This window comes from Flavobacterium sp. (genome assembly GCF_031409475.1).
GTDB lineage: Bacteria > Bacteroidota > Bacteroidia > Flavobacteriales > Flavobacteriaceae > Flavobacterium.
On record NZ_JANNXH010000012.1, the window covers coordinates 1 to 42,649 of the forward strand.

Genomic DNA, 42,649 nt, shown 5'->3' on the forward strand with positions numbered 1-42,649 from the left:
CACAAGGTGCATTTAAACAAATGCTACTGGGTTATATAACCGGAGCTACAAATGAAATTGACAATGCGTTTGACGGTGAAAGTTTTGATGGGAACGAATTTGTAGATTTTTATAGTGTGAACCAAGACAAAAACCTTGTAATTCAAGGTAGAGCATTACCCTTTGACGAAAAGGATGAAGTAGCACTAGGTTTTAGAACCACAATCAACGGAGCTTTTACTATAAAAATGGATCAAGTTGACGGACTTTTTACAAATCAAAATGTGTTTATTGAAGACAAGTTGAATAATACAGTTTTTGATTTAAAAAGTGGAGACTATACTTTTAGTACAGTAGCAGGGATTTTTAACGATCGTTTTGTCTTGCGTTATACTAATAAAACATTAGGTACAAACGAATATGATTTTTTAGAAAACCAAGTTTTAGTTTCAAATAAAAACAAACAAATTAAAATTACTTCATTAGTTGAACTAATGGATAAAGTATTGGTTTATGACTTGCTAGGAAGACCACTTTATCAGAAAGATAAAGTAAATAACACGGAGTTGTCTTTACCAAATTTAGGTTCTAATCAAACACTATTATTAAAAATCACCCTGCAAAACGGGAAGACTGTCTCTAAAAAAGTGAGCAATTAGTTTTTCAAAAACTGAAAACTTTAAACGGGAAGTTATTACATTAAAAAAGCAAAACCCACAATTATCAGATTGTGGGTTTTGCTTTTTATATCCAACTTACATGAACTTAATTTTTTTATAAAGTTCAAATTTAGACAATAATTAGTGTTTAGTTTCCTTTTATAGAAGCTTCAAGATTTCGCTCAATTGTATGTCCTGGTCGCGACCATTTTGGTTTTTCGCCAAGTGTTGCAAATTGCGAATCTGTTGCTTCAACGGTTTCGGGTTGAGCCACTTTCACAAACGGTTTTTGTGGAACTAATCCGAGCATTTCAAACATTTTCATGTCTTCGTTGACATCTGGATTTGGAGTTGTCAATAATTTGTCTCCAGCAAAAATAGAATTGGCACCTGCAAAAAAACACATGGCTTGTCCTTCGCGACTCATATTCATTCTGCCTGCTGACAAACGCACTTGGGTTTCGGGCATGATAATTCGGGTTGTAGCAACCATACGAATCATTTCCCAAATTTCTACTGGTTTTTCTTCCTCCATTGGAGTTCCTTCAACAGCAACCAAAGCATTAATGGGTACCGATTCCGGTTGTGGATTCAAGGTCGATAGTGCCACAAGCATTCCTGCTCGGTCTTCGATACTTTCGCCCATACCAATGATTCCACCACTGCAAACCGTAACATTGGTCTTACGAACATTCTCAATAGTTTGCAAACGGTCTTCAAAACCTCTGGTAGAAATGACTTCTTTATAATATTCTTCGGATGTATCTAAGTTGTGATTGTATGCATACAAGCCAGCTTCGGCTAAACGGTGTGCTTGATTTTCGGTAATCATTCCCAGCGTGCAACATACTTCCATGTCGAGTTTGTTAATGGTGCGAACCATTTCAAGAACTTGGTCAAATTCTGGTCCGTCTTTTACATTACGCCAAGCTGCACCCATGCAAACACGTGATGATCCACTTGATTTTGCTCGTAAAGCTTGCGCTTTTACTTGGCTAACTGACATTAAATCGTTGCCTTCAATATCTGTATGATAACGAGCTGCTTGTGGACAATAGCCACAATCTTCGGGGCAACCACCAGTTTTTATAGAAAGTAAAGTAGAAACTTGAACCACATTTGGATCGTGATGCTCTCTATGAATTGTAGCTGCTTCAAAAAGCAAATCCATCAAAGGCTTATTGTATATAGAAATAATTTCGTCTTTGGACCAATTGTGTTTTGTGATGCTCATTTATAGGCTGTTTTGATACTTCAAAAGTAATCAAATAGTTCTAAAGAAGCAATGCTGCCTTTATGAAAAAGTTAAAAAGAGTACGCGATGTTATACTAATCCGTTGTATGGCGGTTGTTCCAATACAGCATTATTAGCATGGTAACTACTACAGAGGAAGCAATACCTTCAAATAACAAACATATAGAGTAGGTTGCGATTGACGGGTTTCCACCAAAGAGAAAAGTTTCTGAAAGTGACTGGATATAAGATTCCCCGCCTTTCATATAACTATAAACAACCAATCCAATGATACTTAAAAATACACCTATAAGTGATGTTTTCATTGCAGAAATAGCATTTGAAACAAAATTCATTTTGCCTTCGGCAATATTCATGGAGAGTGTTCTATTAACCCCATAAAGCACAAAAAAGGTGTTGATTAATCGTAAGTACGCTTTATCTCCAAAACCTATTGCAATAATGAATAAAAAATAAACTGCAATTCCGAAGAAAATAATTAATCCGTTTTTATATTCTGTAGATAATTTCATAATACACTCTTTAATTAAGGTTTAAAAAAATCACTTTGTAAATTGTATCGCATTACTATATCAAATTTACATAAAAAAGCATACTGTTTTATGAATGAACTAATAAAATATTTTTATAGTGCTTTAAAGTAAGCCAAAGCCGAAGATGAATCTAATTCTAACTGTTTCTTTAAAAGCGTAACATTTTCGAATTTCTGTTCGGAACGAATTCTGTGTAGGATAGAAACGGATATTTTTTTATGGTATAAATCTTCATTAAAGTCAAAATAATGAACTTCTATCGATTTATTTTTACCATCAACAGTTGGGTTGTTGCCAATGTTCATTATTCCTTGAACCACTTTATTATTTATTGGACTTTGTACAACATAAACACCATCTTTTGGAATCAGTTTGTATTCTTCCTCAATTTTAAGATTTGCGGTTGGAAATCCTATCGTTCTTCCGAGTTGTTTTCCTTTACTTACTTTTCCGCTCAAACTATATTCATATCCTAAATATTTGTTTGCTAATTCCATGTTTCCTTCTAAAAGAGCATTTCTAATTTTGGTAGAACTTATAGAAACATCGTTTATTTCTTGAACAGTGATTTGTTCTACTTCAAAATCAAATTGTTCACCATAAGTAATAAGGTCGTCAATATTTGCAGTCCTGTTTCTTCCAAAACGGTGATCGTAACCAATAATTATTTTTTGAATATGTAGACTATCTACAAGAATTGTTTTCACAAACGCTTCGGCAGTTAATCTCGAAAAACTTTCGTCAAAAGGATGAATGATGAGGTTTTGGATGCCTATAGTTTCTAACAAATCAATTTTTTCGGCAATGGTATTGAGTAACCTTACTTCTGATTTTTCCTGTAAAACCATACGTGGATGAGGAAAAAAGGTAAGCACCACACTTTCATATTCTGAATCAAACGTGTTTTGGATTACTTTTTCTAGGATTTTTTTATGCCCAATGTGCACGCCGTCAAAAGTGCCTAGAGTTAGAATTGTTTTTTTTGTGGAAACGAAATCGTGAATAGAATGAAAAATCTTCAAAGTAAAAGTTTTATGATGCTGCAAATTTATACTAATAATAATAGACCTGTCTGCCGACAGGCAGGTAAAAAAAGAGGATAGAAACAAATCAATCCCCTAAAGTGCATGTTTTTTTTAATTATTCTTTAATAAACTGCAATGTTTTTTTCTCATCGTCTTTTGCAATAGTAATAAAATAGTTGCCAGTGCTCAAAGTCGAAGTGTTTACGGTTAAATCACTTTCTTTGGAAACTTGTTTTTTGCTAATAGATTGTCCTAGAGAATTGTAAATCGTATAACTGTTTGGTAGGCCAAATTCACTTGGTATTTTTATGTTTAACGTTCCTTTGGTTGGGTTTGGGTAAAGGTATATCGCATTTGAAGATTCAAATTCGGTATTGCTCAGTGTGTTAGTAGAAAAACGGGTATTTTCATACGAATTAAAAGTGTTACCATATTTAACAAGTGTCACGCCATCAGTAGATTTGATGTCATAATAACCGTCTCCACCACCGCAACAAATCCCATCGTTATAGAAGTCGTTTATAGTAAAAGAATAACATTGATTACTGGCTAAAGTCCAAGGTATTGTAAGTAAAGCTGGTAAAGGTTCAACTTCGGCATCACTATATGGACCACCACTGTATAATGTAATTCCTGAACTATTTTTTAAACTCCAACTGGTCTCACTACCAAACAAATCACGTTGCAATCTAAACACAAAATTAGTAAAAGTGTAATTTGTAGGCGAAACCGGTTGTATATAATTTCCGGTTGCGGTGTTGTTTGAATTTCTTTGATCTGCACTGCCATTTGCATTTAAAACAGTCACGTTAATAGTTGCGTTTATGGCTGAATTTACTGGAACTACAAAGGTTGCAGATTGATGTGTGGCTAAATTACCTGACCAATTATAGGTCGCCGCATTCGTTCCGTTTATAGTATAGTTAAGAGTCGCCGATGTTAAATTACTTGTCCCTCTATTATAAATTGTAATTTTTTGACCTGCAAAACAAGCTACGTCAGAACAATTTGTTTCTACCTTAACTTCCGCATCATTAGCAAATAGTGCCATTGGTAAATTTTTAGTAGAGGCTTTTAACGAAAGTCTTCTCACTGCATTATTTATTATCACTACCATTCTGTCTTTTTGGTTTTGGGTAAAAATGTTCATGCAGGCATCATTGGTATAATCCATATAATTTTCGGTCATGTCAAAACCAATATCACTAGGACAAGTGTCAAAAATGCCACAGGTGTAATGTTCATACCCAGCTTGTGGTGTGTCAGCACAAAAATCTGTGGCAATACAATCTGGTATATTTTCTAATTCATCACCATTTCCATCTCCCCAAATATGTCTTAACCCTAGCCAATGTCCAACTTCATGAGTCATTGTTCTTCCTTTGTCGTAGGGAGCATTTAGGGAAAAAGACCCTAAATCACTACTGCCAAAAGCCCTGTAATTTGCAACAACACCATCCGTATTTGGATCGCCTCCTGTAGTAAGTCCGCCTAAACCTACAGCTTCTGGGAATTGTGCATAGCCCAATATATTATCAACAAGATTTACACTCCACATATTTAAATATTGTGTGGGATTCCAGATGGTTGCGGGTTTTATATTCAAATCTATTTCGTCGCTTAAAGCAACCCATGATTCTTGACAAAATGCTACTCTATCTATGCCGTTTGTGGGGTTTCCGTTTGGGTCTTGTTGTGCGAGAGCAAATTCAATTTGTATGTCTGAACCTACTGGGTTAGAGTTAAATCCTGGTGTTCCCATCATTTTTCTAAAATCTTGGTTGAGTACTGTAATTTGAGATTGCACTTGCGCATCAGAAATATTTGGAGCTGTTCCTATTGCTTGACCACTGTGTATAACATGAACTACAACTGGAATGGTGATAATTCCACCAGACTCTGACGAAGTTCGCATTGCTTTATGTTGCTTGACTAATGGTGCTAACCAGTTTTCAAACTGCTCTCCAGTCATTCTTTTCGGGTTTTTTTCTTGAAGGCTTTTTTCGTATTCCGTAGTTACGCAACGATTTATTCCATTATTTGGATTTCCATTTTTGGAATTAATTGTTTGACCAAAAATGGTTTTGGGTTTCTTATTTTGACTGTATGAAATACTCATAGCGAGCAATAACATTATAAAAAATAGGTTTGTGGCAAAAATCGGGGTTGAATTTTTCATTATTTTTAAATTAAAAAATTTAGGAATGCTAATCTACTTATAATTAAATATAGAATGAAGTGTTTTGCAATTATTTAAAACTATTCTTTTATAAAACGTAAAGTTTTTTTTACAACTCCTTTTTCTATAGTAATAAAATAAGCGCCACTGCTCAAAAAAGCGGTGTTGATTGTAAAATTTTTTTCATCAAAGACTTTATCAATTTTAACGATTTGACCTAGTAGATTACTAATCTTATAACTGCATAGTAATCCTAAATTACTGGGAGTTGTTATATTTAAAATGTCTTTTACTGGATTTGGATAGATATAAAAATCATCCGAGTCTACAATTACGGGATCGTCAATATTTATACTAAATGTTTTACTTTCGGATGTTGAAAATGTAGCTCCAGAAAGCACCATAGTATTTCCATCAGAGGAAGTAATATTATAAAAACCATTACCATAATCGCAACAAATTCCATCGCCTTCTACGTCATTTATGGTAAAAGTATAACAGTCGTTATTAATAAGAGTCCAGGATTCAGTTATTAATGCGGGCAATGTCGCCTCATCAATATATGGTCCGCCATTATATAAAATAGTGCCAGAACTATTTTTTAAGTCCCATGTAGTTTCGCTGCCAAATTCATCCAGTTGCAGCTTAAAGATTAAATTATTGAAAGTATAATTATCAGGCAATATTGGAAGTATAAAATTACCACTTGCAGTATTGTTTGTTGTTCTTTGATCGTTTACTCCATTAGCTTTGTTGATGTTTATGTTCATCGTTCCGCTTATGGTTGAACTTACTGGGATGTCAAAAGTAGCGGATTTATGTGTTGCTAAATTACCAGTCCAATTATAAGTTGTAGTATTCACGCCGTTTATATTGTAACTTATTGTTGCAGTGGTTAAATTAGTTGTTCCTCTATTGTAGATTGTAATTTTCTGAATGATTTGTGCAGTTCCGCAGACTTCTGTTGGGCAACTATTTTCTATCTTAATTTCTGCATCATTTGCAAACAAAGGAACAGTAAAATTTTTTGTTGACGCTTTTAAGGAACTTCTTCGAGTTGCGTTATTGATAATTACTACCATTCTATCTTTTTGATTTTGGGTAAAAATATTCATACAAGCATCATCCGTATAATCCATATAATTCTCCACCATTTCATTTCCATTAGCATCGCAATTTACAACAGTAGGACAGTCAAAATTACCGTCATGTTGAATCGGAGTGTCTGCGCAATAATCATTTCCACAAGTTGCATCACCCCAAATATGTACTAATCCCAACCAATGTCCAACTTCATGTGTCATTGTTCTGCCTTTGTCGTAGGGAGCATTTAGAAAAAATGTGCCAAAATTAGTACTACCAAACGAACTATAGTTTGCAACAACACCATCAGTATTTGAACTTCCTCCAGATGCATCGAGTCCTAATAAACCTGATGCATCAGGAAATTGCGCATATCCTAAAATGTCATCGTCTGAAAAATCAACACTCCACATGTTCATATATTGAGTTGGATCCCAAATTGTAACTGGTTTTACGGTCGATTCTATTTCAGTATCGGACCATGAATTTTGACAAAAAGCTACTCTGTCTATTCCGTTCGTAGGGTTTCCATTTGGATCTTGCTGCGCAAGGGCAAATTGTATTTGCGTGTCTGCTCCAACTGGATTTATATTGAATCCGGGCGTTCCAATCATTTTTCTAAAATCTTCATTGAGTACCGTTATCTGTGATTGAACTTGTTGATCAGTAATATTTGGCGCAAATCCAATTTCTTGTCCGTTGTGTATTACGTGTACTACAACCGGAATTGTAATAATTCCGCCTGACTCAGACGAATTTCGCATGGATTTTTTTTGCTTGATTAAAGGTGCTATCCAGTTTTCAAATTGAGCACTTGTCATTCTTTTTGGATTTTTTTCTTGTAGAAATTTTTCGTATTCAGTTGTAGAACAACGAGTGTAGCCGTTTTTTGGATTTATATTTTTAGATTGTTTTTCTTTGCCAAACGCAGTATTATTTGGGTGCTTTTTTATTTGACTGTGGGTCAACCCGAAGTAAAGCAAACAAATTACTTTAAACAAATTATAAATAGTGAAGCCGTTTTTCATTTAAAGAATTAAATTTTTTTTACTTTCCGTTAAACGCAGTCATTGTGTTTTCTAATCCTGCGGTTCCAAAGGATTTTATAACTTCCGAAGCCAGTTCTAATCGTTCAGTAAGTTTTGCTTTTTCATCTTCATCCCAATCACCAAGAACATAATCCACTTGTTTGCCTTTTTTGAATTCATCGCTTATTCCAAAACGAAACCGATTATAATCTGTAGTGTTTAAAATGGCGTGAATGCTTTTGAGTCCGTTGTGTCCACCATCGCTTCCTTTTGGTTTGATGCGTATTTTTCCAAATGAGAGATTCAAATCATCGGTAATTACTAGGATATTTTCGAGTGGAATATTTTCTTTGTCCATCCAATATTTTACAGCTTTGCCACTTAAGTTCATGTAGGTATTGGGTTTCAAGAGCAAAAAGGCTCGGCCTTTAAATTTGTATTCGGCAAGCGCACCGAGTTTCACGGTTTCGAAAGAAAGACTTTCTTTTTTTGCAAAGTGATCCAGCACTTTGAATCCTATATTGTGTCGGGTATTTACATATTCGGCACCAATGTTGCCGAGTCCGACGATTAAAAATTTATTACTCACTGTTTTTATATTATTTTTTTGGTGTTCGTGAACCTCCGGTCTCATAGTATCACGTTTTTCCACTACTGGTTTTTGTTTGAAGATGTTTTTAAGCCAATTCATTTTGTAAAAATACGAAAGTTTCTATGAGTACAAATACAATAATAAATTGCGGAAGTATTTGGGGTATTGAAAGAAAAAATGATATTTGTTATTACACATAATTATGTTTTTTTGCCGAGGATTTTTACAGATTACGTTTTATAAGTCATTTTTATTCTATACTAAAAAACCAATTGTAAGCTTCCGATTTCTTTCGCCTTGAAATAGGAATTTCGACTCCGTTTTTTAAAACAAAATGATTGTTTTTTAAAGTTTCGATATGGTATCGATTAACTAAATACGAACGATGACTTCTAAAAAAACTTTTATCGTTGAGTATCTCTTCAAAGTAAGCTAGATTTTTCGATGACAATTCTCGGGAACCATTTGCAAAGTAAATGTAACTGTAATTGCGTTCTCCTTCAATGTGCGTAATTTGTTTTAAAGGCAATCGCAAGGTGCCGCTTTGTGTTGCCAATACCAATTTTTGATTCTCAACCGATTGTAATTCAAGATTTGATAACGCATTCTTTACTTCATCACTATTGCCCGAAGACTTAAGAAAGCGCTTTATGGCTTCATCCAATTCATTTTCCTGAATGGGTTTAATCAAATAATCTAAGGCGTTAAAACGGAATGCCTTGATGGCATAATGACTGTGCGAAGTAGTAAAAATAGTTTGGAAATTGATATCATCCAACTGCTGCAATAATTCAAAACCTGTCATATCGGGTAATTCAATATCCAAAAAAACAACATTGGGTTGATTTGATGCTATTAACTGTAAAGCTTCTTTACCTGAAGTAGCTATGCCCGCAACTGTTATAGCCGTTGGGTGTTGCAAGAGTAAATCATGCAAAACCGTTGCCATAAATGCATTATCTTCAACTATTATGGCATTTATTGATTTCATATAGCAGCAAACTTAAACCAAAAATACATTTATTTATAACCGTTTGATAATTTTAGTTACCTTATGATAAGCCAAATAAGGTTCGTATTCGTATTATGATATAAATTTGTTTACTAATCTTTATAAACAAACAATTATGATGGAAAAACTTCTTACACAAAATCATATAAAATGCTTCCTAATTGTCATCGGAGTATTTTTCGCATCTATTGTTTTCGGACAAAAAAGAACAGATGCGGAACTATTTGCCACCTGGAAAGATAAATCGAAACCAGAGACAGTAAGATTAGACGCAATTTTTGAGAGACTGAATGTTGATATAGACTCCTTAACCAACAGTCAAGAACCTAAATGGTTGAAGAAATGGCAAAAGGAAATTAAAGGAGCCATCGAACTGGCTATCAAAAACGACAAAAAGGGATACTTGCCGTTATTTTATGTTAATACTATGGAAGATTGTGCCGGCAACACAGAATGTATGTGTACGACTGCCCAAAAGGCAATAGAAAGTGCAAAGGTTGCAAATGCTTCCAAATTGCCAATTGTTTTATTTTTATACGTTGGAGTAACCAGTCATTGCAAGGCAAATGTTACAGAAGAAGATGTGATGAATGAATTTAATAAATTTAAAAGCACATTAGCAGATAATCCTAAAGATAATAAAATGTTACGGGAATTAAATTCCAGTATGGGAGAATGGGCTTTATATAATAATAAATTTCCAAAAGCCTTAGCTTATTTTCGGGAAAGCCTACGTTTATCTGAAAAACTACATTTAAGCGATGGGACTTATACACGAAACAATGCATCGCTTTCTGCTATACATACCAATATAGGAAATTACAAAGAATCGGAAAAGTATGTTGTTAAAAGTATAACGTTAGCGCATCAACAAAAAGACACTTTAAACATTGGTAGTTCCTATATAACCATGTCGAAATTACAGCTAAAGTTAAAAGATGAGGTTCAGGCGAAAATCTATGTAGATTCTGCTATGTACTTTATGAAAAATGTTAAGAAATGTGAGGAGTGTTATAACATAGCAAAAACGATAAGCGCCGGCATCAAGAATTTATCAGGTCACTTTTCAGAAGCTTTAAAAGATTTGAATGAAGTTGAATATTTTTCAAAAGAAGAAAATGGTGGTTTTAAACTGGAACATAATTTTTTCATTGAAAAAGCCAATGCTTTCATGGGTCTGAAAAGATATGATGAAGCTATCAACACCATCAATGCTTCAGAAGATACTGAAGTAACCTTATTTGGAACAACCTCTGATCAGTACGATATTTTAGTGAACGCTTATGAAGCAAAAGGAGATTATAAAAAAGCATTAGAAAATTATAAACTCTATGTACAAGTAGAAGATTCATTAGCGGTATGGAGAAATGGCAGCGAAGTAACCCGGCTGGAATTAGAAAGCGAATTCACGCAACAACAACTACAATCTCAACTCGACTTTCAAACCAAACTGAATAGACAAAAGTCAACCAAAAACTGGATTCTGTTTTTAGGTATTTCAACTTTTCTGATTGCTTTAGGATTATATTTCAGACTTCGTTATACAAGAAAAACCCAAAAACTATTACAGCAAAAAAATGAAATCATCGAAGCCGAAAAAGAAAAAGCACTAGCCAGCGAAAAAGCCAAACATCAGTTTCTTGCCAATATGAGTCATGAGATTCGCACGCCTATGAATGCGATAAAAGGCATGATTGATATTCTCATCAGACGTAATCCTAATAAAGACCAGAAAGAATATTTGGATGCCATCAAACAATCATCCGATTCACTCTTGGTTATTATTAACGATATACTAGACATCTCTAAAATTGAAGCGGGTAAAATAACATTAGAACACGAACCTTTTTCGGTAAATGATTTAGTAGATAATGTCCATACAATCATGCAATTCAAAGCCGAAGAAAAAGGGTTGCAACTCAAAAAAGACATGCCGACAGAACGCATGAATGTTACAGGTGATGACACTCGATTGCGTCAAATTCTGATCAATCTTATTGGCAACGCGATTAAGTTTACTGAAAAAGGTGTGGTTAAAACCACTATAAAATTGGATATAGTTGATAACAAGGTAAATCTGCATTTTATAGTATCAGATACTGGTATTGGCATAGATGAAGCTTACTTAGATAAAATATTTAAATCATTTGAGCAAGCTTATAGCGACACTTCAAGAAAGTTTGGCGGAACAGGTTTAGGATTAAGTATTTCTAAGAAATTAGTAGAACTGCACAACGGAAAAATTTGGGTAGAAAGTGAACCAGGAAAAGGCAGTCAGTTTCATTTTATCCTGGCGTATGACCTAGCCGAAACTTATACTCAAGACTTCCAATCTGAACATACTGATAACAATATTGCTGAAAAGCTAAAAGGAATAAGCATACTGTTGGTAGAAGACAATCAGTTCAATGCTATTGTAGCTCAGGAAGAATTGGAAGACGCTATTGAAGGCGTTACAGTAGAAGTTGCAGAAAATGGAGTCATTGCTCTTGAGAAATTAAAATCATCCCATTTTGACATTATTCTTATGGATGTACAAATGCCGACTATGAATGGATACGAAGCTACCAAAGCCATTAGAGCTTTAAATAACGAAAAAGCCAAGACGCCAATAATCGCTATGACAGCCAATGTGTTTAAAGAAGAAATCGATGCTTGCAACCAAGCTGGAATGAACGATTTTATTGGGAAACCATTTGATACCAACGAATTACTGCAAAAGATATATAACTTAAAAAACAAAAACTCATGATTACTAACAATCCAACCATTTTCATCGTAGATGATGAACCACTATTATCCGAAATGTTAGCCGATTATTTAAAAGACCAATATGGTGGTTTCAACATACAATCCTTTCCAACAGGAGAAGCTTGTTTAAAAAACTTGCATTTACAACCCAATATTGTAGTATTAGATTATCATCTGAACTCCAAAGAAAAAGACGCCGCTAATGGAATAGACATCTTGAAGGAGATAAAAAAACGAAACAAAATGTTGACAGTAATCATGCTGTCCAGTCAAAAAAGTTATGGAACCGCTACACAAACCATCATGTATGGCGCGGTGCATTATGTGATTAAAGGGCAAGATGCTTTTGAAGAGATTTATCAATTAATTAAAGCCAATGTATAAATGGTCGATTTAACCTTTTTAAAAAAATTTACCAAAGACGATACCGTAAAAATGAAGCGTTATATTTCACTTTATCTTGATGTAGCGCCAAAAACATTTGCCGAAATGCAACGCAACTTCGATAACAAGGATTGGGATCAGCTTCGTATTAATGCACATTCCTTAAAACCACAAGCTGATTTTATGGGAATTTCCAATTTAAAAGAAGAGCTCAACAAAATAGAAGAAGCTGTGAAAATGAATAATCTTAAGGATATTGAAAAACTATTTAATTCAGCTTTCTTATTATCCAGTAATTCGGAGAATACACTTAAAGAGATATTAGAGCAATTCTAAAAAAAAAGCACTAGTTTTACAACTGATGCTTTCTTGAATGATTGAAAAAATATTATTTTTTCTTTTTCCCTGCAGGAGCTTTTGCTGCTTTTGCTGCTTCTTGAGCTGCTTTCATAGCCGCACGAGAAATTCGTACTTGAGCTACAACAGTGTTGTCTGGGTGCAAAAATTTGTATTTGTCAGAAACAAGTTTCGTTACATACAATTTATTACCCATTTCAAGCGGAGAAATGTCAGCGTCAATAAAATCAGGAAGATTTTTTGGCAACGCTTTAACTTTTAATCTACGCGTGTTCAAACGTAATACTCCACCTAATAACACTCCAGGAGATACTCCAATAACTTTTACAGGAACTTCCATTGTGATTTCTTTGTCATCAAATAATTGAAAGAAGTCAATGTGTAAAATCTTGTCCGTCACAGGGTGAACCTGTATGTCTTGTAAAATGGCATTTAATGATTTTCCTTCACCAAGTTCAATCACAACGGTGTGTGCGTTTGGAGTGTAAACCAATGTTTTGAATGCTCTTTCGTCTGCTGAAAAATGCACTGGTTGATTTCCTCCGTATAGCACGCAAGGAACCGCTCCAGCATTACGTAAGGCTTTAGTCGCAACTTTGCCCACGCTTTCTCTTTCTGATCCTTTAATTGTAATCGATTTCATTGTAAAAAAATATAGTTAATAATTATTAAAATTCTTCTTTTTTTAACGCTTTTGACTTCCATCTCCCATCTTCAAACTTCCATCTCCTACATCAAAAATGTTCCACTAATCGAATTGTTATTTTGTACCATTTGCATTACCTCTGCAAAAAGCGGTGCGCAACTTACAACTCTTATTTTGTTTGATTCCTTCTTTAACGGAATAGAATCGGTAACTATTAATTCTAGTAATTTAGAATTTTCAATTTTTTGGTAAGCATCGCCTGATAAAATAGCATGTGTACAAATGGCTCTTACGCTCAATGCTCCTTTTTCAATCATTAAATCTGCGGCTTTCGCCAATGTGCCTCCGGTATCAATCATATCGTCAACAAGAACTACGTTTCTGCCTTTTACTTCACCTATTAGTTCCATAGTGTCAATAATATTAGCTGCCTTTCGTTGTTTGTAACAGATAACTACGTCTGATTCTAAAAATTTAGAATAGGCGTAAGCTCTTTTTGAACCTCCCATATCAGGCGATGCAATTGTCAAATTTGCTAGGCCTAGACTTTTTACATACGGCAAAAATATGGTTGATGCAAAAAGGTGATCTACAGGTTTTTCAAAGAAGCCTTGAATTTGGTCTGCATGCAAATCCATGGTCATTATTCTGGTTGCACCTGCAGTTTCTAATAATTTAGCCACTAATTTAGCCCCAATTGGCACTCTTGGTTTGTCTTTTCTATCCTGTCTTGCCCAACCGAAATAAGGTATTACTGCTGTTATATGTCTTGCCGAAGCACGTTTTGCAGCATCTATCATCAGTAACATTTCCATTAAATTGTCTGCTGTTGGAAAAGTAGAACAAACTATAAATACTCTCAAACCTCTTATAGACTCTTCGTAAGAAGGTTGAAATTCACCATCACTATATTTCGACATCGTGATTTTACCTAAAGGAATTCCGTATTCCTTGGCTATTTTCTCTGCGAGATAAACACTTTGTGAACACGCAAAAATTTTAGCTTCTGGCTCTAAGTGTGACATTTAATTTATTGTTTTATAGTTAGTTAGTGTGTTTTGTTTTATCGAGGTGCAAATTTAGCAATAAAATCCAACTGAGAAAGGAATTTTTAGATAAATTTATTAGAAATTGATATAATATTTTTTACATTTGCACCGTGTTAAAGGAAAAGATGTTTAGCTACCACTAAATATCTCTTTATTGCGTTGAAATAACTGTTGTTATTTTAGTCCTGCTAATTGCCCGGATGGCGGAATTGGTAGACGCGCTGGTCTCAAACACCTGTGGGAAACCGTGCCGGTTCGACTCCGGCTCCGGGTACAAAAAGCTCTTCTGAAAAGAAGAGCTTTTGTTTTTTACTGGAGTCGGGTCAAATTTTTTAATTTGATTTGGCTCCGGGTACAAAAAGCTCTTCTGAAAAGAAGAGCTTTTGTTTTTTATTGGAGTCGGGTCAAATTTTTTAATTTGATTTGGCTTCGGGCACAAAAATCGCTAACGATTGAACGGCTGTTTTAATCACAATGAATTTCTAACAATCAAAGCACACTTGTTTTCGATTTGTGCTTTTTTACCGCCTAATATCATTTCTGACATGATTTTTCCCATGGCTCTAAAATCAGTTGAAATGGTGGTAATTCCGTTTGCAACTACTTTTTTTAATGTGGTTTCATTATAGGAAATTATTCCAAAATCTTGCCCCAGTTTTAAATTTTGAAGCTTCGATTTTTCTATAACTCGTACTAAATCTCTATCATTTGGTATGATATAAACTTCTTCTGGTTTGATTTCTCTATTTTTGAATTCAGCAATCACTTCATATTCTAATATAAAATCAAGGCAAAATTTTTCGAATCCCTCTTTCATACCAATGGGTTCTCTGTATCCAGGAAAGATCAAAATCATTTTTTTATATTTGATTAATTTATATTTTCCTTTTAATAATGCCTGATAAATATCGTCTTTGTGATTTTGATAAACTGCGGGATAGTTTAATAATTCTGCCGTTGTTTGATCCAAGATATACACTTCGTTAACTGGTAGGGTTTTTATTATTGATGCCGCTCCAATTAAATTGGCTGGCATTATAATATATTTAGTATAATTTCCATTACTGTCATTTATTAGTTTTTGAAAAACTTTAAGGTTAAAGTGGTGGAAGAAAATATCTACCTCAACATCTTTACCAATGTTTTCTAAAATTGAATTATAAAGGTCTTCTTTGAAAATATTTAGCTCTTCAAAAAGTAAAAAAACGCGCTGTTTTATTGTTACAACGGTGCTTTTTATATAATATCCCTTTCCCAATATGGCATATATTATACCTCTTTTTTTTAACTCTTCATACGCCTGTAAAACAGTATCTCGAGATAATGAAAACTCGAGGCAGACTTTGTTTATTGAAGGGAGTTTCTCATCCTTTTTTAATTTGCCTTCCTCAATTGTTTTTTCAATTGAAGAAATGATTTGTTTGTATTTTGGAATACCTTGATTGTTTTGGATAGAAATAATTTTCATAAATGCATGAATTTTTGTGCAAGATACAAAAACTGGTAGGTACTGGTATGTATATTTTGAAAATTAATATATTTTTGAATTTCATTATTATCAATAAAAGTTAAAAATTAAAACACATATCATATTTTTATAACTAATTTTCTGATGAAATTATTTGGATTATTCTCAAACGGAGATATTGTTAATTCGTATGAATTGAGCAATCAAAATGGAATGCAATTAAAGATTGTTAATTTTGGAGCAACAATTACAGCACTAAAAATCCCATTGAAAAACGGAAAAGTTGTAGATGTAGTTTTAGGATTTGACAATTTAGATGCTTATGTAAAATCATTTTATTTAGAAAGTGCGCCCTATTTTGGAGCAACAGTTGGAAGATTTGCAGGTAGAATCAATAATGGAACTTTTTGTTTGAATGAGAAAAAATTCGATTTAAATAGTAATAATAATAATCATTCGCTTCATGGTGGAAATATAGGCTTTAGTCAAAAAATTTGGAAAGTAAAAAAAGTTAATCGCGAAAAAAATCCATCCATAACGCTAACCCACTTAAGCCCAAATGGGGATGAAAATTATCCAGGAGATTTATCAGTAGAACTTACCTATACTTTGACTGAAGAAAACGAATTAATTATTGATTACAAAGCTACTTCAACCCATGACACTATTGTAAATTTAACCCATCATAGTTATTTTAATCTTGACGGACATAATCTCGATGTTTTAGAACAGGATTTAGAGGTAAATTCTCAAAAAATGTTGGAAACTACAAACGAGAATATTCCAACCGGTAAGTATTTAAATTTAAAAGACCATCCTTTCAATTTTAACACTCCAAAAAAATGTCCTGCAAAAATTGACAACACTTTTATTTTAGAAAACGAGAAGGAACATGCCGCTTCGTTATTCAGCACGAAGAACAATTTAAAAATGTTAGTTTACACGAATCAGCCAGCAGTACATATTTATGTTGGTGGTAATTGTTTTAATAAAATAAAAGGCAAAGAAAATTCCGATTATCATCCCATAAGTGGGATTTGTTTTGAAACACAAAATTTCCCAGACGCACCAAACCATGATTATTTTCCGAGTTCGATTCTGAAAAAAGGAAGTGAATATTGCCATAAAACCATTTATAAATTTCAATCGTACTAATACATTTCTAGATAATGAATGATATATTAATTAAAAAAACAATCGCAGTATTTCAAGAGACTTTCGGGACATCACCAGAAAAAATGGTGCTTTCTCCAGGAAGAATAAACATCATTGGGGAACATATAGATTACAATGATGGCTATGTTTTACCTGCAGCTATCGATAAAATTATTTGTTTTGCTTTTGCCAAAAATAACTCAAAAAAATCTAGAATTTTAGCTTTAGATTTAAATGAAGAATTTGAAGTTGACTTAACTCAACCCATTTCATTGAGCAATGTAGTTTGGACGAATTATATTTTAGGGGTAATCAAACAATTACAAGATAATGGCCTTTTGTTCGGGGGTTTCGATTGTGTTTTTAGCAGTGATATTCCTGTTGGTTCTGGACTGTCTTCTTCGGCAGCTCTAGAATGTGGGACAATTTTTGGAATCGCAGCACTTTTTAATTTGTCAATTCCAAAAGTTGATATCGCACTAATGGGTCAAAAAGCGGAACATTGGGTTGGAATCAATTGCGGAATTATGGACCAGTTTTCGAGCGTTATGGGTCAGGAAAACAAAGTAATAAAAATTGATTGTAAAACCTTGGATTATGAATATCATGACGCCAATTTCAATGATTATTCTTTGATTTTATTCGATAGTAATGTCAAACATTCCTTAATGACCTCTGCCTACAATGAAAGACGAGAGCAATGTGATGAAGGACTTGCAATTATTAAAAGTAATTTTCCAGAAATCACCAGTTTTAGAGATTGTAACGAGAGTCATGTATTAAGCATTAAAGAGGAAATGGCGCCAAATGTTTTTGATAGATGCTACTATGTAATCAAAGAAATTCATCGTGTTGCTCTTGCCTGCAAAGCTTTGGATAACGGAGATATCAAAACATTAGGTAAATTGCTTTTTGAAACCCATGAAGGCTTGTCCAAAGAGTATTTAGTAAGTTGTCAAGAACTTGATTTTATAGTTGATACTTTAAAGCAAGAGAAAGCAGTTATTGGTTCTCGAATGATGGGTGGTGGTTTTGGCGGCTGTACTATTAATTTGATAAAGAAAGGGGAAGAAGAGGCTATAAAAGCTAAACTTACTCAAATGTATAAAGAAGCTTTTGATATAGAATTGAAAATTTATGATGTAAAAATCGGAAACGGTACATCGTTATATGAGCCAGTATTTTAGTTTTAAAGTCCTGTTTCGAAAGAAAAATATTTGCTACCTTATTTGCGGTAAAAAACACAAAAATAATAAAATGAAAAATTTTGATATAAACCAAGATCCTCACAGGCGATTCAATCCATTAATTAACGAATGGGTTTTAGTCTCACCACACAGAGCAACAAGACCTTGGCAAGGCCAAACCGAAAAAATCCATACGGATACACTACCAGAATACGATCCAACCTGCTATTTATGTCCAGGAAATGTTCGTGCCAATGGAGAAATAAATCCATTATATGAATCAAGTTTTGTTTTCGAAAATGACTTTGCAGCCGTAAAACAAGAACCAATTGCCTTTGCTGCCGAGACAAAGCCTACTTTCTTTAAAGCTAAACCAGAACGCGGAATTGCTAGAGTAGTTTGTTTTTCGCCAAAACATAATCTGACCTTACCTGAAATGGATCTTCCAGCTATTGAGTTAATTATTAGAACTTGGCAAAAAGAATACACGGATTTAGGAAATGTAGACTACATAAATCACGTTCAGATTTTTGAAAACAAAGGCAGTGTTATGGGATGTAGTAATCCTCATCCACATGGACAAATATGGGCGCAATCTTCGTTACCAACACAAGTGGAGAAAACACAAGATAGTTTGAAAGCCTATTTCGAAAAAAATCAAAGCAATCTTTTAATCGATTATTTGAATGAAGAATTAAAACTTAAAGAGCGCATTGTAATTGAGAGTGAGCACTTTGTGGCATTGGTTCCCTTTTGGGCAATTTGGCCGTTTGAGACGATGATTATTAGTAAACGTCATATAACGAATATAACCAACTTTACTCCAGAGGAAGTTTCGGATTATGCTATAATTTTAAAACAATTAACCATAAAATACGACAATCTTTTTGAGACTTCTTTCCCGTATTCATCAGGAATTCATCAAGCACCTACAGACGGAGAATTGCATCCAGAATGGCAATTTCACATGCATTTTTATCCGCCATTATTGCGTTCGGCCTCTGTAAAGAAATTTATGGTAGGTTACGAAATGATGGGAGAAGCACAAAGAGATATTACTCCAGAGAAAAGTGCTGCCGTATTGAAAACACTATCAGAGGTTCATTATAAAAATAAATAAAATGAGTAAAATTCTAGTAACAGGTGGTTTGGGTTTCATTGGATCACATACCGTTGTCGAATTGCAAAATCAAGGATTTGAAGTAGTAGTAATTGATAATTTATCTAATTCTTCTATCGAAGTATTGGATGGAATTGAACGAATTACAGGGGAAAAACCCCATTTTTCTGCAGTCGATTTAAGAGAAAAATCTGCTGTGCAGCGTTTCTTTGCAGAACACGATGATATTACAGGAGTGATTCATTTTGCGGCTTCCAAAGCAGTTGGCGAAAGCGTGAAAAATCCTTTGTTGTATTATGAAAACAACTTGGGAGCTTTAGTTTACATTTTGCAAGAATTAGAGAAAAAGAAAGAAGCCCATTTTATATTCAGTTCCTCTTGTACGGTTTACGGTCAAGCCGAAGTGATGCCTATTGCCGAAACAACTGCCATTCAACCCGCATTATCGCCTTATGGTAACACGAAACAAATAGGCGAAGAAATCATTGCCGATGTAGTCAAAGTGAGTGCCATCAATGCTATTTTATTGCGTTATTTCAATCCTATTGGCGCACATCCTTCTGCCGAAATTGGCGAATTGCCTATTGGAGTTCCTCAAAATTTGGTCCCTTTTATCACACAAGCAGGTATGGGATTACGTGCTGAATTATCGGTTTATGGAAATGATTATCCTACTGTTGATGGAACTTGTGTTCGCGATTATATTCACGTAGTCGATTTGGCGAAAGCCCACGTAATTGCTTTACAACGCTTATTAAACAAAAAAAATACAGCACAATTAGAGGTTTTTAATCTTGGAACTGGAACAGGAAGTTCAGTGCTAGAAGTGATTGATGCTTTTGAAAAAGTGAGCGGTCAAAAATTACCTTATAAAATTGTGGAACGTAGAGAAGGCGATGTGACTTCGGCCTACGCAAATACTGACAGGGCAAATACCGTTCTGGGTTGGAAAACTGTTTCGACTCTTGAACAAGCTATGGAAAGCGCCTGGAAATGGGAACAAAAAATCCGAAAGAAGAACTGTTAAAATAGGATCTTTCAAAAAATAAAGCAACTTTTTATTAGCGTATTAAATTATAATTAACCAATAATAAATAACCAAATGAAAACATTACAACTATACGATTACCTCGTTTTTTTAATCTATTTCCTCATTGTGGCAGGATATGGATATTCTGTATACAGACGTAAGAAAAGTGAAACGATGACCGCTTCGCATGATTACTTTTTAGCCGAAGGTTCATTGACCTGGTGGGCAATAGGAACATCATTAATCGCCTCGAACATTTCATCCGAACAATTTATCGCCATGTCTGGGAACGGTTTCAAAATGGGACTTGCTATTGCGACTTATGAATGGATGGCTGCTGCAACTCTTATTATTGTTGCGGTTTTCTTTATTCCGGTTTATTTAAAGAATAAAATTTATACAATGCCTCAATTTTTGAGCCAAAGATACAATGGGAATGTGGCCATGATAATGGCTGTTTTTTGGCTGTTGCTTTATGTAATTGTCAATTTGACTTCTATTCTTTATTTGGGCGCTTTGGCCATTAATGGAATTTCTGGCATTCAAGTAGATCTGTGCATGTACGGATTGGCATTTTTTGCCATAATAATTGCTCTAGGCGGAATGAAAGTAATTGGATATACAGATGTTATTCAGGTCGTATTTTTGATTTTAGGAGGTTTAGTAACCACCTATTTAGCCTTAGACAAAGTAGCACAATTAAATGGACAAAGCGGAATGGTTCAAGGATTCAACTATATGATGGATCAATCCGGAGACCATTTTCACATGATATTTAAAAAGGACAATGCAAATTTTCCCAGTTTACCGGGTTTGGCTGTATTGTTTGGAGGTATGTGGATTGTAAACTTGAATTATTGGGGTTGCAACCAGTACATTACTCAAAGAGCTTTGGGTGCGGATTTAAAAACCGCCCGAAGTGGAATTTTATTTGCCGCTTTCTTGAAATTGTTAATGCCAGTTATTGTTGTTTTGCCCGGTATTGCTGCTTATGTAATTCACATGAAAGGTGGACTACAAACTGAATTATTGGGAGCTGACGGTGTATTGAATCCAGATAGAGCTTATCCGGTATTATTGAATTTGCTGCCCGTGGGATTAAAAGGACTCTCTTTTGCGGCATTAACTGCAGCTGTTGTTGCATCTTTAGCAGGAAAAGTAAACAGTATTTCAACCATTTTTACTTTGGACATTTTCAAGAAAAAAATTAATGTAGATGCCAGCGAAAAGAGAATGGTGCAAGTTGGTAAAATAACGGTGGTTGTAGCGATGCTTGTTGCCGTATTTATTGCTCCCTTTTTAGGAATTGATAAAAAAGGCGGATTCGAGTTCATTCAAGAATATACTGGATTTGTAAGTCCTGGTATTTTTGCGATGTTTATTCTAGGATTTTTCTGGAAAAAAACCAGCTCAAATGCTGCAATGTTTGCTACCATTGGAGGTTTTTTATTATCAGTGTTTTTTAAATTCTTGCCAGGATTCGTGAATCTAGAGTTCCTGTACAGTTCAGGATTTGCTACTTTGGTAGAACAAAAAGATAAAACAATGGCTTATGAAATTCCATTTATAGATAGAATGGGTTTTGTGTTCGTAATATGTGTTTTGATAATGATTGTAATCAGTTTAATCGACAGCAAACGAGGAGTAGTTGTAAAAGGATTAGAAGTTGACACTAAAATGTTTAAAGTATCGAATGGTTTTGCCGTAGGCACGATGATAATAGGCGGAATTCTAGTGGCGCTATATTCAATATTTTGGTAAGAAATAGTTTTTTTTAATTATGTTTTTTTTTATTCACAGTGTGAAATTGATGCCATTCAATTTCACACTTTTTTTATTACATAAGTAACAACTCCCCAAATTACCAATTCGTTTTCATGATTGACTTTAATGGGTTGGTAATTTTTGTTTTCGGGCATTAAGTAAACACCATCTTTTTCTACCAAAATTCTTTTTATAGTAAACTCTCCATCTATGAAACAAACAGCAATTTTGTTGTTTTGTGGTTCAAGGCTTCGGTCAATTACTAAAACGTCACCATCGTCAATCCCCGCACCAGTCATTGAATTTCCAGAAGCTTTTGCATAAAAAGTGGCTTCTCTGTTTTTGACCAACACATTATCCAAACTAATTTTGCTTTCGTCAAAATCTGCGGCAGGCGATGGAAAACCAGCTTTAATCCCAGCAGCAATAAACGGAAGTTCATGGCTGCTTTCAAAATCAGGAAGGAAGAACGTTATTTTGTTTTTTAATGGCATTTTACTTCAAAAATTTCTTTAATATCAGTAGTGTATTTTTTGGACAAATGATTTTGTTTCATTTTCCAAGTGCGTTGCAAATCTTGATTTCCCAAACGTATTTTGCGCTCGCCTGTTTTTTTGTGAAAGGCATCGATAACTTGCATTAGTTTTTGATGTTTTGGATTTTCTTCTTCAAAAAGATGCAATTGTTTTTGATCCTGCGGAATAATTTGCGTGACAATAATTCCGGCTTTTTTATAAGTTTCCCCTTCTTCAAATAATTCCGCAAGCATTTTAACCGCTACGGAACTTAATGTAATATTCGAGTTACTAGCAAAGGGTAAGGTTTCTAGTTTATAAAAGTTATAGCGCTGTCGATCTACTTTGTATTTGTCTTTTCGAAGGTATAAAATTACGCCATGACAGCAAGAATTTTGCTTTCGTAATTTCTCGGCGCATACTGTAGCAAAAGTAGAAACACGTTCTTTCATTTCGTTAAAGGTGCTAATGTTACCGTCAAAACTTCGGGTAACGGCAATATTTTTTTTGCTTTTGGGTTCTTCCATTTCCAATACCGATTGTCCTTCTAATTCATATTTTAATCGCAGACCAACAACTCCCATTTCCTTTTTGATGAAACTTTCGTTGTGAGGTAAAGTAAAATCATAAGCGGTATGAATATTTTTTGCTTTCATTTTGGCGGTCAATCGAAAACCAATTCCCCAAACATCTTCAATTTTTGTCCATTTCAGTGCTTTGATGCGTTTTTCTTCGGTGTCTATAATGTAAATTCCGGCGGTTCTTTCTTGAAATTTCTTGGCAATTTTATTAGCAACTTTCGATAAGGCTTTGGTCTGGGCAAAGCCAATACAAACCGGAATGCCGACCCATTTTTGCACTCGGGTTTTCATTTGCAAACCATAGATGTGGTAGTTTTCAATTTTCATTCCACCAAAACTCAAAAATGCTTCGTCAATACTATAGACTTCCACATTTGGCGTAAAGCCTTCTAAAATTTTCATGACTCGATTACTCAAGTCTCCGTACAAAGCATAATTTGAAGAGAACACATGCACATTTTGTTGTTTCAATTGTTCCCGAAATTTAAATTCTGGAGCACCCATTGGAATACCTAAATCTTTTGCTTCATAACTTCTCGATATAACACAACCGTCGTTATTAGACAAAATAACAATGGGTTTTCCAATGAGTTGAGGTTGGAAAACACGTTCGCACGAAGCATAAAAATTGTTACAATCGACTAAAGCATACATGAGGTAAAATTACAGAATAAGCATGTATCCAAACCAAAGTTGAAAGTTAATTTTTGGGATTGTTGATAAATAGTTTTGAGTTTGAGTTCGATTTTTTTATTGGTCTTAATCTTAGGAAAAGAAATTATACTCCGTTTGGTTTTAGTTAAAGAATACCCAAATTTCAATTTATAAGGAAATAAATCTTTTTTATTAAACACCTGATTTCAAGATATTTAATAACTTATAATTAGTCTATTGTTTAAAAACACGAAACCATGAGCCAAGTTTTTGGCACGCTACTTGGATATACCTAGTCAAATAAGTAAATAAAGCGAAAGCCGAAAAGCTCAAGAGTAGGCAAAAACCCAAATAAGATAGATTATGAAAAAAATTACCCTTTTAGTAGCTAGTATCTTCCTTATTGGAAGTGGTGTAGCGAATGCAACAGAGAGAAATAGTAATAAATCTCCTGTTGATTTTAGAAATGCGGATCCAATTGTATTCTCAGAGAGAGGCGTTGAGTTTTACGTATTTGCTGACGGACAATTTGATTTTAATACAACGCCTTCAACTGGTGATATGTATTATAAACAAGGGAGAAGAACTAGTGCCGTGAATAAAACTTATGGAACTCCGGCTGTTATTCGAAATGGAAATTATGGTGTTAAAATTGAACACGATTATGCGGGTAGAGTGAGACGTATCGGAAACGTGTTTATTAATTATGATGCAAATGATAGAATTAAACGAGTGGGTTCTGTTTACATGACTTACAACCGTTTTGCTTTGACACAAGTAGGTGGTTTGCAAATTATTTATAACCGTCGTGGTCAAATTGTGGATATTTTTGGTTCTGTAAAAGGCGGTAGAAATTATCAATACTATCAACACTATAATAGCGGTTATGACAACGATGATGATAATGATCAAAACTCGGGTAATCAAGACGACATCTATTATAGAACTAATGGTTCAAAGGGCAAAAATGAGCAAGCTAAAGTAGCTGATAGAATAAATAATTAGATTTTTTGAATTGGTTGGTAGAAAATTCCCGTTGGTATTCGTATCAATGGGATTTTTGTTGTTTTGTTCTAAAAAATCTCTCAATCACAACCTGCGTAAACATTCGTGCTCCCGCATCATTCATATGTCCGCAGGAAGAAAAACAGCGGTCGCTTTTTATGCCGTTTTCAATATAAATGCAGTAAGATTGAAAATCAATCTACTTTGATACTTCTTGATTCCTTGATAGATTTTGGAGAACGACTGCCGTGAAAAGCTCTTAAAACTTCTATTCTGTGGGGTGTAATTCTGTAAATGATGAGGTAGGAACCAAAAATGATATTCCGGTATTTCTTGGTTTTGGTCTCCAGATGACGACATTCGGGATGGAGTAAATAGCGCGATTCGAGATTTTGGGTGTCCATTAATAGTTCATCGAAAAATGATAATGCAGCTTTTTCGCCGAAGGTTGCTTCTCCATATTCAAAAATATCTTGAATATCCTTATAGTAATAAACAGATTTGACTACTTTTTTCTTTGTAATCTCCATTTATCGAATCTAATTTTAAACTCATCTAATGTTAAAAATTCTCCTTCTTCCGCCTCTTTTATCAAAGAAGCCAGTTTCTTTTGAGACATTGGTTTGCCTGGAGTGGCAAGATTGTTAGAATTTTCGTTTTTAGTTTTCATAAATTGAAGCTTACTTATTTTCAAATGTATTAATATTTTTCAAATAAATTATTCTTTTAGGGAATATATTAGGATTGAGGGAATTAAGGGTTTTTTGATTGTGTTGGTGGGCACGGAAAGGATTTCCGTGCTAGCATTTTATATATCCGAGCGGTCGGGATTATGTTGTTGTTTCAATTCCAATCACTTTAAAATTTACAAAAACTGCTTTTTACTTCGTTCCAAAAAACTTCTCAATAACAACCTTCGTAAACATTCTCGCTCCCGCATCATTCATATGTCCGCAGGAAGAAAAATAGCGGTCGCCTTGCACCACGTTTTCTAGATTGTGAATTTCGGGATAAATTTTATTAGCTTTTTCAAAATAATCTAGTCCTTTTACATTGGTACACATCGGCGTCATAACGGTAATTAGATTGTACTTATTCTGTTTGCAAATTTGCTTAATCTCTTCGTAGTATTTGTTGCGAATGGGTTTCAAAGCTCTGATGTCATTTTTCATATTTCCTTGCTTTTTGCTAATCAAAGGATGATAACCTTGATGGTCTAAAATATTCGTAGGTTGCTTTATTGCGGAATGGTACATTTCCCTAAAACCAATAAGTGCATCAAAATCGATATAACGATAAAACGGAATATAATACAATTCATTAAAGTTCTCTTGATTCGAAAAATGATTCTTTATTGTTTCGGAATGATGAATGTAAGGCAAGAACTTTGCTGCAATAGCATCGGATTCTTTTTCGTTACAAAGACCCAAATCAGCTTCAAGAATTACTGTTTTTATTTTATAATTGCGTTCTGCCATTAATTTCAATAGTAATGAAGCCTCGAATAAATGTGCGCCACTCATTCCGAAATTAAAGGTTTTCAATCCTTTTTTTTCAAACAATTCAGGGACAAAATGATTGTTGGCTCTCGATGAACCCAAAATTATCACATCATAATTTCCAGCTTTGGAATTGAAGACCTTTTCCACTTTTCCACGATGGGAAGAATGCAAATAAACGGTCGTGTATGCCCAATCCAGCACTACTAAAAGTAATAGAAGAATGAGTAGAATTCTGGCAACTACTATTATAAATTTTTGCATTAGAATTGAAAATAAATAAATTCTTTATAATCGGCATACGTTCCCAAAGCGATAATTGCCAAGAGACACAACGTCATTTTTAACCCGTTGTATTTTCCTGAAATGGGTTCTATTTTGAATCGGCTATTCCATTCCACCATAATAAAAGCTAGAACTAGGAGCAGCAATTCATAATTGTAGCGTTGGTTTTGTAAGTATTGGGATGCGAAAGTCCCGTTGGTGAAAATATTCTCAATATAATCAAATGCGATATGAATGGATTTTGCCCTAAAAAATATCCAAGCCAAGCACGTTATTGCAAAAGTGGCGAGAATACTAAAAAAAACTTTTATGGAATTGAAATCCCAATGCAATTCTGCTGTTTCCAGATTATTTCGGTTGGTTCCTAATAGTAAAGACGGTAGGAAATACAAAGCATTTATAAATCCCCATGCCAGAAAAGGCCAATTGGCACCATGCCAAAAACCGCTTACTACAAATATGATGAAAACATTACGAACTTGTTTGAGTTTGCTTCCACGGCTTCCGCCAAGAGGAATGTACAAATAATCCCGAAACCAAGACGACAACGATATGTGCCACCTTCGCCAAAACTCGGCAATATCTCTGGAGAAATAGGGGTAATTGAAATTGCGCAATAAGTCCAATCCAAACAATTTAGACATTCCCAAAGCCATATCAGAATAACCTGAAAAATCGCCATAAATCTGGAACGCAAAATACACAGCTCCCAAAATCAAAGACAAGGTATTCATCGAGGTGTAATTGTCAAAAATAGCATTGGCATACGTGGCACAAGTATCGGCAATGACCACTTTTTTGACCAATCCCCAAATAATTTGATAGATTCCTTCTTTGGCTTTTTCGAAATCAAAGATCCGTTTTTGTTTTACTTGTGGCAATAAATGAGTGGCTCTTTCGATTGGTCCAGCGACCAAAAGCGGAAAATAACTCACAAATAAAGCGTAATCAACTATGTTTTTCTCGGACTGAATTCTTTTGTAATAAATGTCAATTACATAAGACAAGCCATGAAAAGTGTAGAAAGAAATCCCAACAGGAAGAATCACGTCTAACAAAATTGGACTGGAATGTATGCCAATAGAAATTAAAAGTTCTGAAAAAGAAGCAGCAAAAAAGTTGTAGTATTTAAAAATCCCTAAGAAACCAAGATTGAAGACAATGCTCAACCAAAACCAAAATTTCCGCTTTCGTTCTCCACTACTTTTTTCAATATGAATACCCGTAAAATAACATATAAGTGTTGAAAACAGCAATAAAAACAAAAAGCGCCAATCCCAACAGGAGTAAAAGTAATAACTCACCACAACCAGAAATGCGTTTTGCCCGGTTTTAGTTTTACTAAAAACGAACCAATAGAGTAAAAAAACTATGGGTAGAAAAACAGCAAAGGTTAGCGAATTAAAAAACATATTTTGGTTGTAAAAAAATTACCGCAGATTCGCAGATTTTGATAAATTTTAAAATCTGCGAATCTACGGTTAAATTATTTTGTAATCATACTGACTTTTACCCCAGTAAATCGAGCACTAACGAAGGAAACAAACCTAAAAGAATGTTTAATACAATTGCCACAACAGCGACGCCATAAATTAATATTGGTGTTCCAGTTCGGGTTTCGTTTGGCTCTTTCGTATACATGGCTAAAATCAATTTAAAATAGTAACCTACACTGATTATAGAGTTGATAACTGCAGCAATTACGACTACAAGAAAACCAGCTCGTATGGTTTGATCAAACAAAACTAATTTTGCAAAAAATCCTGAAAAAATTGGAATTCCAGCCATAGAAAGTAATGCTCCAGTAAGTATCGCAGCTAATAATGGGTTGGTTTTTCCTAATCCGTGAAAGTTTACAATATCCTCGTTTTCTCGATTTTTACAAGCGTATAAAATGACACTAAAAGCGGCAATTCCGGCAAGTGAATAAGCAGTTGAATAATACAACAAACTGCTAGCCGAAGATGATAAGCTCAACAATGCCATCAACATAAAACCCGCATGCGAAATTCCAGAAAAGGCCAACATACGTTTTACATTGGCTTGTTTGAGCGCCATAATATTCCCAACGGTCATTGAAGCAATCGAAATGATGACAATGAGCAATTGAAATTCAGGAGAAATATCGGCATTCATGCCATACAATAATTTGTATAAAGTTGCCATAGCAACTACTTTTGCCAATGTACTCATTGTTGCAGTGGTCAAAGCTGGTGCACCTTCATAAACATCTGGAGCCCAAAAATGGAAAGGTACAGCTGCAATTTTAAATAACATTCCAATAGTTACCATTGCAATTCCTATTGGAAACCAAATAGGCAATTCGGCAGATCGAGACCAATCGTAGATATCGGTAGTGTCAAAAGTTCCCATTGCGCCATAGATTAAGCAAATTCCAAATAAAATTATTGCCGATGCAAAAGAACCCATCAAAAAATATTTCATTCCAGCTTCGTTGCTTTTTATGTTTAATCTACTGCTTGCGGCAAGAATATAAAGCGAAATAGATAAGACTTCTATCCCAAGAAAAAACATGGCAAGATTTCCAAAAGAAACCATAACCACAGCTCCTGACAAAAGAAATATTTTTATGGCAATAAAATCGGACAATTTACTTTGATGTTTTTCATAAAAATTATGACTCAAAGCGATTAGGAAAATAGTAAGCACAATAAATAAACTCGTGAAGGCTGATGAAAATTTACTTACAACAATCATATTGTTATAGTAACTTCCTACAGTATTAAACTCGGAAATGTTAAGACCAAGAATTGCAATTAATCCAATCACGGTTATTGGAACTATAGCTTTTCTTAAATTGAAAATTTCAAATAAGAGGCATAAAACACCTAATCCTATTATTGCTATTAATGTATTCATTTTTTGATTTGACTAGTTAGTTCTATTTATTTGTGATAAAATGGTTTCAAGACTTGGCGTTATCAAATCTGTAATGGGTTTTGGATACATTCCAAAAAAGAATAATACGCCAATAATTAGCACAAAAACTATTATTTCTTGTGTGTTAATATCTGCAAAAATTTTAGTATTTGTCTCGCCTAGCATTGCATTTTGAAACATTTTCAACATATAATAAGCACCCAAAATTATGGTTGATCCGCCTAAAAGTGTAAACCAAATAGCTACTTGTGACAAACTATATAATACTGTGAATTCTCCAACAAAGTTAAAAGTTGATGGCAACGCCACGGATGCCAATACCAAAATCAGGAACATGGAGGTGAATTTTGGTGATTGAGATCGAATTCCTCCCATTTCTGAAATGATTCTAGTTTCATATCGTCTATAAATAATTTCAGCGGCAAAAAATAATCCAACAACTACAAAACCATGCGCAATCATTTGTAAAACAGCACCACGAAGTCCATCAAGTGTTAAAGTATAAGTTCCAGCTGCAATTAATCCTACGTGTGCCAGTGATGAATAAGCTAATAATTTCTTTAAATCTTTTTGGCGTAAAGCTACAATCGAACCATATAGTACTCCAGCGATTCCAGCCGAAATCAGAGTAAACATATAGTATTTTGCAGCCAATGGCGCAATGGGTAATTGCCAACGAATAATGCTGTACAATCCCATTTTTAGCATAATTCCCGAAAGGAGCATTGTACCAACTGTTGGTGCTTTTTGATACACTTTTGCTTGCCAAGTATGAAATGGTATAATTGGAATTTTGATGGCATAAGCCAAAAAGAAAGCTAAAAAGATCCACAACTGTTCACTTGATGACAAGTTTAATTTATACAAATCTTCAATTAATAAACTACCCGCTTTTTGATATAAATAGATAAAGGCAAGCAACATAAACAGTGAACCAGCCAAGGTATAAATAAAGAATTTTACGACTGCTTTTTTACGCTCTTCGGCATCGCCATTTCCCCATAGCAATGCGATAAAATAAATTGGTATTAATGATAATTCCCAAAAAACATAATATAATAATCCATCACTGGCGAGGAAAGTTCCCGACATTGCAAATGCCATAAATAAAATTAATGCATAAAAAGATTTCGAGTTTTTGTACTCGTTTCCAAAGGAAGAAAATATAATAATTGAGGTCAAAGCAGTAGTTAACAAAAGCATTGCTATTGAAAGTCCGTCCGCTTTGAGGGCAAAATAAATATTGGGTTTTGAAATCCATTTACCAATAAAGTCGATGTTTTCACCTGCATTAAAATGACTTAACAAAACTAGAGTACTTCCAAAAGCAGCTAAACTGAAGAACAACGCTATTTTTGAAGCGAGTTTATCACCGGCCAAAAACGTTGAAAATGCGCCAACTAATAGTATAATTAAAACAAGAGTTATATTCATAATAGGAAAATTATTGTGCTAAAAATAAATAAGATATAAATGCGCAAAGTCCAATAACAAAAGCGAAAAGATAAAAACCAATACTTCCGTTATGGAATTTTCTGCCTTGTGAACCGAGTTCATTAGTTATTTTTCCAAATCCAAAAATCACAGCAGACAAGCTCGTTTCGAGTGTATCTCTAAAGTAACTTGACAAGAAATTTAAGGGTTTTACAATAATGAAATTATAGGCTTCATCAACGTAGTATTTATTGTATAACACTTTAGAAAATCCAGTAATTTGGTTGTCCTCTAATGGTATTGCTGCTTGTTTGATGTATTTTCCATAAGCAATACCAATTCCTATAAACGCACCAATTAATGCGATTCCCATTAGGATATATTCCGTTTTACCCAACACATGTTCTTCGTGAGCAGTTGCGGCAAAAATAGGAGCCAAATACTCATTCAGTATACTATGACCAGGCAAACTAATAGCACCACCAACGATGGATAAAATTGCTAAAATTATTAAAGGAAGCGTGATTAAAGTAGGACTTTCGTGCAAATGATTTTTTTGGTGTTCCGTTCCTCTAAATTGGTTGAAGAAAGTTAAATACATCAACCTAAACATATAGAAAGCCGTCAAAATCGAAGCGATTGAACCAACAACCCAAAAGCCTATATTTCCGTGAAAAGCTGAAATTAATATTTCATCTTTAGACCAAAACCCTGCAAAAGGAAAAATTCCTGCAATTGCCAATGAAGCGATCATCATGGTCCAAAAGGTAATAGGCATGACACTTTTTAATCCACCCATTTTGCGCATGTCTTGTTCGCCATGCAAAGCGTGAATTACAGAACCTGAACCCAAGAACAAACAGGCTTTGAAAAAAGCATGTGTAATTACGTGGAAAACGGCCACTTGATAAGCGCCTAATCCCAAAGCCAAAAACATTAAGCCCAATTGCGAAACCGTAGAATAAGCAAGAACTTTCTTGATGTCATTTTGAACCAATCCAATAGTTGAGGCAACAAGAGCAGTAACTGCTCCTATTATTGCAATTATATTTTGAACGCTTGGAACAATATCAAATATGAAATTTAATCTCGTAATCATAAAAATTCCTGCTGTAACCATAGTTGCAGCATGAATTAATGCCGATACTGGAGTTGGTCCAGCCATAGCATCAGGCAACCAAGTGTATAAAGGAATTTGCGCTGACTTTCCACAAGCACCAATAAACAGGGCTAAAGCAGCAATTGCAATCCATAAATCATTAATATCTGTTGCGGTTGTAATACTCGTTTTAAGTGTTGTAAAATCTAGAGTTGCGAACAATATTCCAATAATAAAAATCCCAATCAACAGTCCTAAATCACCTATTCTATTCATGATAAATGCTTTCTTGGCAGCATCATTATACTCTTGGTTTTTATGCCAAAAACCAATTAACAAATAGGAGCAAAGCCCAACACCTTCCCAACCAATGAACATTACAAGTAAGTTGTTACCCATAACTAGTGTAATCATAAAGAAAACAAACAAATTCAGATAGGCAAAAAACACGTGCATCTTTTCATCATCATGCATATAACTTATTGAATACAAATGAATCAAAGAACCAATTCCGGTTACAAAAAGCAACCATAAAATAGATAATTGATCTAATAATAATCCAAAACTCACTTTGAAATTACTGATTTGCATCCATTCGAATAAATCAATATTTATAGGATGTTTGGTTTGATTTATTTGCAAGAAAAAGTAAAGTGTAACTGCAAAAGAAATCACTACAGTTGCGGTTCCAACAATTCCTGAAAGTGATTTTCCCAATCGTTTTCCAAAGAAAACATTAAGTAAAAACCCTAAAAAAGGCGCTAATAATAAGACTAAAGCTAAATTGGTATCCATTGAAAATTATCCTTTTAAGTTTTTTAAATTAGCTACATCAATCGAACCCGAATTTCTAAATATCGAAACTAAAATTGCCAATCCTACAGCAACTTCAGCAGCAGCAACTGCCATAGAAAAAAACACAAAAACTTGCCCTTGCGCATCCTGATGGTAAGTGGAAAAAGCCACAAACAATAAGTTTACTGCATTTAGCATAATTTCTATCGACATAAAAACAATGATCGCATTACGTCTGTACAACACTCCAAAAATTCCAATACAAAATAGTAATATGGAAAGGAAGATGTAATTTTCAATACCTATTTGGTTTAATATATTGTTCATTATTTTTCTACTTTTTCTTTTTTAGACAATAAAACAGCGCCAATCATAGCAATTAAAAGTAATATGGATGCGTACTCAAAAGGCACCATATATTCGTTCAATAAAACTTTTCCAAGTACTTTGATCGATTGAAAATCTTCGCCAGTTACACTATAAGAGTTATCAGGAATAGGTTTTGAATTTTTAAAAATCAATAACAACACCACACAAAGCAAAAAGAAAGATACAATAGCACCCAACCTAGTAAATCTTGGTTTGTGTACTTCGTTTTCTTTGTTCAAATTCATCAGCATTATCGTAAACAAAAATAAAATCATAATGGCTCCAGAATATACAATGATATGAACCACCGCCAGAAACTGGGCGTTCAATAATAAATAATGACCTGCAATCGAGAAGAAACAAATCACTAAATAAATAGCACTGTGAATCGGGTTTCTGCTATATATAGTTAAGAAAGCCGTTGCAATAGTCACTATAGACAAAACACAGAATAATAAAAGTACTGTTGACATTAGTTTGCGTTTTTAAGTTGAGCATTTTTCATTGCAATATCAAGAGGCATCACGAGTTTGTCTTTCCCAAAAATAAAATCTTCTCTTTCGTAACTCGACGGAACTAATACTTTAGATGTTGTCAAATAAATTGCATCTTTTGGGCAAGCTTCTTCACACAATCCACAAAAAATACAACGCAACATATTGATTTCATAAATCGAAGCATATTTTTCTTCTCGGTACAAATGTTTTTCATCAGCCTTGCGTTCTGTTGCTGTCATAGTAATCGCTTCGGCAGGACAAGAAAGCGCACACAAGCCACACGCAGTACAGTTTTCCCGACCTTGTTCATCGCGTTTTAGCATGTGTTGCCCTCGATAAACGGGACTCATTTCGCGAACTTGCTCTGGATATTGTATCGTTACTTTTCGGCGAAACAAATGTTTTATGGTTATCCACAAACCTTTTGCAATGGCAATGAGATACATTTTCTCCAAAAAAGACATTTCCTTATTGGAAACCATCTTTTTTCTACCCGATAATGATATAGTTTCTATAGACATTTTTTATTTTTTATTTGAAGCTATTCCTGCTATCCGTTTCAATCCACGCAAAAGGCGTGGGATTTCCTCTTCTATCAGGGCTAGGCATTCCTGTACTAATTATATTTTATTTTTTAAAACCAATTTTAATTCTTTCCACTTTATTTTCTTGCTTTTCCATCATTTCATCAAGATAACTAAAGAGTAATTCTACATTCTTATCATTATTGTCTAATCTTCTTTTTATTTCTTGAATATCAATTTTTGAACTCAAATTATTCGTAAGAAATTCTCTCATACTTACAAAAATTTCAATAATTTTAATGCTCATTTGAGTTGCTTTCTCACTTTTTACAACATTCGATAATTGTAAAATTCCATGTTCTGTAAAAACATACGGCAATGAACCACCTAATGCTTGTTTTGAAGGTATTGCATTTTGCGATACCATAATTTCTGTTTCAATTTCGTTCAATCTAAACATAAAATGTTCAGGAAATTTACCAGGATTTCTAGCTATTTGCTCTCTTAATCTTCTAGGTGAAACCTCAAACATTTTTGCTAAATCTCTGTCTAACATTACTTTAATATTCCTAATCAAATAAATTTTGTCTTGAATAATTTCATTCGGAATGATAATGCTGCTCATCTCTAATTTTATTTACAAGGTGTCGCATTTTGCGACACCTTTAGTTTTTGTTTGCATAATTTAATTTAAAACAATGATTTAAAGCAATTTAAATTTCTTTGCACTTGTTTAAACTTAATTAAAACTATCAAAATCACAACCTAAAACCCTAAATAAACTGCAATCTCACTTCTTAAAAGCACAATTCCAGTAATCACAATATTTACAATCGATAGGGGAATTAATATTCTCCAACCCAAATGCATTAATTGATCGTATCTAAATCTTGGAATCGTCCAACGAACCCACATATAGAAAAATATAAAACTACATATTTTTATAAACAAAACTACAATCCCTAAAACATTGGCAATATTGACACCCCAATTTTCAACAGCCCAACTCATTCCAGGATAATTATATCCACCAAAAAACAATACCGCTAATATGGTCGATGAAATAAACATATTTGCATATTCCGCAAACAAATAAAAACCCATTTTCATGGACGAATATTCCGTATGATAACCGCCAATTAGTTCACTTTCGCATTCTGCTAGATCAAAAGGTGTTCTGTTGGTTTCGGCAAAAGCACATATTAAAAATATTAAAAACGATACAGGTTGGTAAAATACATTCCATCCAAAACCCGATTGTTGTGCCGAAATTTCTCTCAAGCTCAAAGTTCCCGTCATCATCAATAACGCAATCATCGATAATCCCATCGCAACTTCATACGAAACCATTTGCGATGCTGCACGAACGGCACCCATTAAGGAGAATTTATTATTCGAAGCCCAACCACCAATCATGATGCCATAAACTCCAACAGAAACAACTCCAAAAATGTATAATAATGCGATATTAATATCAGCAGCTTGAAGCAAAATATCTCTTCCAAATAAATGGAAATGATCACCCCAAGGAATAACTGCACTAGTCATCAAGGCAGTACTCATTGCAATTGCTGGTCCAACAAAAAATAAAAATCTATTGGGAGTATTTGGTTCAAATTCTTCTTTAGAAAATAATTTTAATCCATCAGCAAGTGGTTGCAAAAGTCCCCATGTCCCAGCTCTATTTGGACCTATTCGATCTTGAAGCCAAGCGGCAACTTTGCGTTCTGCCCATGTAGAATACATCGCCATAAGCATGGTAATAGCAAAAACGATTACTATTATAACACTTTTTTCTATGATAATAGTACTATTCATTATTGCCTAAACTTTCTTGATTAATAATATCTTCTTCGGTTAATGGAGCAGAAACCATACTGATTTTTTTACGATCTTCTTCTCTACCTTCCAAAATGAATTTTTCGGTAGCGATTTCTACTTTGTGCAATTTTCTATTGTACTTATTTTGGTTGATAACTGAATCTTTCTCGAATGCTCTTGGTCCTTCAATAGTCCAATCGGTTATTTCTTTTTTATCAAAACGGCAGGTATTACAAATAAACTCGTCTACTTCGTGGTATTGGTCTTTTCTTCCAGTTACTCTTTGAATTTCATCACCAAACATCCAAACCGTTGTTTTTCCGCAACAGGTATCACAATCTCTATGCGCATTGTAGGGTTTGCTAAACCAAACTCTCGATTTGAATCGAAATGTTTTATCGGTCAAAGCTCCAACTGGACATACATCAATCATATTTCCAGAAAATTCATTGTCAATCGCTTTTGAGATACAAGTCGAAATATTAGAATGATCACCTCGGTCCATGACGCCATGTACTCTATCGTCTGTCAATTGATCTGCAACCATAACGCAACGGTAGCAAAGTATACAACGATTCATGTGTAGTTGAATATTTGGACCTACATCTTCTGGTTCAAAAGTTCTTTTTTCTTCAATAAAACGAGTTTCAGATTTTCCGTGCTCAAAACTTAAATTCTGCAAATCACATTCGCCTGCTTGATCACATACCGGACAATCTAACGGGTGATTTATCAATAAAAATTCAGTTACTGATTTTCGTGCTTCTTGAACTCTAGGTGATGCTTTACTTGCAATTTCCATTCCTTCTTGACAGCCTGTAACACAAGACGCCATTAGTTTTGGCATTGGTCTTGGGTCAGCATCACTACCTTTGGTAATATCAACTAAACAACAACGGCATTTTCCGCCGCTTCCCTTTAGTTTAGAATAATAGCACATGGCTGGTGGAACTACTTCTCCACCAATCATTCTGGCTGCCTGCAGGATTGTTGTTCCAGGTTCTACTTCGATACTTTGTCCGTCTATGGTTACTTTCATTTTCTGCCAATATTTAACTCCTCCGGAGTTTTTAATTTTGAAATCTCAAATCTTCAATCTTAAATCAATTCTTTTGAAACCAAATGCTTCACTTTTTCAAAAGGTTCAGCAACAAAATGGTCTCTATTTTTTATTTTTTCTGGAAAACGAATGTGGTATTCAAACTCGTCTCTAAAGTGACGAATAGCCGCTGCAACTGGCCAAGCTGCTGCATCTCCAAGCGGGCAAATAGTGTTTCCTTCAATTTTGCTTTGGATACTCAAAAGCAAATCAATGTCTTCTTCACGACCGTGCCCGTTTTCTATTCTATGCAATACTTTTTCCATCCAACCAGTTCCTTCACGACAGGGCGAACATTGTCCGCAACTTTCGTGGTGGTAAAAACGAGAGAAATTCCAAGTATTTCTGACAATACATGATGTGTCATTATAAACAATAAATCCGCCTGAACCCAACATAGAACCTGTTGCAAAACCTCCATCTGACAAACTTTCGTAAGACATTAAACGATCTTCGCCTGCAGTAGTTTTGTAAATTAAATGCGCTGGTAAAACGGGAACAGAACTTCCTCCGGGCACGAATGCTTTAAGAGGTCTGTCCGAACTCATTCCGCCCAGATATTCCTCGGAATTCATGAATTCGTATACTGATAATCCCAATTCAATTTCGTAAACACCAGGATTTTTGATATGACCTGAAGCCGAAATTAATTTGGTTCCAGTTGAACGACCAATTCCTATTTTTGCATATTCTGCACCAGAATTATTTACAATCCATGGCACAGCAGCAATAGTTTCTACATTATTTACAACCGTTGGATTTGCCCAAAGTCCAGATATTGCTGGAAACGGAGGTTTGATTCGTGGGTTTCCACGTTTTCCTTCTAATGATTCGATTAATGCAGTTTCCTCGCCACAAATATATGCTCCAGCACCACAGTGTACATAAAGTTCTAAATCATATCCCGAACCTAATATATTTTTGCCCAAGAAACCAGCCGCTTTTGCCTCTGCTATGGCGCGTTCTAATATTTTGTAAACCCACATATATTCGCCACGAATGTAGATATACGATAGATTTGCACCTAATGCATAGCTGGAAGTTATCATTCCTTCGATCAATAAATGAGGAATAAACTCCATCAAATAACGATCTTTGAAAGTTCCTGGTTCAGATTCATCGGCATTACAAACGAGATGTCTCGGTTTTCCTGATTTTTTGTCAATAAAACTCCATTTCATTCCTGCTGGAAATCCTGCACCACCACGACCACGAAGTCCTGAAGTTTTTACTTCTTCGACTACTTCGTCTGGGGTTAAGGTTTTTAATGCTTTTTCTACTGATGCGTAACCGCCTTCTTTTCGGTAGACTTCATAGGTTTTAATACCTGGAACGTTTATTTTGTCTAATAATATTTTTTGTGACATATTATTTATCGTGTAATATTATTGTATCATTTTTGCAATCTGCAATTAATTGGTCGATTTTTTCTTCGTTCAAATGTTCTTTGTAAAAATCGCCCAACTGCATCATTGGAGCATATCCACAAGCGCCCAGACATTCTACTCCTCGAACTTCAAATAGACCATCAGGAGTTGGTTCTCCAATTTTTACACCTAATTTTTCACAAGTGTAATCCATTAGATTCTCAACTCCATTTAAGCAACACGGTGAGGTTTGACAAAACTCGAACATGTATTTTCCAATTGGACGTTGATTGTACATGGTATAAAACGAAACAACTTCGTAAACCTCTATAGGTTTTATTAAAAGTATTTCGGCTACTTTGTCCATCAATCCGATACTCAACCAGTTCTCATGTGCATCTTGAACTTCATGTAAAACAGGCAACAAAGCTGATTTTTTTTTGTCCTCAGGATAATGACTGATTAATTCATTGATTCGATCCATCAATGTTTTGGTCATGTTTATTTCTTGATTGTAATGTGTTTTTTCCATTTTTATTTCTTTTAACCACAACGTACGCTAAGAAGGCACAAAGTTCACAAAGATTTATTTTCTAGGAATCAAAATTTTTAATTTTTAATTCTCAATTTTTAATTGATTTTTAAGCGTCTAATTCTCCCGCTATTACATTTAAACTTGATAAAATTACAATGGCATCAGATAGTAATGCGCCTTTTATCATTTCCGGATACGCCTGATAGTATATAAAACAAGGTCTACGAAAATGCAATCGATACGGTGTTCTGCTTCCGTCTGTAATTAAGTAAAAACCTAATTCACCATTACCACCTTCTACTGGGTGATAAATTTCGGCTACTGGAATTGGAACTTCTCCCATTACGATTTTGAAATGGTAAATCAAAGATTCCATATTATTATACACATCTTCTTTTGGAGGAAGATAATAATCCGGTACATCCGCATGAAATTCATTTCCTGCTGGCATTTTGGCTAATGCTTGACGAATGATACTTAAGCTTTCCCATACTTCGGCATTACGAACACAAAAACGATCGTAAGTGTCTCCAGATTTTCCTACGGGAACTATAAAATCAAAATCTTCGTATGAAGAATACGGTTGCGCTACTCGAACATCATAATCAACTCCTGCTGCACGTAAATTTGGACCTGTAAATCCATAAGCCATGGCTTGCTCGGCTGTAATTGCTCCAACGTTTACGGTACGATCAATAAAAATTCTATTTCTTTCGAATAAGTTTTCAAATTCTTTCCATGCAACTGGGAATTCTTCTAAAAACACATCTAATTTTCTGAAAGCCTCTGGAGACCAATCTCTTTCGAAACCACCAATTCTCCCCATATTTGTAGTCAAACGAGCACCACAAATTTCTTCGTAGATTTCGTAAACTTTTTCTCTAAATTGAAAAACATAAAGAAAACCAGTATAAGCACCCGTGTCAACTCCAAGTATTGAATTACAAATTAAATGGTCTGTAATTCGAGCCAATTCCATGATGATAACTCTTAAATATTGTGCCCGTTTTGGTACTTCAACATCTAATAATTTTTCTAATGTCATCCACCATCCCATATTGTTTATGGGTGAAGAGCAATAGTTCATTCGGTCTGTAAGCGGTGTGATTTGATAAAACGGACGATTTTCTGCAATTTTTTCAAAAGCTCTGTGGATGTAACCAATGGTTGGCTCAGCTTCGAGAATTCGTTCGCCATCCATCAATAAAATATTTTGAAAAATACCGTGAGTAGCGGGATGAGTTGGTCCTAAATTCAAAATCGAAAGCTCACTTCCGTCTTCGTTAAGTTGCTCCTTAATTATTTTAGCATAGCGATGCTCTGGTGGTAATAATAGTTCTGACATCTTTAATTATACATTAATTGACGTTCTTCCAAAGAAACGATCGTCTTTGTCTGTTCTTCCTGAATCCTCCATTGGAAATTCCTTTCTCATAGGATGCGAAATCATTTCATCCATATTCAAAATGCGTTTCAATTGTGGATGACCTACGAAATTAATTCCATAAAAATCCCAAGTTTCTCTTTCCATCCAATTGGAGCTTAAGAAAATATTGGATATTGTTTTTATTTCTGGAGTCCCATTCAGATAGGTTTTGATTTTGATGCGTTTGTTTTCGTACCAGTTGTGTAAATGATATACTACTGCAAACTGATGATTTTCGTCGTTATCTGGATAATGAACGCCGCATAAATCGGTTAAAAAATGAAAACGTAATGTGGGGTCATTTTTTAAAAATAAAATTACAGCAGTATTTTTATCAGAACTTATTTCAAACGAAAAAATGTCTTTTTCTTGTTGAAAACCGAAAACACTTTCTCCAAATGTTTCTGTAAGTTTTTCTTGAATGTCTGTATTTTCTATAGCCATTTCGTTATTTGATATTATAAGACGCTAATAATTCTTGGTATTCTGGAGAACTTCTCCTTCTAACGGATTCGGTTCTAACTAATTCTTGTAATTTCATTACACCATCAACAATTTGTTCTGGTCTTGGCGGACAACCCGGTACATAAACATCTACAGGAATCACTTTGTCTATTCCTTGAAGCACTGAATAGGTGTCAAAAATTCCTCCAGACGAAGCACATGCGCCAACAGCAATTACCCATCGTGGTTCTGCCATTTGCTCGTATACTTGACGTAAAATAGGACCCATTTTTTTAGAAATTGTACCCATAACCATTAACATATCGGCTTGGCGTGGAGAAAAACTTACTCTTTCTGAACCAAAACGTGCTAAGTCGTAGTGCGAAGCCATGGTTGCCATAAATTCTATACCACAACATGAAGTAGCAAAAGGCAAGGGCCAAAGTGAATTAGCACGAGCCATACCCACAACATCATTGAGTTTTGTAGCGAAGAAACCTTCTCCTACAATTCCTTCTGGTGGTTCAACCATTTTTATATTTGAATTGCTCATTTTAATTTTAGATTTGCTGCGCCAGTTCGCTGACGCTCGGGTTAGATTTCTGATTTTAGATTATGAAAATCTTGAAAACCGAAATCAGTATTTTAAAAATCAATTTTTAATATTTTTTTTAAAACCTCTAAATTTTAAGTTTTAAATCTTTCTGTGTGTTGAAAAATCTAAAATCTAAAATTTACGATTTTATTATTCCCATTCCAATGCTTTCTTTTTGATGATGTAGAAAAAACCTACCAAAAGCAGGAACATAAAAACAATCATTTTAATCATACCTTCCATTCCTAATTCCTTGAAATTAATTGCCCAAGGATATAGAAAAATAACCTCTACATCAAACAATACAAAAAGGATAGCAACTAGAAAATATTTTACCGAAAAAGGGATACGCGCATTTCCAACAGACTCTATTCCGCATTCAAAGTTTTTATCCTTAATTTCTGATTTTCTTTTTGGACCTAATTTCCCAGAAGCTATGATTGTTCCCACAACAAAACCCACAGCAATAATGAACTGAATTAATATGGGAATATAATCGGATTGAGTTGATTGCATGATGAATAATTTATTTTTCGAAAATATGACACAAAGATAGGTTTCAAGGATTTAAAACACAAGTTTAAAACAAAATTTAGTTTCGATTAAAAAGGGAATAAAGGTTAATTTTTATTGATTATAAATAAGGGTTTTGATTTTTGGTTTTAACCAAAAAAAAACGTCTCGAAATTAATCGAAACGTTTTAAACATTCGTCTGCAACAAAAATAATGTTAACTATTTTTATGCTTAAAGAACTGCTACTTTCGCAGCAACTTTTCCTTTTCTTCCTTCTTCTTCTTCATAGCTAACTCTGTCACCTTCACGAAGTTCTTCCGCGTTGATTCCTGATGCATGAACAAAAATGTCTTTTCCTGTTTCTTCGTCTGTAATGAATCCGTAACCTTTAGATTCATTGAAAAATTTAACTGTACCTGTACGCATTGTAATA

42 protein-coding genes and 1 tRNA gene are annotated in these 42,649 nt (G+C 34.4%); 11 read left to right on the forward strand and 32 right to left on the reverse strand.

Features of this window, described 5'->3' with window-relative positions:
* On the forward strand, window positions 1-638 hold a 638-nt coding region (locus RMO53_RS02275), incomplete at its 5' end, for a T9SS sorting signal type C domain-containing protein (RefSeq protein ID WP_310377733.1).
* A 148-nt stretch (window positions 639-786) separates the two neighbouring features.
* On the opposite strand, the gene bioB is transcribed toward RMO53_RS02275, so the two are convergent.
* The 7 genes from bioB to RMO53_RS02310 form a co-directional block, all read right to left on the reverse strand.
* Complete coding sequence (gene bioB / locus RMO53_RS02280; RefSeq protein WP_310377734.1) at window positions 787-1,872, reverse strand: biotin synthase BioB; 1,086 nt, start codon at window positions 1,870-1,872, stop codon at window positions 787-789.
* A gap of 95 nt (window positions 1,873-1,967) precedes the next feature.
* Entirely contained in the window at window positions 1,968-2,405 is a 438-nt protein-coding gene (locus tag RMO53_RS02285) for a hypothetical protein (RefSeq protein ID WP_310377735.1), read from the reverse strand.
* Window positions 2,406-2,518: 113 nt separating this feature from the next.
* The gene (locus tag RMO53_RS02290; protein ID WP_310377736.1) at window positions 2,519-3,448 is read right to left on the reverse strand and encodes a bifunctional riboflavin kinase/FAD synthetase; all 930 of its coding nucleotides are present in this window, start codon (window positions 3,446-3,448) and stop codon (window positions 2,519-2,521) included.
* 118 nt (window positions 3,449-3,566) lie between these two features.
* Window positions 3,567-5,630: a T9SS type A sorting domain-containing protein gene (locus RMO53_RS02295; RefSeq protein ID WP_310377737.1), complete on the reverse strand. Its 2,064-nt coding sequence runs from the start codon at window positions 5,628-5,630 to the stop codon at window positions 3,567-3,569.
* Between the two features lie 80 nt (window positions 5,631-5,710).
* Entirely contained in the window at window positions 5,711-7,741 is a 2,031-nt protein-coding gene (locus RMO53_RS02300) for a M43 family zinc metalloprotease (protein WP_310377738.1), read from the reverse strand.
* A gap of 19 nt (window positions 7,742-7,760) precedes the next feature.
* Complete coding sequence (pth, locus tag RMO53_RS02305) at window positions 7,761-8,375, reverse strand: aminoacyl-tRNA hydrolase (RefSeq protein WP_310377772.1); 615 nt, start codon at window positions 8,373-8,375, stop codon at window positions 7,761-7,763.
* Between the two features lie 208 nt (window positions 8,376-8,583).
* Window positions 8,584-9,324, reverse strand: a complete 741-nt coding sequence (locus RMO53_RS02310) for a LytTR family DNA-binding domain-containing protein (protein WP_310377739.1) — start codon at window positions 9,322-9,324, stop codon at window positions 8,584-8,586.
* A gap of 355 nt (window positions 9,325-9,679) precedes the next feature.
* On the opposite strand from RMO53_RS02310, the gene RMO53_RS02315 reads away from it, so the two are divergent.
* Genes RMO53_RS02315 through RMO53_RS02325 form a run of 3 tightly spaced genes read left to right on the forward strand, consistent with a single transcriptional unit; the run spans window position 9,680 to window position 12,816 of the window.
* Window positions 9,680-12,097, forward strand: a complete 2,418-nt coding sequence (locus RMO53_RS02315) for an ATP-binding protein (RefSeq protein ID WP_310377740.1) — start codon at window positions 9,680-9,682, stop codon at window positions 12,095-12,097.
* Window positions 12,094-12,480: a response regulator gene (locus RMO53_RS02320; RefSeq protein WP_310377741.1), complete on the forward strand. Its 387-nt coding sequence runs from the start codon at window positions 12,094-12,096 to the stop codon at window positions 12,478-12,480. The genes RMO53_RS02315 and RMO53_RS02320 overlap by 4 nt, the downstream gene beginning before the upstream one ends.
* Window positions 12,481-12,816 carry an Hpt domain-containing protein gene (locus RMO53_RS02325; protein WP_310377742.1) on the forward strand — a complete coding sequence of 112 codons (336 nt, stop codon included), beginning with the start codon at window positions 12,481-12,483 and terminating at the stop codon, window positions 12,814-12,816. It begins immediately after the preceding gene.
* Window positions 12,817-12,868: 52 nt separating this feature from the next.
* Here RMO53_RS02325 and RMO53_RS02330 read toward each other — a convergent pair whose 3' ends face one another.
* Window positions 12,869-13,480: a 50S ribosomal protein L25/general stress protein Ctc gene (locus RMO53_RS02330; protein ID WP_310377743.1), complete on the reverse strand. Its 612-nt coding sequence runs from the start codon at window positions 13,478-13,480 to the stop codon at window positions 12,869-12,871.
* An 86-nt stretch (window positions 13,481-13,566) separates the two neighbouring features.
* Window positions 13,567-14,508: a ribose-phosphate pyrophosphokinase gene (locus RMO53_RS02335; protein WP_310377744.1), complete on the reverse strand. Its 942-nt coding sequence runs from the start codon at window positions 14,506-14,508 to the stop codon at window positions 13,567-13,569.
* Window positions 14,509-14,726: 218 nt separating this feature from the next.
* Between RMO53_RS02335 and RMO53_RS02340 the strand changes: the two genes are divergently transcribed.
* Window positions 14,727-14,806, forward strand: a tRNA-Leu gene (locus RMO53_RS02340).
* Window positions 14,807-15,001: 195 nt separating this feature from the next.
* Here the strand turns inward: RMO53_RS02340 and RMO53_RS02345 are convergent.
* Window positions 15,002-16,000: a GntR family transcriptional regulator gene (locus RMO53_RS02345; RefSeq protein WP_310377745.1), complete on the reverse strand. Its 999-nt coding sequence runs from the start codon at window positions 15,998-16,000 to the stop codon at window positions 15,002-15,004.
* 144 nt (window positions 16,001-16,144) lie between these two features.
* Between RMO53_RS02345 and RMO53_RS02350 the strand changes: the two genes are divergently transcribed.
* The 5 genes from RMO53_RS02350 to RMO53_RS02370 all read left to right on the forward strand — a co-directional run bounded on the left by RMO53_RS02350 (window position 16,145) and on the right by RMO53_RS02370 (window position 22,253).
* A complete protein-coding gene (locus tag RMO53_RS02350; protein WP_310377746.1) occupies window positions 16,145-17,155 on the forward strand; it encodes an aldose epimerase family protein in 1,011 nt (336 codons plus the stop codon).
* 14 nt (window positions 17,156-17,169) lie between these two features.
* On the forward strand, window positions 17,170-18,342 hold the full coding sequence (galK, locus tag RMO53_RS02355) for a galactokinase (RefSeq protein ID WP_310377747.1): 1,173 nt from the start codon (window positions 17,170-17,172) through the stop codon (window positions 18,340-18,342).
* Window positions 18,343-18,412: 70 nt separating this feature from the next.
* The gene (locus RMO53_RS02360; protein ID WP_310377748.1) at window positions 18,413-19,462 is read left to right on the forward strand and encodes a UDP-glucose--hexose-1-phosphate uridylyltransferase; all 1,050 of its coding nucleotides are present in this window, start codon (window positions 18,413-18,415) and stop codon (window positions 19,460-19,462) included.
* A gap of 1 nt (window position 19,463) precedes the next feature.
* Complete coding sequence (galE, locus tag RMO53_RS02365; RefSeq protein ID WP_310377749.1) at window positions 19,464-20,489, forward strand: UDP-glucose 4-epimerase GalE; 1,026 nt, start codon at window positions 19,464-19,466, stop codon at window positions 20,487-20,489.
* 75 nt (window positions 20,490-20,564) lie between these two features.
* Window positions 20,565-22,253 carry a sodium/sugar symporter gene (locus RMO53_RS02370; protein ID WP_310377750.1) on the forward strand — a complete coding sequence of 563 codons (1,689 nt, stop codon included), beginning with the start codon at window positions 20,565-20,567 and terminating at the stop codon, window positions 22,251-22,253.
* A 62-nt stretch (window positions 22,254-22,315) separates the two neighbouring features.
* Here RMO53_RS02370 and RMO53_RS02375 read toward each other — a convergent pair whose 3' ends face one another.
* Complete coding sequence (locus RMO53_RS02375; protein WP_310377751.1) at window positions 22,316-22,750, reverse strand: translesion error-prone DNA polymerase V autoproteolytic subunit; 435 nt, start codon at window positions 22,748-22,750, stop codon at window positions 22,316-22,318.
* Window positions 22,741-24,006, reverse strand: coding sequence for a Y-family DNA polymerase (locus tag RMO53_RS02380; protein WP_310377752.1), 1,266 nt, complete (start codon window positions 24,004-24,006; stop codon window positions 22,741-22,743). The genes RMO53_RS02375 and RMO53_RS02380 overlap by 10 nt, the downstream gene beginning before the upstream one ends.
* A 363-nt stretch (window positions 24,007-24,369) precedes the next feature.
* On the opposite strand from RMO53_RS02380, the gene RMO53_RS02385 reads away from it, so the two are divergent.
* Complete coding sequence (locus tag RMO53_RS02385) at window positions 24,370-25,011, forward strand: hypothetical protein (protein ID WP_310377753.1); 642 nt, start codon at window positions 24,370-24,372, stop codon at window positions 25,009-25,011.
* Window positions 25,012-25,205: 194 nt separating this feature from the next.
* On the opposite strand, the gene RMO53_RS02390 is transcribed toward RMO53_RS02385, so the two are convergent.
* The 20 genes from RMO53_RS02390 to RMO53_RS02485 form a co-directional block, all read right to left on the reverse strand.
* A complete protein-coding gene (locus RMO53_RS02390) occupies window positions 25,206-25,541 on the reverse strand; it encodes a type II toxin-antitoxin system RelE/ParE family toxin (RefSeq protein WP_310377754.1) in 336 nt (111 codons plus the stop codon).
* On the reverse strand, window positions 25,517-25,681 hold the full coding sequence (locus RMO53_RS02395; RefSeq protein ID WP_165783980.1) for a hypothetical protein: 165 nt from the start codon (window positions 25,679-25,681) through the stop codon (window positions 25,517-25,519). Before RMO53_RS02395 ends, RMO53_RS02390 begins: the two co-directional genes overlap by 25 nt.
* A gap of 211 nt (window positions 25,682-25,892) precedes the next feature.
* Window positions 25,893-26,774, reverse strand: coding sequence for a hypothetical protein (locus tag RMO53_RS02400; protein ID WP_310377755.1), 882 nt, complete (start codon window positions 26,772-26,774; stop codon window positions 25,893-25,895).
* Window positions 26,774-28,207, reverse strand: a complete 1,434-nt coding sequence (locus RMO53_RS02405; protein WP_310377756.1) for an MBOAT family O-acyltransferase — start codon at window positions 28,205-28,207, stop codon at window positions 26,774-26,776. The genes RMO53_RS02400 and RMO53_RS02405 overlap by 1 nt, the downstream gene beginning before the upstream one ends.
* Before the next feature lie 97 nt (window positions 28,208-28,304).
* A complete protein-coding gene (locus RMO53_RS02410) occupies window positions 28,305-29,675 on the reverse strand; it encodes an NADH-quinone oxidoreductase subunit N (protein ID WP_310377757.1) in 1,371 nt (456 codons plus the stop codon).
* A gap of 12 nt (window positions 29,676-29,687) precedes the next feature.
* The gene (locus tag RMO53_RS02415; protein WP_310377758.1) at window positions 29,688-31,130 is read right to left on the reverse strand and encodes an NADH-quinone oxidoreductase subunit M; all 1,443 of its coding nucleotides are present in this window, start codon (window positions 31,128-31,130) and stop codon (window positions 29,688-29,690) included.
* A 10-nt stretch (window positions 31,131-31,140) separates the two neighbouring features.
* Window positions 31,141-33,024, reverse strand: coding sequence for an NADH-quinone oxidoreductase subunit L (nuoL, locus tag RMO53_RS02420; RefSeq protein WP_310377759.1), 1,884 nt, complete (start codon window positions 33,022-33,024; stop codon window positions 31,141-31,143).
* Window positions 33,025-33,030: 6 nt separating this feature from the next.
* Window positions 33,031-33,351, reverse strand: a complete 321-nt coding sequence (gene nuoK / locus RMO53_RS02425) for an NADH-quinone oxidoreductase subunit NuoK (protein WP_310377760.1) — start codon at window positions 33,349-33,351, stop codon at window positions 33,031-33,033.
* The gene (locus RMO53_RS02430) at window positions 33,351-33,866 is read right to left on the reverse strand and encodes an NADH-quinone oxidoreductase subunit J (RefSeq protein WP_310377761.1); all 516 of its coding nucleotides are present in this window, start codon (window positions 33,864-33,866) and stop codon (window positions 33,351-33,353) included. The genes nuoK and RMO53_RS02430 overlap by 1 nt, the downstream gene beginning before the upstream one ends.
* Entirely contained in the window at window positions 33,866-34,411 is a 546-nt protein-coding gene (locus tag RMO53_RS02435; protein ID WP_310377762.1) for an NADH-quinone oxidoreductase subunit I, read from the reverse strand. Before RMO53_RS02435 ends, RMO53_RS02430 begins: the two co-directional genes overlap by 1 nt.
* Before the next feature lie 106 nt (window positions 34,412-34,517).
* Window positions 34,518-35,039, reverse strand: a complete 522-nt coding sequence (locus tag RMO53_RS02440; protein WP_310377763.1) for an ORF6N domain-containing protein — start codon at window positions 35,037-35,039, stop codon at window positions 34,518-34,520.
* 140 nt (window positions 35,040-35,179) lie between these two features.
* Window positions 35,180-36,232 (reverse strand): NADH-quinone oxidoreductase subunit NuoH, encoded by a 1,053-nt coding sequence (gene nuoH / locus RMO53_RS02445; RefSeq protein ID WP_310377764.1) that lies wholly within the window; start codon window positions 36,230-36,232, stop codon window positions 35,180-35,182.
* Complete coding sequence (locus RMO53_RS02450; RefSeq protein WP_310377765.1) at window positions 36,225-37,274, reverse strand: 2Fe-2S iron-sulfur cluster-binding protein; 1,050 nt, start codon at window positions 37,272-37,274, stop codon at window positions 36,225-36,227. The genes nuoH and RMO53_RS02450 overlap by 8 nt, the downstream gene beginning before the upstream one ends.
* A gap of 59 nt (window positions 37,275-37,333) precedes the next feature.
* Entirely contained in the window at window positions 37,334-38,701 is a 1,368-nt protein-coding gene (gene nuoF / locus RMO53_RS02455; protein ID WP_310377766.1) for an NADH-quinone oxidoreductase subunit NuoF, read from the reverse strand.
* 1 nt (window position 38,702) lies between these two features.
* Entirely contained in the window at window positions 38,703-39,233 is a 531-nt protein-coding gene (locus RMO53_RS02460; RefSeq protein WP_310377767.1) for an NAD(P)H-dependent oxidoreductase subunit E, read from the reverse strand.
* Between the two features lie 109 nt (window positions 39,234-39,342).
* Window positions 39,343-40,581 (reverse strand): NADH-quinone oxidoreductase subunit D, encoded by a 1,239-nt coding sequence (locus tag RMO53_RS02465; protein ID WP_310377768.1) that lies wholly within the window; start codon window positions 40,579-40,581, stop codon window positions 39,343-39,345.
* Window positions 40,582-40,587: 6 nt separating this feature from the next.
* On the reverse strand, window positions 40,588-41,106 hold the full coding sequence (locus tag RMO53_RS02470; protein ID WP_310377769.1) for an NADH-quinone oxidoreductase subunit C: 519 nt from the start codon (window positions 41,104-41,106) through the stop codon (window positions 40,588-40,590).
* A 4-nt stretch (window positions 41,107-41,110) separates the two neighbouring features.
* Window positions 41,111-41,659, reverse strand: a complete 549-nt coding sequence (locus RMO53_RS02475; protein WP_310377770.1) for an NADH-quinone oxidoreductase subunit B — start codon at window positions 41,657-41,659, stop codon at window positions 41,111-41,113.
* Between the two features lie 192 nt (window positions 41,660-41,851).
* Window positions 41,852-42,217 (reverse strand): NADH-quinone oxidoreductase subunit A, encoded by a 366-nt coding sequence (locus RMO53_RS02480; RefSeq protein WP_310377771.1) that lies wholly within the window; start codon window positions 42,215-42,217, stop codon window positions 41,852-41,854.
* 230 nt (window positions 42,218-42,447) lie between these two features.
* The gene (locus RMO53_RS02485) at window positions 42,448-42,642 is read right to left on the reverse strand and encodes a cold-shock protein (RefSeq protein ID WP_077378011.1); all 195 of its coding nucleotides are present in this window, start codon (window positions 42,640-42,642) and stop codon (window positions 42,448-42,450) included.
* Window positions 42,643-42,649: the final 7 nt, after the last annotated feature.

Bases quoted from the DNA above. Each gene is read 5' to 3' on its own strand.
- RMO53_RS02285 (WP_310377735.1), bottom strand. From the start codon at position 2,405: ATGAAATTATCTACAGAATATAAAAACGGATTAATTATTTTCTTCGGA.
- RMO53_RS02465 (WP_310377768.1), bottom strand. From the start codon at position 40,581: ATGTCAGAACTATTATTACCACCAGAGCATCGCTATGCTAAAATAATT.
- nuoL (WP_310377759.1), bottom strand. From the start codon at position 33,024: ATGGATACCAATTTAGCTTTAGTCTTATTATTAGCGCCTTTTTTAGGG.
- pth (WP_310377772.1), bottom strand. From the start codon at position 8,375: ATGAGACCGGAGGTTCACGAACACCAAAAAAATAATATAAAAACAGTG.
- RMO53_RS02460 (WP_310377767.1), bottom strand. From the start codon at position 39,233: ATGGAAAAAACACATTACAATCAAGAAATAAACATGACCAAAACATTG.
- RMO53_RS02410 (WP_310377757.1), bottom strand. From the start codon at position 29,675: ATGAATACATTAATAGCAATAATAGGATTAGGTGTTTTATGCCTCTTA.
- RMO53_RS02380 (WP_310377752.1), bottom strand. From the start codon at position 24,006: ATGTATGCTTTAGTCGATTGTAACAATTTTTATGCTTCGTGCGAACGT.
- RMO53_RS02415 (WP_310377758.1), bottom strand. From the start codon at position 31,130: ATGAATATAACTCTTGTTTTAATTATACTATTAGTTGGCGCATTTTCA.
- bioB (WP_310377734.1), bottom strand. From the start codon at position 1,872: ATGAGCATCACAAAACACAATTGGTCCAAAGACGAAATTATTTCTATA.
- RMO53_RS02325 (WP_310377742.1), top strand. From the start codon at position 12,481: ATGGTCGATTTAACCTTTTTAAAAAAATTTACCAAAGACGATACCGTA.
- RMO53_RS02390 (WP_310377754.1), bottom strand. From the start codon at position 25,541: ATGGAGATTACAAAGAAAAAAGTAGTCAAATCTGTTTATTACTATAAG.
- RMO53_RS02470 (WP_310377769.1), bottom strand. From the start codon at position 41,106: ATGGCTATAGAAAATACAGACATTCAAGAAAAACTTACAGAAACATTT.
- RMO53_RS02385 (WP_310377753.1), top strand. From the start codon at position 24,370: ATGAAAAAAATTACCCTTTTAGTAGCTAGTATCTTCCTTATTGGAAGT.
- RMO53_RS02330 (WP_310377743.1), bottom strand. From the start codon at position 13,480: ATGAAATCGATTACAATTAAAGGATCAGAAAGAGAAAGCGTGGGCAAA.
- RMO53_RS02405 (WP_310377756.1), bottom strand. From the start codon at position 28,207: ATGTTTTTTAATTCGCTAACCTTTGCTGTTTTTCTACCCATAGTTTTT.
- RMO53_RS02485 (WP_077378011.1), bottom strand. From the start codon at position 42,642: ATGCGTACAGGTACAGTTAAATTTTTCAATGAATCTAAAGGTTACGGA.
- RMO53_RS02395 (WP_165783980.1), bottom strand. From the start codon at position 25,681: ATGAAAACTAAAAACGAAAATTCTAACAATCTTGCCACTCCAGGCAAA.
- RMO53_RS02300 (WP_310377738.1), bottom strand. From the start codon at position 7,741: ATGAAAAACGGCTTCACTATTTATAATTTGTTTAAAGTAATTTGTTTG.
- RMO53_RS02435 (WP_310377762.1), bottom strand. From the start codon at position 34,411: ATGTCTATAGAAACTATATCATTATCGGGTAGAAAAAAGATGGTTTCC.
- galE (WP_310377749.1), top strand. From the start codon at position 19,464: ATGAGTAAAATTCTAGTAACAGGTGGTTTGGGTTTCATTGGATCACAT.
- RMO53_RS02450 (WP_310377765.1), bottom strand. From the start codon at position 37,274: ATGAAAGTAACCATAGACGGACAAAGTATCGAAGTAGAACCTGGAACA.
- RMO53_RS02475 (WP_310377770.1), bottom strand. From the start codon at position 41,659: ATGAGCAATTCAAATATAAAAATGGTTGAACCACCAGAAGGAATTGTA.
- galK (WP_310377747.1), top strand. From the start codon at position 17,170: ATGAATGATATATTAATTAAAAAAACAATCGCAGTATTTCAAGAGACT.
- RMO53_RS02350 (WP_310377746.1), top strand. From the start codon at position 16,145: ATGAAATTATTTGGATTATTCTCAAACGGAGATATTGTTAATTCGTAT.
- RMO53_RS02320 (WP_310377741.1), top strand. From the start codon at position 12,094: ATGATTACTAACAATCCAACCATTTTCATCGTAGATGATGAACCACTA.
- RMO53_RS02360 (WP_310377748.1), top strand. From the start codon at position 18,413: ATGAAAAATTTTGATATAAACCAAGATCCTCACAGGCGATTCAATCCA.
- RMO53_RS02310 (WP_310377739.1), bottom strand. From the start codon at position 9,324: ATGAAATCAATAAATGCCATAATAGTTGAAGATAATGCATTTATGGCA.
- RMO53_RS02335 (WP_310377744.1), bottom strand. From the start codon at position 14,508: ATGTCACACTTAGAGCCAGAAGCTAAAATTTTTGCGTGTTCACAAAGT.
- RMO53_RS02375 (WP_310377751.1), bottom strand. From the start codon at position 22,750: ATGCCATTAAAAAACAAAATAACGTTCTTCCTTCCTGATTTTGAAAGC.
- RMO53_RS02430 (WP_310377761.1), bottom strand. From the start codon at position 33,866: ATGTCAACAGTACTTTTATTATTCTGTGTTTTGTCTATAGTGACTATT.
- nuoK (WP_310377760.1), bottom strand. From the start codon at position 33,351: ATGAACAATATATTAAACCAAATAGGTATTGAAAATTACATCTTCCTT.
- RMO53_RS02295 (WP_310377737.1), bottom strand. From the start codon at position 5,630: ATGAAAAATTCAACCCCGATTTTTGCCACAAACCTATTTTTTATAATG.
- RMO53_RS02400 (WP_310377755.1), bottom strand. From the start codon at position 26,774: ATGCAAAAATTTATAATAGTAGTTGCCAGAATTCTACTCATTCTTCTA.
- nuoH (WP_310377764.1), bottom strand. From the start codon at position 36,232: ATGAATAGTACTATTATCATAGAAAAAAGTGTTATAATAGTAATCGTT.
- RMO53_RS02345 (WP_310377745.1), bottom strand. From the start codon at position 16,000: ATGAAAATTATTTCTATCCAAAACAATCAAGGTATTCCAAAATACAAA.
- RMO53_RS02480 (WP_310377771.1), bottom strand. From the start codon at position 42,217: ATGCAATCAACTCAATCCGATTATATTCCCATATTAATTCAGTTCATT.
- RMO53_RS02440 (WP_310377763.1), bottom strand. From the start codon at position 35,039: ATGAGCAGCATTATCATTCCGAATGAAATTATTCAAGACAAAATTTAT.
- nuoF (WP_310377766.1), bottom strand. From the start codon at position 38,701: ATGTCACAAAAAATATTATTAGACAAAATAAACGTTCCAGGTATTAAA.
- RMO53_RS02370 (WP_310377750.1), top strand. From the start codon at position 20,565: ATGAAAACATTACAACTATACGATTACCTCGTTTTTTTAATCTATTTC.